The organism is Nevskia ramosa DSM 11499 (genome assembly GCF_000420645.1).
In the GTDB taxonomy this organism is placed as follows: domain Bacteria; phylum Pseudomonadota; class Gammaproteobacteria; order Nevskiales; family Nevskiaceae; genus Nevskia; species Nevskia ramosa.
The window spans coordinates 747,547-805,217 of the sequence record NZ_ATVI01000005.1; the positions used below are offsets into that span (position 1 = coordinate 747,547).

Here is a 57,671-nt window from a genome sequence, read left to right on the forward strand (position 1 = left end):
GGACGCGAACACGCCCTGCGGGCTCGTGTGCGGAATCATGCCCATCAGGTAGGTGTAGTGCGAAGGGCTCGTCCAGGACGCAAACGAATAGCGCTTCGAACCGACCCCGATCCTGTCCATATTCGGACGTTTGGCGGCGAGATAGCTGTCATAACGGCAGCTGTCCATGACAATGAAAACGAGGTTGTTGGCAGTCATCGCTGTACTTTAGCTGAATGATTCAGTAGAGGGGAAGTTTACCGGCAGTTTTTTACAGTTATGTCACTGGTTACGTATATTCAGACAAGAGCTAAATCCTGTTGTTTCGGAATTGAGAAAATGTTTCAAAACAATGTCGAGATTTGAGCTGCCACATGAAACCGCGACCGCTTGTAACGATTGCCGAATGTTGGCACACGACCCAGGTGAATTTCATGGATGACGCGTGATCGGGAAAAGTTGAACTGATGCTTAGCTTAAGCCGTTTAGCAATAAGTGCACCAGAAGCGGAAGTTATCCAGATCGCACCGCTCAAGGGCCATTGCAGCGGGGCCGTGACTGACTGTGGCGTCATGAAATCTGGCCGTCAGTCCCATCAACAAGAAGGCCGCTCGCTGGCGGCCTTTAAAAATGGTGGAGGTGGCGGGAATCGAACCCGCGTCCAACAATCTTCCGTTCTTCGATCTACATGCTTAGCCAGTCTTTATTTTTCGTTGGTCGCTCCCGGACAGGCACGGAACGCGCTCACTTATTCACTTTGGGTTTTAGCGTATCGGCAAGTGACCTGCCTTTATCGCGAGTTGATGAGAGTCGACGGCTGCTTCCGGGGCATCAACACCACCGGGGCAACCGCTCGCCGGGATTAAGCGGCGAGGGCGTAGTTAGCGTCGTTCGCAACTAGCTTGGTTGCTTTCAAGTTTTACGAGGAAGAAAGCACCTCGGCATGCACGTCGAATTTCCAACCGCTGTCGAAACCATGTCACCCCCAGCGGCGGTAACAGTATCACAGTTATGAAGTCTTGAGCCTTCCGTGATCGCCAAGTGAAATCGGTTGGCTAACAGCGATGTTACTGATAAAAATCGGGAAAATGGCAAAAGTAAGGCAATTGGTATCGGCAAGTCCATACCAGAAAAGGATTTTCAGGAAATTATCCGCGTCGGATTAAACAGTTACTGATGCTCCGAAACCTTTCCCAACTCAATATTCAGTGCAATGTGAATTTTAAGTTGATGCGCCAAGTGGCGTTCTTCGAATGAACAGGCAAAAGCGGCAATTTTTCTCAAACCAATTGCCCCGTTGCCGTGCATCTGCACAGGCAGTGAACGAGGCTGCACGAACATTGTGCGGGGCCTCGAGCCGAGGCTGATCAGCTGTCGTGCCGCATGGTGCGGCCTTTCTCGCGCTGCCAGTCCCGATCCTTCTCGGTGTTGCGCTTGTCGTGCAGTTTCTTGCCTTTGGCGAGGCCGATGTTCAGTTTCGCGCGGCCATGGGTCCAGTGCAGGTCCAGCGGCACGATGGTGTAGCCGGAGCGCTCGACCTTGCCGCGCAGCAGATCGATCTGGCGCCGCGACAGCAGCAGCTTTCGGGTGCGCGTGGCGTCCGGCACGACATGCGTGGAGGCCGACAACAGCGGATTGAAATGGGCGCCGAGCAGCCAGGCTTCACCGTTCTTCATGATCACGTAGGCTTCCGTGATCTGGGCCTTGCCGACTCTCAGGCTTTTGACTTCCCAGCCCAGCAGCACGATGCCGGCTTCGAAACGATCCTCGATGAAATACTCGAAGCGGGCACGCCGATTCTCGGCGATCTCGCGGTCCGCCGGTGCTTCCTTCTGCTTGCCGTTACGCTTGGGCTGATTCATCGTCGGATTATAGAAGCCTGCGGGAGCAGCCCATCGGTGGAGGACAGGTGAAGATCGAAGTGCTGAGTCACGAAGCCGGCGGAATCCGGCGACTGACGCTTGAACTGCCCGAACCGGCAACCGTCGGCAGCGCGTTGTCCGCCGCTGGCCTGGGCCGCGACTGCGAGGCGAGAGTGGGGATGTTCGGTCGGCTGTGCAGCGCCGAAGAAGCGATCAGCGAAGGTGCCAGAGTCGAGGTCTACAGAGTCTTGCTGGCTGATCCGAAACAGGTGCGGCGCCAGCGAGCCCGGATACGACGTCCGCAAGCGTGATTGAGACGGACGCTTACTTGTCCTTGTCCTTATCCTTTTGCGCCTCGTCGGAAGGGTCCGCAGATTTCGGATCCAGCGGCGCCGTGTCGATGATTTCTTCCTTCTGCTCGCGGGAAACGCCGTCGTTGCCAGCCGCCGTGCCGGCGTTGGCGATCTGCACGCCTTCCATGCGCGTCAGCTTCTCGGACTCGAAGAACAGGCTGATCGTGCGGCTGGAGACCTTGCCGCGCGGATCCTTGTAGTAGCCAAAGTAATCCCAGCGGTCCGAACGGAACGGCGAGGAAGCGATCGGCGTGCCGAGCAGGAACTTCACCTGTTCGCGGGTCTGGCCGACCTTGAGCAGATCGAACTGCTTCTGCTCGATGACGTTGCCCTGACGTGTCGGCAGCTTGTAGACGATCGCACAGCCGGAGAGGCTGAAGGCCAGGACGGAAAGCAGGATCAGACGCATGGGCAGGGTATTGAGGTTGTGACTCGAAAACGAGGTGCGATAATAGCGCAAGCTCCGTTTCGTCACTCCCGCCTGAAGGAAAACTCATGGAATCGCAGGATCTCCGCAATGCGGGATTGAAGGTGACGCTACCGCGTCTGAAGATCATCGAGATGCTCGAGCACAGCCCGACGCGTCATCTGTCGGCTGAAGAAATCTATCGGCGCCTGATGGATGGCGGTGAAGACATCGGTCTGGCCACGGTCTACCGGGTGCTGACCCAGTTCGAAGCAGCCGGTCTGGTTACCCGCCACCATTTCGAAGGCGGCCATGCCGTGTTCGAACTGGAGCGCGGCCATCATCATGATCACATCGTCTGCATCCATTGCGGACGGGTCGACGAGTTCGAGGACGAGATGATCGAGCGGCGTCAGCGCGAAATAGCCGAATCGCTGGGCTTCAAGCTCGTCGAGCACAACCTGATCATGTACGGCGAGTGCCAGAAGAAGGACTGCGTCCATCTGAAGCAGAACTCGAACCGCCGGCTCTGATCGGTCAGAGCCCACTCGGTCAGGCGTCAGTTGCCGCCTGGCCGAGCAGTTCCTTCGCCAGGGTCACGGTGCTGCCGCTGCTGCCATCGCCGCCGAGCATCCGTGACAACTCGCTGACCCGCGCCGGTGCATCGAGCCTTTGCACCCGGGTGTAGGTATTGCCGTCCCGCACGGACTTGGCAATCCCGAAATGATCGAGCCCGCGGGCAGCGACCTGGGCCAGATGGGTCACGCACAGCACTTGGCGTCGCGCACCCAGCGCGCGTAGCTGCCGGCCGACGACGTCGGCCGTGACGCCACCGATGCCGGCATCCACTTCATCGAAGATCTGCGTGGCCGCACCGGCCTCGGACAGCAGGCTGACCTGCAGCGCCAGACTGATTCTGGACAACTCGCCGCCGGACGCCACCTTGGACAAGGGCCGCGGCGGCTGCCCCGGGTTGGCCGAAAAATCGAAGCGCACCAGATCGACGCCGTGCGAGGTCGGCTTGTCGCGGCTCAGCGGTTCGACGGCGACCACGAATTCGGCGTTCGGCATGCCGAGTTCGCGAACTCTGGCGGTCACCGCTTTTGCAAGCATGATGGCGGCCTTCCGGCGTGCCGCGGTCAGAGTTGCCGCCGCAGTCATATAGGACACCAGTGCCGTCTTGCGCTGTGCTTCCAGACGACCCAGCGCGGCGCCGGCATCTTCCAGCACGGCCAGTTCCGACTGCAGTTCCTCATGCCGGGCGAACAGCTCATCCGCCCGCACGCGATGCTTGCGGGCAAGATCGTGGATCGCGGTCAGGCGGCTTTCGACGATGGCGAGACGTTCCGGATCGAGATCGAGGCGTTCGATCAATCGACGCAAGGAATCCGCTGCTTCGCGAACTTGCGCCTGCGCGCCGGCGGTCAGCGTTTCCGCTTCGGCGAAGCCTTCGTGCAGCGGCACCAGGCTGTGCAGCGAAGACAGCGCGCGCGACAGCTGGTCATAGACGCTGACCTCGTCGCCATAAAGCAGTAGCTGCGCGCCATTGCCTTCGTCGAGCAGCCGTCCAGCGTTTGCCAGGCGGCGATGTTCGGCGTCGAGTTCCGGCAACTCGTCGGCAGTCAAGCTCAGTGCGTCGAGTTCCTGAAGCTGGAAGCGCAGGTACTCGACTTGTGCGGGGTCTCGGCTCTGGGCGCTGCGCAGTTGTTCGATGTCGCGTTCGATGCGCTGCAGGGCTTGTGCGGCTGCGGCGACTGCGGCGAGCAGCTCGGCATGGCGGCCGGCGTCGTCGAGCGCCTGACGTTGCGCATCGCCGTGCAGCAGGCTGCGGCTGTCGCCCTGACCGAAGATCTCGACCAGGCGTTCGCCAAGCTCGCGCAACTCGGTCGCGCTGACCGGGCTGCCGTTGACGAACGCCCGCGTGCGGCCTTCGACGTGGACGATGCGGCGGATCGTGCAGTCGTCGCTACCGGCTTCGAGCAGTTCCCGTTCGGCGAGCCAGGCGGCTGCATCGGCGCAGTCGTTGACCGAGAACTCGGCCGACACTTCGGCCCGCTCGCTACCGGCGCGGACCAGGGTGGCATCGGCACGCAGGCCGATAACCAGCCCCAGCGCGTCGATCAGGATCGACTTGCCAGCGCCGGTCTCGCCGGTCAGCACGGTGAAGCCGGACGACCAGTCGAGACTCAGCTCGTCGATGATCGCGAGATTGCGGATATGCAGGCTGCGCAGCATGGCTACTTCTATGGTTACTTCTTTGAGGGGTTGCCGACCGGCGTGCGGCCCCAGTCGAGCTTGTCGCGCAGCAGCGCGAAATAGCTGTAGCTGGGCGGATGGATCAGCAACAGATCGGTCGGCGAGCGGCGAATCTCGACAGCGTCGCTGGGATTCAGCGAAGTGCCGATCTGGCCATCGCAGGTCATCGTCGCGCCGGTTTCGCTGGCACCGAGCACGATGCGCACGGTCCGCGAGGCGGGCACGACGATCGGGCGATCGGTCAGCGTATGCGGGCAGATCGGCACCAGCGCCAGCGCGGCGAGCGCGGGGTGGACCACCGGGCCGCCGCCGGACAGTGCATAGGCCGTCGAGCCGGTCGCGGTCGACACGATGAAGCCATCGGCCCGGTGCTGGCTGATGAACTCCCAGCCGCTGCCGTCGCCGACATCGCTGGCCAGGTACGTCGCGAACTCGACCATGCGGATCGCCGCCTGATTGCGCACCACGACATCGTTGACGGCGAGCCAGGGCAGGCTCAGGCCGCCGTCGGCGCGGCGCACGCGGGCTTCGAGAATCAGCCGGGATGCGCGGATGTACTCGCCGCGAAACAGCGCTTCCAGCGTCGTCGCCATGTCTTCGGGCCGAACGTCGACTAGAAAGCCGAGGCGGCCCTGGTTGACGCCGAGGATCGGCACGCCGGAACTGGCGAGGCTGCGGCCGGCGTCGAGCAAGGTGCCGTCGCCGCCGATCACGACGACCAGCTGGCAGCGCTTCGCGAGTGCTTCGCGGCTGACAGCTTCGATGCCGCTGTTGGCCGGCAGCAGCCGCGCGGTCTCGGTTTCGACCAGAACTTCGCGCCCATGCTGGCGCAACAGGGTGCAAAGCTGGCGCAGAGTGCCGGTAACGCGCTCGTCCCTGCGTTTGCCGATCACGCCGACAGTCTGGAAAAGGCTCTGGGACACGAAGGGCGCGTGAGGGACGGGCAGGCCGCTTGAAAGGGCGAAGTGGGCGCAAATTATCATGAAACAGCTGCATCAAATTTCGCTGCGAAGTTCAGGCGGATAACCCCCTGCCGCGGGCAATGCGTGCAATTCTTGACAAGGTTTTTTTTCCGTTGCTAGCGTTCTCCGAATCCTGAGCTGCCATGTCCGACAAACTCGACCCACGCGCCGCCGCGCTGCTGAAGCTGCTGATCGAACGCCATGTGCACGACGGGCAGCCGGTCGGCTCGCGGACCCTGGCTCGCGCGTTCCAGGTGGAGCTCAGTCCGGCGACCATTCGCAACGTGATGGCCGATCTGGAAGACCTCGGCTTCGTCGCCTCGCCGCATACCTCCGCCGGCCGCGTGCCGACCCAGGCCGGCTATCGCTATTTCGTCGATTCGCTGCTGGCGCCAGAGCCGCTGGGGGCAGCCGAGCAGGCGCGCATCGCCAATGAACTGCTGCCCGGCAACAAGTCCTCCGCCGACATGCTGCACACGGTTTCCGGCTTGTTGTCGCGGCTGTCGTCGATGGCCGGCGTGGTCACCGTGCCGCGCCGCAATGTCACCGTGCTGCGGCGGATCGAATTCCTGAACCTGTCGGGTGGCCGAGTGCTGGCGATCCTGGTCGTCAATCAGCGCGAAGTGCAGAACCGCGTGCTCGACATGGGCCGCGACTACACGTCGCAGGAACTGGAACGCTACGCCAACATCATCAACGAGACCTTCGCCGGCCGTGATCTGCTGAGCCTGCGCCGCAGCCTCGCCGAAGAATTGAGCGAGGCGCAGACCCGGGTCAACCAGATGCTCGGCGAAGCGGCGAAGCTGGCCGATGCCGCGCTGCGCAACCAGGAAGCCGACGATTACGTGATCGCCGGCGGTACCAATCTGCTCGGCTTCCAGGAGTTGGCCGATGTCGGCCGCCTGCGCCGTTTGTTCGACGTGCTCGACCAGAAGCGCGAGCTGCTGGAGCTGTTCGATCAGTGCCTGGGTGCCTCAGGCGTGCAGATCTTCATCGGCGACGAATCCGGCTATCAAGTGCTCGACGGCTGCAGCCTGGTCACCGCGCCGTACACCATCGATGGCCAGGTGGCCGGCGTGCTCGGCGTCATCGGCCCGACCCGGATGGCCTACCAGCGGATCATTCCGCTGGTCAGCGAAGCCGCGCGTCTGCTCGGCACCGGGCTTGGTTCAGGGCTGGGCTCAGGGCTTGAAAGCCGCTGAAGCATCCCAAACTGGCTGATCAGGTGGGGCGCGGGGGCGCTCTGCTTCATTCCCCAGTATCTGAACCCGAGTAGAAAAAGCATGACGGATCAACCCGATATGACGTCGGCCGCGCCCGACGACCGCAACGATGGCCCCGTGTCGATCGAAGAGTACGAGGCCCTGAACGCCAAGCTGACCGAAGCCGAAACCGCCGCTTCAACGGCCCGCGATGGTCATCTGCGCGCGCTTGCCGAACTCGACAACGTGCGCAAGCGCGCCGAGCGCGAGATCGACAGTGCTCGCAAGTACGGAAGCGAGCGGGTGCTCGGCGACCTGCTGGCGATCAGCGACAGCCTGGAACTGGGCCTGAAGGCTTCCGGCGCGCCGGAAGCCACGGTGCAGTCGATTCGCGAAGGCATGGCGCTGACCCAGAAACAGTTGGCGATGTTCTTCGAGAAATTCGGCGTCGTCGCTGTCGACCCGGCCGGTCAGGTCTTCGACCCGACCTATCACGAAGCGGTATCGGCGATTCCGAGCAGCGATGTCGCGCCAAACCACGTCCTCAGCGTGATGCAGAAGGGCTACCGCCTGCACGAGCGTCTGCTGCGGCCAGCGATGGTCATCGTCGCCAAGGCACCCCCGACCTCGTAACGCGTTTGCCGACCGGATTCGGGCGCCAGCGCTTGAATCTGCGGCTTCCGGCAACAAATAGTTTTCATCCCCAATACACGTAACTCTCACGAACTCTGGAGTAGCAGACACATGGCCAAGATCATCGGCATCGACCTCGGCACCACCAATTCCTGCGTCGCGATCATGGAAGGCGGTACCGCCAAGGTCATCGAGAACGCGGAAGGCGAGCGCACCACGCCGTCGGTCGTTGCCTATCAGGAAGACGGTCAGACCACCGTCGGCCGCCCGGCGAAGCGCCAGGCCGTCACCAATCCGCACAACACCTTGTATGCCGTGAAGCGCCTGATCGGCCGCCGTTTCGACGACGCCGTGGTGCAGAAGGACATCGCGATGGTGCCGTACAAGATCGTCAAGGCCGCCAATGGCGATGCCTGGGTGGAAGCGCGCGGCAAGCCGATGGCTGCCCAGCAGATCTCGGCCGAAGTGCTGATCAAGATGAAGAAGACTGCCGAAGACTATCTCGGCGAGAAGGTCACCGAAGCGGTCATCACCGTGCCGGCCTACTTCAACGACGCCCAGCGCCAGGCGACCAAGGATGCCGGCAAGATCGCCGGTCTCGACGTCAAGCGCATCATCAACGAGCCGACTGCTGCTGCGTTGGCCTTCGGCATGGACAAGGTCAAGGGCGACCGCAAGATCGCCGTCTATGACCTCGGTGGCGGCACCTTCGATATCTCGATCATCGAGATCGCCGAAGTCGATGGCGAGCACCAGTTCGAAGTGCTGTCGACCAATGGCGACACCTTCCTCGGTGGCGAAGATTTCGACATGCGCGTCATCGACTACATCGTCGAGGAGTTCAAGAAGGAATCCGGCATCAATCTGAAGAATGATCCGCTGGCGCTGCAGCGCCTCAAGGAAGCCGGCGAGAAGGCCAAGATCGAACTGTCGTCGACGACCCAGACCGACATCAACCTGCCGTACATCACGGCCGATGCCACTGGTCCGAAGCATCTGAACATCAAGATGACCCGCGCCAAGCTGGAATCGCTGGTCGATGATCTGATCACCAAGACGCTCGAACCCTGCAAGACCGCGCTGAAGGATGCCGGCCTGTCGGCGTCCGAGATTCAGGAAGTGATCATGGTCGGCGGTCAGACCCGCATGCCTAAGGTGCAGGATGCGGTCAAGGCGCTGTTCGGCCGCGAGCCGCGCCGCGACGTCAACCCGGATGAAGCGGTTGCCGTCGGTGCCGCCATTCAGGGCGCGGTGCTGTCCGGTGAAGTCAAGGACGTGCTGCTGCTCGACGTCACCCCGCTGTCGCTCGGCATCGAGACGCTGGGCGGCAAGATGACCAAGCTGATCGACAAGAACACCACGATCCCGACCCGCAAGTCGGAAACCTTCACGACTGCCGATGACAACCAGGGCGCTGTGACCGTGCACGTGCTGCAGGGCGAGCGCGAGATCGCCGCGGCCAATAAGAGCCTCGGCAAGTTCGATCTGACCGATATCCCGCCGGCACCGCGCGGCGTGCCGCAGGTCGAGGTGACCTTCGACATCGACGCCAACGGCATCTTGAATGTCTCGGCCAAGGACAAGGCCACCGGCAAGTCGCAGTCGATCGTGGTCAAGGCGAACTCGGGTCTGTCCGAGGACGAGATCAAGAAAATGATCAAGGACGCCGAGGCCCATGCCGACGAGGATCGCAAGTTCAACGAGCTGATCACCGCCCGCAACCAGGGTGATCAGATGATCCACGGCGTCGAGAAGTCGTTGAAGGATCTCGCCAGTGAAGTGCAGGAAGACGAGAAGAAGGCGATCGAATCGGCAATTGCCGAACTGCGCGAAGCCTTGAAGGGCGGCGACAAGGACGCGATCACCGCGAAGACCGAAGCGCTGGCCGCGGCTTCGGGCAAGCTCGCCGAACGCGCCTACGCCAAGGCCGGCGCGGCGGCAGGCGCCGGTGGTGCCGAAGCCGGCGCGCAGCCTGAGGCTGGCGGCAAGGACGGCGATGTCGTCGATGCCGAATTCACCGAAGTGAAGGACAAGAAGTAAGTCCTGGCAACAGGCGGAAGGTGCGAGTGGCCCTTAAAACGGCCTGACTCGTGCCTTCCGCCTTTTGCGTTTTCCCCGGCACCCATTTTTCAGAAGCCTCACGACGAACATGAGCAAGCGCGACTACTACGAAGTCCTTGGCGTCAGCAAGAACGCCGGTGACGACGAGATGAAGAAGGCCTATCGCAAGCTTGCGATGAAGTGTCACCCGGACCGCAATCCGGGCGACAAGGCAGCCGAGGAGTCCTTCAAGGAAGCGAACGAGGCTTACGAAGTGCTGACCGACGCCAACAAGCGCGCGGTCTACGACAAGTACGGCCATGAAGGCATGCAGCGCGGTGGCGGCAGCGATTTCGGCGGTGGCTTTGCCGATATCTTCGGCGACGTGTTCTCGGACATCTTCGGTGGCGGCGGTGGTGGCGGGCGCGGAGGTCCGCGTCGCGGTGCCGATCTGCGCTACCGGATCGAGCTGAGTCTGGAGCAGGCGGTGTTCGGCACCACCGAAACCATCCGCATCCCGACCGTGCGCGACTGCGAACCCTGCAAGGGCAACGGCACCGCAGACGGCAAGCCAGCACCGACCTGCAGCACCTGCCGCGGCGCCGGTCAGGTTCGTGTGCAGCAGGGTTTCTTCGTGCTCCAGCAGAGCTGCCCGGCCTGCCGCGGCCGTGGCACGGTGGTCACCGATTCCTGCAAGAGCTGTCGTGGTGCCGGCAAGATTCGCAGCGAAAAGACCCTGGAAGTGAAGGTGCCGGCCGGTGTCGATACCGGTGACCGCATCCGCCTCAGCGGCGAAGGCGAGCCGGGCGAGCGCAATGCGCCGGCCGGTGATCTGTACGTGCAGGTGGAGGTCAAGCCGCACGAGATCTTCGATCGCGACAACAACGACTTGCACTGCCAGGTGCCGGTCGGCTTCGTGGTTGCTGCCCTCGGTGGCGACATGGATGTGCCGACGCTCAACGGCAAAGCCAAGCTGACGGTTCCGGAAGGCACGCAAAGCGGCAAGGTCTTCCGTCTGCGCGGTCTCGGCGTCAGGCCGGTGCGCGGCGGACCGCAGGGCGATCTGCTGTGCGCCGTCGTCGTCGAAACGCCGGTGCACCTGACTCGCAAGCAGAAAGACCTGCTCAAGGAGTTCGGGGATACGGTCGACAAGGGCGGCGAAAAGCACAGCCCGGCGGCGAGTAGCTGGCTATCGAAGGCCAAGCAGTTCTTCGAAACCCACATCAAGCCGAGTTGAACGCCCGCAGCCGGCAAGAACGCGCGTAATCTAGCGCCCTTTCCGGCTGCCGCTGCCTAACATGACTCAACCGCTTTCCGTGGCCATCCTTGGCGCCTCCGGGCGCATGGGGCGGTCCCTGATCGATGCCACCTTGTGCAACGATCGCCTCAGGCTGGCTGCTGCCGTCGAACGCGCCGGCAATGCGTCGATCGGTGTCGATGTCGGTGTATTGGTTGGCCAGGCTGCTGTCGGGGTTGTAGTCAGCGAGCCGCTTGCCCCGGCGATTCGGCAATCCTCGGTGGTCGTCGATTTCACCGCGCCGGGCGCAACCTTGGCCGCCCTCGAAGCCTGCATCTCGAGCGGCACGCCGATCGTCATCGGCACCACCGGCTTCACGCCGGACCAGAAGCTGCTGATCGCCGAGGCGGCGAAGCGCATCCCGCTGTGCATCGCGGCCAACTACGCGATTGGCGTCAACGTAGCGCTCAAGCTGGTCGAACTGGCGGCACGCACACTGGGCGCGGATTACGACGTCGAGATCGTCGAAGCTCATCACCGGCACAAGGTCGATGCGCCGAGCGGCACCGCGCTGGCGTTCGGCGAAGCCGCCGCCGCTGGGCTTGATCGCGACCTGCTCAGCAATGCCGTCTACGGCCGAGAAGGCCAGACCGGCGCCCGCAAGCGGGAAACCATCGGCTTCGCGACGGTGCGTGGCGGCGATGTGGTCGGCGATCACACGGTGTTGTTTCTCGGGGAAGGTGAACGAGTGGAGATTTCCCACCGCGCGACGACCCGCGCGAACTTCGCGAATGGCGCACTGCGCGCGGCGGCCTGGCTGGTCGGCAAGCCGGCCGGGCTTTATTCGATGCGCGACGTCCTGTCCCTGAACGACTGAAGACATCGACGCCATCGAACGGAATCGCCGGGATGTCTGATCGCAAGAGTCTGCCGCTGAGCATCGCCGCGCTCGGCGTCGTCTATGGCGACATCGGCACCAGCCCGATCTATGCGCTGCGCGAATGCTTCTACGGCGAGCACAGCATTGCCAGCACGGCGGCCAACGTGCTCGGTGTGCTCAGCCTGATCACCTGGGCACTGATCCTGGTGGTGACGATCAAGTATCTGGCGATCGTGCTCAGGGCCGACAACAAGGGCGAGGGCGGCACCATCGCCCTGGTGGCGTTACTCAATCCCTGGCGGGCACGGCGCGGTTCTCAGCGCTACGTGCTGATGCTGCTCGGCCTGTTCGGCGCTTCGCTGATGTATGGCGATGGCGCGATCACGCCGGCGATCTCGGTGCTGTCGGCGGTCGAGGGTCTGAATGTCGCCACGCCGGCGTTCCATCCATTCGTGGTGCCGATCACCCTGGTGATCATCATCGGCATCTTCCTGATGCAGAGCCGTGGCACGGCCGGCATCGGCGCCCTGTTCGGGCCGGGCATGACCTTGTGGTTCCTGGTGCTCGGCGCGCTCGGCTTGCACGGTGTGCTCAGCAATCCGACGGTGCTGGCGGCGATGAATCCCGTGCACGGCATCGCTTTCTTCCTGCGCAACGGCTTTGCCGGCTTCATCGTGCTCAGCTCGGTGTTCCTGTGCGTGACCGGCGCCGAAGCTCTGTATGCCGACATGGGCCATTTCGGCCCTTCGCCGATCCGTCGTGCCTGGCTGGTGCTGGTGCTGCCGGCGCTGATGCTGAACTACTACGGCCAGGGTGCATTGATCCTGACCGGTGCCCCGGACATCCACAATCCGTTTTACCAGCTGGCGCCGGATTGGATGACTTATCCGCTGGTGGGCCTGACCACCTTCGCCACCATCATCGCTTCGCAGGCGATGATCACCGGCGCGTTCTCGCTGACCAGCCAGCTGGTCCAGCTCAACCAGTTGCCGCGGATGGAGATCATCCAGACCTCGAGCGACGAGCAGGGCCAGATCTACATTCCGGCCGTGAACTGGCTGCTGATGCTGGCCTGCATCAGCCTGGTGCTGGCCTTCCGTTCGTCGAGTGCACTGGCTGCGGCTTACGGCATCGCCGTGTCGTCGACGATGGTGGTGACCACGATCCTCACCGTCTTCGTCGCTCGCCGTTACGACTGGCGTGCCAGCGTCACCTATCCGGTGGCGGCGGTCTTCCTGATCATCGACCTCGGATTCTTCAGCGCCAATCTGTTCAAGATCAGCGATGGCGGCTGGGTGCCAGTGTTGATGGCGATCGGCATCTTCACCTTGATGACCACCTGGAGCCGCGGCCGCAAGCTGTTCCAGAGCCGCATTTCGGGTAGTGAGGAATCAACCCAGGAACTGGCGCGGCGAGTCCGGGATGATCCGCCACACAAGATTCCCGGTACCGGCGTCTACCTCACCGGCGGCGACCACGCGCCGGCTTACCTGCTGCGCCATCTCGAACGCAACCGGGTGCTCAACGAACGCATCGTGCTGCTGACCGTGCAGACCATCGATGAACCGCGCGTACCGGCCGTCGAACGGCTGCGCGGCTGGGGCGTCGCGCCCGGCATCTATCGCCTGGTGATTCGCTACGGCTTCATGCAGACGCCGAATGTGCCGGTGGCGCTGCGCTTCAGCGAGCAGCTCGGGCTCGATATCGACATTGAAAACCTCACCTATTTCCTGGGCCGCGCGACCCTGATTCCGTCCGACGATCTGCCCGGCATGGCGCTGTGGCGCGATCATCTGTTCGCGTTCATGGCGCACAACGCGATTCGCGCGACCGACTTCTACGGCCTGCCGCCGGAGGATGTGGTCGAGCTTGGCTTCCACGTCGAGATCTGAGCGTGCTGACGATCACTGCAGCCACCGCCGATGACGTGCCGACCATCCTGCACCTGATCCGTGCGCTGGCCGAGTACGAAAAGCTGTCGCATGAAGTCGTCGCCACCGAAGATTCGCTGCGCGCAGCATTGTTCGGCGAGCAGCCTGGCGCTGAATGCCTGATCGCGCGCGAGCACGGCGAGCCGGCCGGCTTCGCGCTGTACTTCCACAATTTCTCGACCTTCCTCGGTCGTCGTGGCCTGTATCTCGAAGACCTGTTCGTCGAGCCCGTGCATCGCGGCAAGGGCTATGGCAAAGCGCTGCTGCAACGGCTTGCGCAGCTCGCCGTCGAGCGCGGTTGCGGGCGGCTGGAATGGTCGGTGCTGGACTGGAATGCGCCAGCGATCGGCTTCTACGAAAGCCTTGGCGCCAGGTTGATGAGCGAATGGCGCATCTTCCGCCTGACCGGCGAGGCCTTGCAGACGTTCGCGGCAGACAAGCGCTAATCTCGCTGCAACCTCCTTTTCGGTGGATGCATCGATGACTCGCACGCTACGTTTGACGATGTTCGTCGCCGCCTTGTCGAGTGCTGCCCCAGCGTTCGCAGCCGATACCGCGTTGCGCAAGGATGCGGAAGCATTGGCTGCCGCGACGGGTGACGAGCTGATCGCCACTCGCCGCTATCTGCATGAGCGCCCGGAGCTGTCGAACCGCGAAAGCGAGACCGGCCAGTATCTGGCAGCGAAGCTGCAGGCGCTCGGCTATCAGGTGCAGACAGGCGTCGCCAGGAACGGCGTGGTTGCCGTGCTCAAGGGCGGCAAACCAGGCCCGGTGGTCGCGCTGCGCGCCGACATGGACGGTTTGCCGGTCACCGAGGAGGTGGTGCTGCCGTTCGCGTCGAAAGTGAAATCGACCTACGACGGCAAGGACGTCGGCGTCATGCACGCCTGTGGTCACGACACCCACATGGCAATGCTGCTCAGCGCGGCGGCGGTGTTCGCCAAACTGCAGGCGCGGCTGCCGGGCACCGTCAAGCTGATCTTCCAGCCGGCCGAGGAAGGCCGTCCCGCAGGCGAGGAAGGCGGTGCTGAACTGATGGTCAAGGAAGGCGTGTTGAGCAGTGCGCCTCAACCGGACGTGATCTTCGGTCTGCACGTGCTGACCCAGTTCGAAACCGGCCAGCTGGCGTTCCGGGCGGGCAGCCTGATGGCCAGCACCGAGAACCTGAACATCGTCGTGCGCGGCAAGCAGACCCATGGTGCGATGCCCTGGAACGGCGTCGATCCGATCGTGGTCAGCGCGCAGATCATCAGCGCCCTGCAGACCGTAGTCAGCCGTCAACTCGACATCACCCAGGGGGCGGCGATCGTCACCATCGGCAAGATTGATGGCGGCGTGCGCAACAACATCATTCCCGATGAAGTGCGGATGAAAGGCACCCTGCGCTCGCTCGATCCGGCATCGCGCCTAATCATGAACGATGCCGTCCGGCGCACCGCGACCAAGATCGCCGAAGCTTCCGGCGCCACGGCGATCGTCGGCATTGGCGACGAGTATTCGTATCCGGTCACTTACAACGATCCGGCGCTGACGGAGCAGATGCGGCCGACGCTGGAGCGCATTGCCGGCAAGACCAACATTATCGAATCGACCCCGCAGACCGTCGCCGAGGATTTTTCCTTCTACCAGCAGAAGATTCCCGGCCTGTTCGTGTTCGTCGGCGTCCGCAAGCCGGGCGCGACGACGGACGAATATGCGCCGAACCATTCGCCGCGCTTCAAGGTCGATGAAGCAGGGCTGCCGCTGGGCGTTCGCGCGCTGGTCGGCCTGACGCTCGACTACATGGCCCAATCTGCGAACCAACCTAGGAGCAAATCATGAAAGCCATCTGGAACGGGCAGGTCATCGCCGAAAGCAGTGACACCGTCGTCGTCGAAGGCAACCACTACTTCCCGGCCGACTCGATCAAGCGCGAGTATCTCGCCGACAGCGCCACCCACACGGTCTGCGGCTGGAAGGGCACGGCCTCTTACTACTCGCTGAATGTCGATGGCGCGGCGAACAAGGACGCAGTCTGGTACTACCCGGAGCCGAAAGAGGCGGCCGCGGAGATCAAGGGCAGAGTTGCTTTCTGGAAGGGCGTCAAGGTCGAAGCCTGAGTCGTTCAGTGGCCGTGCTGCGCAAGGGGCGAGGCGCGGGTTCGAACGAGGAAGGACGCTTCGAATCGCGCTCGGTCGAGAAAGTTGATGACGGCTGGCAGCTTGATGAAGAGCCGCTGCCGGCGTTCGAAACCATCGTCCGGCCGGTACAGGCGAAGTCGATCCTGACGCGCAACAGTTCGCCGGATATCGGCTTCGATCAGACGATTAACCCGTACCACGGCTGCGAACACGGCTGTATCTATTGTTACGCAAGGCCTAGCCACGGTTATCTGAATCTGTCCGCCGGGCTCGATTTCGAGACCCGGCTGTTCTACAAGGCCAATGCGGCGGAAGTGCTGGAAGCCGAACTGCGGCGCAAGTCCTACAAGCCGATCATGACCATGCTCGGCGCCAATACCGACTGCTACCAGCCGATCGAGCGCGAACACCGGATCACCCGCAGCATCCTTGAAGTGCTGGCGCGCTTCCGGCATCCGATCGGCATCATCACCAAAGGCATCCTGATCGAGCGTGATCTCGATCTGCTCGCCGATCTGGCCAAGGACAGGCTGGTGACCGTCGGCGTCACTCTGACCACGCTTGATCCTTCGCTGAAACGAACGCTAGAACCGCGGGCTGCTTCGCCGGACGCAAGGTTGCGGGTGATACGCAAGCTGGCCGACATCGACGTGCCGGTGCGGGTGATGTTCTCGCCGGTGATTCCGTTCGTGAACGATGCCGAGCTGGAACAGGTACTCGAAGCCGGCCGCGATGCCGGAGCGACGTCGGCCAGTTATGTGCTGCTGCGCCTGCCGTTCGAGGTCAAGGCGCTGTTCCGGGATTGGCTCGACACCCACGTGCCGCTCAAAGCGGAACACGTGATGAGCCTGGTCCAGCAGATGCGCGGCGGCAAGGATTACGACGCCGGCTTCGGCACGCGGATGAAAGGCGAGGGTGCCTTCGCCGACCTGATCGCCCAGCGCTACCGGCTGGCGACCCGCAAGCTCGGTCTTGATCGGCCTCGTTTCGAGCCCGATTGCAGCCACTTCCGCGTCCCGGAAGAGGGCGGACAAGGCGCATTTGCGTTCTGATCGAAGCAAGTTGGACGCCGATGCTGTCCGGATTCGATGGACGCCATACGGTGCAGTCCGTAAAATGGCGTCTTAATCCTGCGAGGGGGGCCAACCATCAAAAGTCCGGCCCCCCTTCGCGTGTGCGCGACAGGAGAACAACCTTAGCCATTACAAGGACCTCAGCCGCCAACATGCTCCAAACGACTCCGGCCCTTCTCGCGCTCGCCGACGGCAGTACCTTTCACGGCGTATCCATTGGTATCGAGGGTTCCACGGTCGGCGAAGTGGTTTTCAACACCGCCATGACCGGTTACCAGGAAATCCTCACCGATCCTTCGTACCGCGAACAGATCGTCACGCTGACCTATCCCCACATCGGCAACGTCGGCGTCAATCCCGAGGACAACGAATCCGAAAAGACCCAGCTGGCCGGATTGATCATTCGTGAAGTGCCTCGCCCCGCCAGCAACTTCCGCTCCAAACAGAACTTCAGCGACTACCTGCGCGAGCAGAACGTGGTCGCGATCGCCGGTATCGATACCCGCCGCCTGACCCGCCTCCTGCGTGACAAGGGTGCGCAGAATGGTTGCATCGTCGCCGGTCACATCGATGAGAAGGCAGCGATCAAGCAGGCGCAGGCTTGGCCAGGTCTGAAGGGCATGGATCTCGCGAAAGTGGTCAGCACGGCTGCCTCTTATCCGTGGACACGCGGCTCCTGGGAGCTGAAGACCAATGCCGAACCGGAGATCAGCGGCGGCTCACGCCATGTCGTGGTCTACGACTTCGGCATCAAGCGCAACATCCTGCGCATGCTGGTCGACCGCGGTTGCAAGGTCACCGTGGTGCCGGCCCAATCGACGGCTGCCGACGTTCTGAAGCTGAAGCCGGACGGCGTGATGCTGTCCAACGGACCGGGCGATCCGGAACCCTGTGAGTACGCGATTGCCGCGGCGCGCGAATTCCTTGCGATGAAGCTGCCGACGTTCGGCATCTGCCTCGGCCACCAGATTCTCGGCCTCGCGGCCGGAGCGAAAACCCTGAAGATGAAGTTCGGCCATCACGGCGCCAATCACCCGGTGCAGGATCTTGAAACCAGCCGCGTGCTGATCACCAGCCAGAATCATGGCTTCGCGGTCGACGAAGCCACGCTGCCTGCCAATGCGGTGGTCACGCATCGCTCGCTGTTCGACGGCTCGAACCAGGGCCTGCGCCTGACCGACGCCCCGGCGTTCAGCTTCCAGGGACATCCGGAGGCCAGCCCCGGGCCGCATGACGTCAGCTATCTGTTCGATCGCTTCGTCACCCTGATCGATGCTTCGAAGGAGAGTGCCCGTGGCTAAGCGCACCGACCTGAAGTCCATCCTGATCATTGGCGCCGGCCCGATCGTCATCGGCCAGGCCTGCGAGTTCGATTACTCCGGCGCCCAAGCCTGCAAGGCACTGCGTGCTGAGGGCTATCGCGTCGTCCTGGTCAATTCGAACCCGGCGACGATCATGACCGACCCGGAAATGGCCGATGCCACCTACATCGAGCCGATCCGCTGGCAGACCGTCGCCGCGATCATCGAGAAGGAGCGCCCGGATGCGGTGCTGCCGACGATGGGCGGCCAGACCGCGCTGAACTGCGCGCTGGATCTGGCCCGCGAAGGCATCCTGGAAAAATTCAACTGCGAACTGATCGGCGCCAACGCGCACGCGATCGACCTCGCCGAAGACCGCCAGAAATTCCGTGACGCTATGACCGAGATCGGGCTCGGTTCGGCGCGCTCGGGTGTTGCGCATTCGATGCAGGAAGCGAAGTACATCCAGGAGCAGGTTGGCTATCCGGTGGTGATCCGCCCCAGCTTCACGCTCGGCGGCTCTGGCGGCGGCATCGCCTACAACGTGCAGGAGTTCGAGGAGATCGTGCTGCGCGGTCTCGACCTGTCGCCGACCACGGAAGTGCTGATCGAAGAATCGCTACTCGGTTGGAAGGAGTACGAGATGGAAGTGGTCCGGGATCGCCTGGACAATTGCATCATCGTCTGCTCGATCGAGAATCTCGATCCGATGGGCGTGCACACCGGTGACTCGATCACCGTGGCACCGGCCCAGACCTTGACCGACAAGGAATACCAGATCATGCGCAACGCGAGCATCGCGGTGCTGCGCAAGATCGGCGTCGATACCGGCGGCTCGAACGTGCAGTTCGCGATCAATCCCGAAGACGGCCGGATGATCGTCATCGAGATGAATCCTCGCGTGTCGCGTTCCAGCGCGCTGGCTTCGAAAGCGACCGGTTTCCCGATCGCCAAGATCGCCGCCAAGCTGGCCGTTGGCTACACCCTGGACGAACTGCGCAACGAGATCACCGGTGGCGTCACGCCGGCTTCGTTCGAGCCGAGCATCGACTACGTCGTCACCAAGATTCCGCGCTTCACCTTCGAGAAATTCCCGACTGCCGACTCGCGCCTGACCACGCAGATGAAGTCGGTCGGCGAAGTGATGGCGATCGGCCGCAACTTCCAGGAATCGCTGCAGAAAGCATTGCGCGGCCTGGAAGTCGGTTCCGACGGCTTCGATCCGGTGGTTGCTGATTTCAGCGAAGCGAACCTGACCAAGATCCGCGAAGAACTGGCGACGCCGCGTGCCGGCCGCATCTGGTACGTCGGCGATGCGTTCCGCGCCGGCATGAGCATCGCCGACGTGTTCCGCTATTCGAAGATCGATCCCTGGTTCCTGGAGCAGATCGAAGAGCTGATCCAGACCGAAAGCGAGATCGCCGCCGAATCGATCAGCAAGATCAGCAAGGACAATCTGCGCCGCTACAAGCGCCTCGGTTTCGCCGATCGCCGCATCGCGACCTTGCTCGGCGTGAAGGCCGCCTCGGTGCGTGCGCGCCGCCACAAGCTCGGCATTCGGCCGGTCTACAAGCGGGTCGATACCTGTGCGGCCGAGTTCCCGTCGTCGACCGCCTACCTGTATTCGAGCTATGACGAGGAGTGCGAGGCTGCGGTCACGGACGCCAAGAAGATCATCGTCCTTGGTGGTGGCCCGAACCGTATCGGTCAGGGCATCGAGTTCGATTACTGCTGCGTGCATGCCGCGATGGCGCTGCGCGAAGACGGTTACGAAACGATCATGATCAATTGCAATCCGGAGACCGTGTCGACCGACTACGACACCTCGGATCGTCTGTACTTCGAACCGCTGACCTTCGAAGACGTGATGGAGATCATCGAACTCGAAAAGCCACTCGGCGTGATCGTGCAGTTCGGCGGCCAGACGCCACTGAAGCTGGCGCGAGCGCTGGAAGCGGCAGGCGCGCCGATCATCGGCACCAGCCCGGATTCGATCGACCTCGCCGAAGACCGCGAGCGTTTCCAGAAACTGGTCGACGAGCTGAAGCTGCTGCAGCCGCCGAATGGCGTTGCGACTTCGCTGAAGGCGGCACTGGCCGTCGCCCAGAAGGTCGGCTATCCGCTGGTCGTCCGTCCGAGCTATGTGCTCGGCGGCCGGGCGATGGAAATCGTCCATGACGACGCCGATCTGCAGCGCTACATGACCGAAGCGGTCAAGGTCTCGAACGATTCGCCGGTGCTGCTCGATCGTTTCCTCGAGAACGCGATCGAGGTCGATGTCGATGCGCTGGCCGACAGCGAAGGCAATGTCGTGATCGGCGGCATCATGGAGCACATCGAACAGGCGGGCGTGCATTCGGGCGATTCGGCCTGCTCGCTGCCGGCCTACACGCTGAGCCAGAAGGTGCAGGACGACATCCGCGATCAGATGTTCAAGCTGGCGCGCGCGCTCAAGGTGGTCGGCCTGATGAATGCTCAGTTCGCGCTGCAGGGCGATACGGTCTACCTGCTCGAAGTGAATCCGCGCGCTTCGCGCACCAGCCCTTTCGTGTCGAAAGCGATCGGCCGGCCGCTGGCCAAGATCGCAGCGCGCTGCATGGCAGGGCAGTCACTGCCCAGCCAAGGCATCCTCAAGGAAATCGTGCCGCCGTATTTTTCGGTCAAGGAATCGGTGTTCCCGTTCGCCAAATTCCCGGGTGTCGATCCGCTGCTCGGCCCGGAAATGCGCTCGACCGGCGAAGTGATGGGTGCCGGCAAGCACTTCGGCGAAGCCTTCAACAAGGCCTTGCTTGCTGCCGGCATGACCCTTCCTTCCGGCGGCACGGCGTTCGTGTCGGTACGCGAGGCGGACAAGGCGAAGGCTGTCGATCTGGCCCGCCTGCTGGTTGCCAAGGGCTTCAAGGTGGTGGCGACCGAAGGCACGGCGAACGCGATAGGCGCAGCCGGTATCGCCTGCCTGCGGGTCAACAAGGTCAAGGAAGGCCGTCCGCATTGCGTGGACATGATCAAGAACGGCGAGATCCAGTTCATCGCCAACACGACCGAGGGCAAGAAGTCGGTCGAGGAATCGCATTCGATCCGCGCCGCGGCAATCGCCCAGAAGCTGTGCTATTTCACGACCATCGCCGGCGCCCATGCGGCGGCGATCGCGATGGATCATCTCGATCACGTCGACGTCAATCGTCTCCAGGACCTCCACAAGCAGATCACTGCATGAGCACCAAGACCCCGATGACTCTGCGCGGCGCCGAGGCGCTGCGCGAAGAACTGCGTTACCGCAAGAGCGAATTGCGCCCGAAGATCATCGCGTCGGTCGAGGAAGCCCGTGCCCACGGCGACTTGAAGGAAAACGCCGAATATCACGCCGCCCGCGAGCAGCATGGCTTCAACGAGGGTCGCATCGGCGAGATGGAAGCGAAGCTGTCGAATGCCCAGATCATCGACCCGGCCGGGCTGCCGAAGACCGGCAAGGTGATGTTCAGCACGACCGTCGAGCTGGTCGATGCCGATTCCGGCGAGGAATTGCGCTATCAGATCGTTGGCGAAGATGAGGCCGACATCAAGAAAGGCCTGATCTCGGTGAATTCGCCGATCGCCCGAGCCCTGATCGGCAAGACCGAAGGCGATGTCGCCCAGGTTCAGACGCCTCGCGGCATCCGCGAGCTGGAAGTCGTCAAAGTCAGTTACCTCTGAGACCGTATTGAGCAAACCGCGCAGCAAGAGCAGCACCCAATGGCTCGCCGAGCACGAGGCGGACCCCTATGTGCAGCTGGCGCGCAAGGAAGGCTACCGTTCGCGGGCGGTGTACAAGCTCAAGGAAATCCAGGAACGCGACAAGATTCTGAAGACCGGCATGACGGTCGTCGACCTGGGTGCTGCGCCTGGCGGCTGGAGCCAGTTCGCGCGTCCGCAGATTGGTAAAAACGGACGGGTGGTGGCGCTCGATATCCTGCCGATGAATCAGCTCAAGGATGTCGAGTTCATCCTTGGCGATTTCCGGGAGGACTCGGTATTGCAGGCGATCGAGGCGGCGGTACCAGCAGGTTCGGCCGATCTTGTGTTGTCCGACATGGCCCCCAACATCTCTGGCATCGACGTTGCAGATCAAGCTGCGTCGATCTATCTGTGCGAACTGGCGCTGGATTTTGCGGTCCAGCGTTTGAAGCCGGGTGGAGCGTTTCTGGTGAAGCTGTTCCAGGGGCCGGGGTCCGAAGCGTATTTGAAGCTGGTGCGAACGAAATTTCGCACGGTGCAGATTCGAAAACCCAAGGCATCGCGGGCCAGAAGTCCCGAGGTTTACGTGCTGGCGCGCAATCATCGCGTCGTGTAGTGTCAAAACGAATTACGGATTCAAGAATCCCGAGGATTATCCGTTGAACGATCTCGCCAAGAATCTGCTGCTCTGGTTGGTCATCCTGGTTGTTCTGGTGCTTTCGTTCCAGAGCTTTTCATCGCGCAATGGCGCGCAGCCGAAGCTGGCTTATTCGGACTTCCTCGAACAGGTCAAATCCGGCCAGGTCGATAGTGCCGAGATCGAAAGCCAGAACATTCGCGGCAAGCTGAAGAGCGGCCAGACCTTCACGGCGATCAGCCCGGAAACGGACAATCGCGCGATGATCGGCATCCTGCTCGACCACAACGTCAAGTTCGACGGTGCGGTGAAGCCGGAAACGCCGCTGGTGATGCAGATCCTGTTCAGCTTCGGCCCGATCCTGCTGCTGATCGGCGTCTGGATCTATTTCATGCGCCAGATGCAGTCCGGCGGTGGCGGCGGTCGCGGTGCGATGAGCTTCGGCAAATCGCGCGCCCGCATGCTCAATGCCGATCAAGTCAAGATCACTTTCGCCGATGTGGCCGGTGTCGAGGAAGCAAAGGCGGAAGTCTCCGAACTGGTCGACTTCCTCAAGGATCCGGGCAAGTTCCAGAAACTGGGCGGCAAGATTCCCCGCGGCGTGCTGATGGTGGGCTCGCCGGGTACCGGCAAGACGCTGCTCGCCAAGGCGATCGCCGGTGAGGCGGGCGTGCCGTTCTTCACGATCTCGGGTTCGGACTTCGTCGAGATGTTCGTCGGCGTCGGCGCCAGCCGCGTCCGCGACATGTTCGAGCAAGGCAAGAAGCACGCGCCGTGCATCATCTTCATCGATGAAATCGACGCGGTCGGCCGTCATCGTGGTGCTGGTCTCGGCGGCGGGCATGACGAGCGCGAGCAGACACTGAATCAGCTGCTGGTCGAGATGGACGGCTTCGAGGGCAACGAGGGCGTGATCATCATCGCCGCCACCAATCGTCCTGACGTGCTCGATCCTGCGCTGCTGCGCCCAGGCCGTTTCGATCGTCAGGTGGTGGTGCCGCTGCCGGATGTTCGTGGCCGCGAGCAGATCGTCAAGGTCCATCTGCGAGCGCTGCCGCTGGCTGATGACGTCAAGCCGGAAATCATTGCTCGCGCCACGCCCGGTTTCTCGGGTGCCGACTTGGCCAATCTGGTCAACGAAGCTGCGCTGTTTGCTGCACGTGGCAACAAGCGCCTGGTCGGTCAGGACGATTTCGATCGTGCCCGCGACAAGATCATCATGGGTGCCGAGCGCCGTTCGATGGTCATGAGCGAGGATGAGAAACGCAACACGGCCTATCACGAAGCTGGTCACGCGATCGTCGGTCTGAACGTGCCCGAGCATGATCCGATTTACAAGGTGACGATCATTCCGCGCGGCCGTGCCTTGGGTGTGACCATGTTCCTGCCGGAAGAGGATCGTCATTCGCGCTCGAAGCAGAGTCTGAACAGCCTGATCTGCATGATGTTCGGCGGCCGCGTTGCCGAAGAGCTGACCTTGGGTCCGGATGGCGTCACCACCGGCGCCTCGAACGACATCGAGCGTGCGACCAATCTGGCCCGCAACATGGTCACCAAGTGGGGTCTGTCGGACAAGCTCGGTCCGCTGGCTTACAGCGAGGACGAGGGCGAAGTGTTCCTGGGCCGCAGCGTCACGCAGCACAAGAATATGTCCGACGACACGGCCAACGCGATCGATCGCGAGATCCGCGAAGTCATCGACACCAATTACGCGCGTGCCAAGCAGATTCTGGTCGACAACTTCGACAAGCTGCATGCGATGGCCGATGCGCTGATGAAGTACGAAACGATCGACAGCGATCAGATCGCGCGGATCATGCAGGGCAAGGATCCGGGCGCACCGGGTTCGTGGACGGATGGCACGCGGGTGCCGCCGGTCGGGGGCAACAAGCCGAACGGGCCCTCGGCCGTTCCGCCGACCGTCACGCCGACGCCTGCCAGCCAGAACTGAAGCTGCTGCAGTAGTTTCCCGGGGCCGGTTCATACCGGCCCTTTTCATTGGGCGAGCTGGAACCGATCGTGATTCTAGAACTGCCGCGTGGGCGACGACTGGATCTGTCCTCGCCCGTGGTCATGGGCGTGCTGAACGTCACGCCGGATTCATTCTCCGACGGAGGCCGCCATATCGGAATCGATACCGCATTGGCCGCTGCTTATCGAATGCTCGATGAAGGCGCCGCGATCATCGACGTCGGCGGCGAATCGACTCGACCCGGTGCCGATCCGGTGTCGGTTGCTGAGGAATGCGATCGTGTCCTGCCGCTGATCGAGCGCCTGTGCGGTGAGCGTGACTGCATCGTGTCGATCGATACGATGAAGCCGGAGGTCATGCGCGAGGCGTGTCGGGCCGGCGCGGCAATCATCAATGATGTGAATGCATTGCAGGCGCCCGGAGCCATCGAGGTAGCTGCTGCCGAGAACGCCGCGATCTGTCTGATGCACATGCAGGGCGAGCCGCGAACGATGCAAGTGGCGCCTGTCTATGCGTCCGTAGTTGATGAGGTCGGAGCATTCCTTGGATTGCGGATAGCAGCCTGTCTGGCACAGGGCATTCCGGCGTCGAGACTGCTGATCGATCCGGGCTTCGGTTTCGGCAAGACGCTCGCGCACAACCTCGAACTTCTTGCGCACTTGCCCAGTTTTCAGTCACTGCATCTCCCGATTCTGGTCGGGATGTCACGCAAGGGCATGCTCGGCCAGCTCACTGGGCGAGCGGTGGTCGATCGAACGGCAGCAGGCCTGGCGGCTGCAACGCTCGCGGTCTGGAATGGTGCGAGCATCGTCCGCACGCACGACGTCGCGGCAACAGTTGACGCTGTGAAAGTGGCCGACTCCGTACGGCGAGCGGCGCAAGCGGTGTCCGCCCCGTCATAATGTCGGGATGAGTCGACAATATTTCGGAACGGACGGCATCCGGGGGCGCGTTGGTCAGTCGCCGATGACCCCTGAGTTCGCATTGAAGCTGGGTTGGGCCGCAGGCTGTGTGCTGGCGAAAACGCCGGGCGCGCGGGTGCTGGTCGGCAAGGACACGCGGCGCTCGGGTTATCTGTTCGAATCGGCACTTGAAGCGGGTTTGGCGGCCGCCGGCGTTGAAACCTATCTGCTCGGACCGCTGCCGACGCCAGCGGTCGCCTATCTGACTCGCGCGCTCCGCGCGCAGGCAGGGGTCGTGATCTCGGCTTCGCACAATCTGCATTTCGACAATGGCGTGAAGTTTTTCTCCGGTGAAGGAGACAAGCTCAGCGACCAGCTGGAAGAGGAAATCGAGTCCTATCTGGAGCGGGACATCGTCTGCGTGCCGCCGGAATCGATGGGGCGGGCGCGGCGTATCGATGATGCGCAAGGCCGATACATCGAGTTCTGCAAGGGTGCGTTCGCCGGCGATTCGCTGCGCGGCCTGAAGCTGGTCGTCGATTGCGCCCATGGCGCGGCCTATCGGGTTGCACCGGCGGTGTTTGCCGAACTCGGGGCGCAGGTCGTGTCGATCGGCGTCAGCCCGAACGGTCTCAATATCAATGAAGACTGCGGCTCCACACATCTGGAGGCCTTGAAGGCGGCCGTTGCCCACCATCGTGCCGACATCGGCATTGCGCTCGATGGCGATGGGGATCGTTGTCTGATGGTTCGTGCCGATGGCCGGTCGGTCGATGGCGACGAGATTCTGTATGTGCTGGCGCGTCAGCGTCAGCTGTCAGGCAGCTTGCGCGGACCAGTGATCGGTACCGTGATGAGCAATTACGGTCTCGAGCGCGCCTTCGCGGGACATGGCATTGCCTTCGAACGCGCTGCCGTCGGTGACCGTTACGTGCTCGAACGCTTGCGTGCCACGGGCGGCATCATCGGCGGCGAAACCTCGGGGCACACGATCTGTCTCGATCGGGCTCGCACCGGTGACGGCATCATTACTGCGCTCCAGGTATTGGAAGCGATGCAGATTCAGGGTCTCTCGCTTGCCGAACTGGTGCAGGGCATGGCCAAGCTGCCGCAGGTGCTGCTGAATGTGCCGGTGACCGGCAAGGCCAAGCCCCTGCTGGAGCACGCGCTGGTGCTGGCGGAGGCGACCGAGGTCGAAAAATGGCTGGCAGGTCGAGGGCGCTTGCTGTTGCGGGCGTCTGGTACCGAGCCGGTTTTGCGGGTCATGGTGGAAGCCAATGATCCCGATGATGCGAACAAGGCGGCTGAACGCCTGGCGACGGCAGTGCGGCAGGCTGCGGCCGCGTCGGCTGCTTGATTGCACAATCGAATGACTCAATCCACTAACAAGAGCGGAGGACCTATGTCGCGCGGATATCTGGTAGCGGGCAATTGGAAGATGAACGGATCATCGGCGTCGAATGCCGCATTGGTCGAAGGCTTGCTGCGCGGCATCGCCGAATGTCCGGCGATCGATGTCCTTGTCTGCCCGCCAGCCTTGTACCTGGACGCGGTCAGGCGGCATATCGGTGCCGCGCCGATCGCGGTTGGCGGCCAGAACCTCAGCGATGAGCGCGAGCCTGGTGCCTACACGGGCGAGCTTCATGCGTCGATGCTGAATGACGTGGGCTGCAGCCATGTACTGGTCGGCCACTCCGAGCGCCGCACGCTTTACGGCGAAAACGATGCCTGCGTGGCGCGCAAGTTCGTCGTGGCGCAGGCGGGCGGCCTGATCCCTGTGCTGTGCATCGGCGAAACGCTGGCCGAACGCGAAGCCGATCAGACCGAGATCGTGCTGAAGCGACAGCTGGATGCGGTCATTGCCGCTGCCGGAATCGGTGCATTCATCAATGCGGTGGTCGCCTATGAGCCGGTTTGGGCAATCGGTACCGGCCGCACGGCCAGCGTCGAGCAAGCTCAGGCGGCACACGCATTTATCCGTGGCGTCCTCGCTGCTAACGATGCTAAAATCGCAAATTCGGTTCGCCTGCTTTACGGCGGCAGCGTCAAGGCTGACAACGCAGCGTCTCTGTTCTCCTGCGAGGACGTGGACGGTGGTCTGATTGGCGGTGCTTCGCTGAAAGCCCCGGAATTCCTCGCGATTTGCGCGTCGGCCCAGATATTGGCCGCATCGCTCGACGCCTGACATCAATAACGACGGGTTTCATGTACACAATTCTGGTAGTGCTACACGTGCTGGTGTCCATTGCGCTGATCGGCCTCGTGCTGATTCAGCACGGCAAGGGCGCCGACGCGGGTGCCGCGTTCGGCAGTGGAGCGTCGGGCACCGTGTTTGGCTCGCGCGGTTCGGCCAACTTTCTCACTCGGATCACTGCCTGGCTGGCTGGCGCGTTCTTCCTGCTCAGCCTGGCGCTGGCGTATGTCGTGCACGGCAAGAGTGCGAGCAGCAGCGTGGTCGATCAGGCTCCGGCCGCCGTCGTCTCCGAGCCTGTTGTTCCGGCGGTGCCTGCACAGGATGCTACTGCGCCAACGCCAACGCCTGCCCCGGAAGCTCCGGTTCCTAGCCCAACGGCGCCTGCGGCACCAGCAGGAAATGATTCTGCTCCGGGCTCGCAAAAGCCAACGGTTCCGCAGTAAAATAGTCGACGCGCTTGATGCTGATGGATTGGTCTTTCAGCAGCGGCGCCAGAAGCAGAAATCCTGAAGGCCGACGTGGCGGAATTGGTAGACGCACTACCTTGAGGTGGTAGCGGCGAAAGTCGTGGGAGTTCGAGTCTCCCCGTCGGCACCATGGATTAAGTGGCGTGGATAAGCGGGTTTATCGTTATCCAGAAGTTGAGAATGTGGTTGCTTAAGAATGTGTTGCTGGTTATACTAGTCAACTGAAGACGGTGCGGGGTGGAGCAGTCTGGCAGCTCGTCGGGCTCATAACCCGAAGGTCGTAGGTTCGAATCCTGCCCCCGCTACCAATTCAGGTTTTACGCTGCATTCGGGCCCCGTGTGGGCCTTTTTTATTGGTTTTTTGAATTTGAGAGAACTGTCCATTGGGCGGTTCAGACGAGGAAGCTGGGTGCTGCGAGATCGCTTGATCCAACTGCTGGAGCCGGTGGTGAATGCCATCGGTTACGAGCTGGTGCTGCTGGAATACAGTCCGCGCGACGGCTCCGGCATGTTGCGGCTGTTCATCGATTCGCCGAATGGCATCGGTCTGGATGACTGCGAGAAAGTGAGCCGCGAAGTGGCTGCAACGCTCGATGTCGAAGATGTCATCAGCCAAGCCTATCGTCTCGAGATCTCCTCACCCGGTCTCGATCGTCCGCTGGTGACGCCTGAACACTACAGGCGTTTTCAAGGCGAAGTTGCAAGAATCCAGACGTTGGCCCCGATCGCCGGACGCCGCCGCTTCCAAGGTGTGCTGCTGGGCGCGACCGACGACGAAGTTTCGATTGAAACTGCAGAAGGCGTCGTCACATTGCCGCTGGCCGATATCGACAAGGCCAAGCTGGTCCCGAATTTTGACAAGGAGAAGACAGGTTCATGAACAAGAACGTATTGCTCATGGTGGATGTCGTCTCCAATGAAAAAGGCGTCGAGAAAGAGATCATCTTTCAGGCGCTTGAAGCAGCTCTCGCGTCTGCGAGTAAAGAACATTACGGCTCGGAGTGGGATATCCGCGTCACCATCGACCGCGATACCGGCGACTACGAGACTTGGCGCCGCTGGACGATCGTCGATGACGAAGATGCGAATTTCGAGACGCCGCTGCGGCAGATCCTGCTGGCGCGCGCGCAGGAAACCCAGCCCGATGCGATCCCTGGCGACGTCCGCGAAGAACCGCTGCCGTCGATCGAGTTCGGTCGCATCGGCGCGCAGAAGGCCAAGCAGGTCATTTTCCAGCGTGTGCGTGATGCCGAGCGGGCGCGAATCGTCGATGCCTATGCTGATCGGGTAGGCGAGTTGATGACCGGTCTCGTCAAGCGCATCGAACGCGGCGCGATCATCGTCGACCTGGGCGGCACCACCGAAGCGATCATTCCGCGCGATCAGGTGATTCCGCGCGAACCGGTTCGTCCGGGCGATCGCATCCGTGGCTATCTCTACGAAGTGAGTCCGCAGATGCGCGGCCCGCAGCTGTTCCTGAGCCGTACTGCACCGAAGTTCCTGATCGAGTTGTTCAAGCTCGAAGTGCCGGAAATCGCCCAGGGGCTGATCGAGATCAAAGGCGCTGCCCGCGATTCGGGCCTGCGCGCCAAGATTGCCGTTCAGGCCAAGGACAAGCGTATCGATCCGGTCGGCGCCTGCGTCGGCATGCGCGGTTCGCGCGTGCAGAGCGTTTCGAACGAACTGGCTGGCGAGCGCATCGATATCGTGCCTTGGGACGACAACATTGCCCAGTTCGTCATCAATGCGATGGCGCCGGCAGAAGTGGAATCGATCATCGTCGATGAAGATTCACATGCCATGTCGATCGCCGTGGCGGAAGACAAGCTTGCGCAGGCGATCGGTCGTGGTGGGCAGAACGTCCGCCTCGCTTCCGAATTGACCGGCTGGACCCTGAACGTGATGACGGCTGCCGAAGCCGAGTCGAAGAAGGAACAGGAAAATCAGACTGTCCAGGCTCTGTTCATGGAGGCCCTGGAAGTCGATGCCGAAGTCGCCTTGATCCTGGTGCAGGAAGGTTTCGCTTCGCTCGAAGAAATTGCTTACGTGCCGGACGAAGAATTGCTCGACATCGAAGAGTTCGACGAACAGATCGTCGAAGAGCTTCGCAATCGCGCCAAGGACGTGCTGCTGACCCGAGCATTGGCCAAGGCCGAACAAGCGGCTTCGGTGCAGCCCGCAGAAGATTTGCTCGCCGTGCCGGGAGTTGATGAGGAACTTGCGTATCGCCTGGCGGCTGCCGGTGTGGTGACGCGGGACGACCTTGCCGATCTCGCGACCGACGAGCTGACAGAAAAAGTGCCGATGGACGAAGACGTCGCGGCCCGGTTGATCATGACCGCCCGTGGCCTTGAGTCACAGAAGGCCTGACCCCCTCCGGAGCGCGCCGATGAGCAGCCTTACCGTGTTGGACCTCGCCGCCGAGCTGCGCAAGCCGGTTCCTGAAATGTTGACTCAGCTCAGGGACGCCGGTGTGGCGGTGGCAAGTGCAGATTCTCCGATCAGCCCCGCCGACAAGGTGGCGTTGTTGCAGCATCTGCACAAGATTTCCCGTACTGCGACCACCTTGGGGACGTCCACGTCTCCTGGCGCGGACAGCCGTATTTCGATCAAGCGCAAGGAGACCACCGAGCTGAAGCTTGGCGGTGGCCGCGGCGCGCCGACCAAGACGGTCAGCATCGAAGTGCGCAAGCGTCGCACCTATCTCAAGAGCGATGAGGTCGAGGCAGCCGAACCTGCTGCTGCACCAGTCGCAGCCGTTGTTGTGCAGCCTGTCCCGGCCGCGCCGACCGCGGCGCCCGCTGCTGTTGCAGTCGAAGTGATCGAGGCAACGCAGCCGGTCGTGGAAGAAGCGACGGCCGACGAAGCAGCCCTTGCACAGGCGGCTGCTGATGAAGCGACGCGTCTTGCCGCCGAGGCAGAAGCGGCGCGTGTGCTGGCTGTCAACGAAGAAGCCGAACGGGTCAAGGCAGCGGAAGCCGAGCGCATGCGCACGGATCCGATCTATCGCGCACGCATGGATGCTGAATCCTCGCGTCGCCGCGCGGCCGAAAATCTGCGTCGTGCCACCGAAGTCAAGATCATTCCGACGCCGGCCCCGCCGCCTCCTGCGGCAGCTGCCGCAAAGAAGCCGGATCGCGACAAGGATCGCGCTGGTGGTGATCGCGGTCGCAACGAACTGCATCTGGCGGCCGGCAAGGGCGGCAAGCGCGACAAGAAGACCAAGCGCAAGCCAAGCGGCCAGATTCATGTCGATAACGCGCATACCTTCGAGCGCCCGACGGCGCCGGTGGTGCGTGAAGTCGAAGTGCCGGAAGCAATCACCGTTGCCGAATTGGCCAACCGCATGGCCATCAAGGCCACGGAACTGATCAAGGTGATGATGAAGAATGGCCTGATGGCGACGATCAACCAGATCATCGATCAGGACACTGCGGCGCTGATGGTCGAGGAAATGGGTCACAAGATCCGTCTCGTCAAGGACAGCGACCATGAAGATGGTCTGATGACGGCCGCGACCGGCGAAGTGCAGGAATCGACTGCGTTGCCGCGCCCACCGGTGGTCACCATCATGGGCCACGTCGATCACGGCAAGACGTCCTTGCTCGACTACATTCGCAAGACGCGTGTTGCCGCTGGCGAAGCCGGCGGTATCACTCAGCACATCGGCGCCTACCACGTGCAGACGAAGAAGGGTGTCATCACCTTCCTCGACACGCCGGGTCACGCCGCATTCACCCGCATGCGTGCCCGCGGCGCCCAGCTGACCGACATTGTCATCCTGATCGTGGCTGGTGACGACGGCGTGATGCCGCAGACCAAGGAAGCGATCCAGCATGCGAAGGCGGCTGGTGCGCCGGTCATCGTTGCGATCACCAAGATCGACAAGCCGGATGCCGACATCGCTCGGGTCAAGACCGACCTGCTGAAGGAAGAACTGGTTGCCGAAGATTTCGGCGGCGAAGTTCAGGTGGTTGGCGTGTCATCGGTTACCGGTGCCGGTATCGATGAACTGCTTGATGCGATCCTGTTGCAGGCCGAAGTGCTGGAACTGAAGGCGCCTGTCGACACCATGGCGCGCGGCACGATCGTCGAAGCATCGATCGAGAAGGGACGTGGTCCGGTTGCCACTGTGCTGGTCCGTTCGGGCACATTGCGTCAGGGCGATGTGATCATTTCCGGCTCGCATTACGGCCGCGTTCGCGCCATGTTCAACGAGGCCGGCGCGCTGGTTAAGGAAGTTGGTCCGTCGATTCCGGTTGCGGTGCTCGGCCTATCCGGCCCGCCTGATTCTGGCGATGACATCGTTGTCGTGGCCGATGAACGCAAGGCCCGCGAACTGACGATCCTGCGCGAATCGAAGCAGCGCGAAGCGAAGCTGGCATCGAATCAGGCCGTGCGCATGGATCAGGTCTTCGCTCGCATGGGCGATGGCTCAGCCGAGCAGAAGTCGCTGAACCTGATGATCAAGGCCGACGTGCAGGGTTCCGCCGAAGCGCTGTCCGAGTCGCTCAAGAAACTGCCGAGCGCCGAGGTCAAGGTCACGGTGGTATCGAGCTCGATCGGTGGCATCAGCGAATCCGATGTCGATCTGGCACTGGCTTCGCGCGCCATCATCATCGGTTTCAATGTCCGTGCTGACAGCGTTGCTCGTCGTCGTATCCAGGACACCGGCCTCGACGTTCGCTACTACTCGATCATCTACGACGTGCTGGATGACGTCTCCGATGCCATCGGTGGCTTGCTGGGTACCGAGACGCGCGAGCAGATCGTCGGTACCGCGCAGGTTCGCGACGTGTTCCGTTCGTCGAAGTTCGGCGCCATTGCCGGTTGCTTGGTCATGGATGGCGAAGTCCGTCGCGGTCTGCCGATTCGTGTGCTGCGCAACAACGTCGTCATCTACGAAGGCGAACTGGAATCCCTGCGTCGTCACAAGGACGATGTCGCCAAGGTCGTGGTTGGTACCGAATGCGGCATCGGCGTGAAGAACTACAACGACGTGAAGGCGGGCGATCAGATCGAGTGCTTCGACCGTGTTCAGGTCAAGCGCACCGTGAAAGCCGAGGCATAGGGTCTGCACGCGATGATTCTGGTCGCTGCGCTGCCGGTCAAAAGCGTGCCGGGCGAGGCGCGAACCGCAGTCCATAGCCACCTATGGTCAAGGTTTGCAACGAAGTCCCGGCGCGCTTTTGACCGCAGCCCTTTCGGGGCGGGGCCGTTGGTGCCCATTGCTGTCTCACTCGTCGCGCCAATAGGTTCACTATTGGCCGCTCCTCGTTCGTTGCACTGGGCACCAACGTCCTCCGCCGCAGCGATCAGAATCATCGCGAGCAGACCCTAAAGTGCCGAGAGAGTATTCCCGCACGTTGCGGATCAATTCCCAGCTCCAGCGCGAGCTGTCGGAATTGATCCGCGACGAGTTGACCGATCCGCGTATCGGCAAACTGACGGTGACCGATGTGGTCGTCGCCCAGGATGTCCGCAATGCCAAGGTATCGATCAGCCAGCTGGGCACCGACGATGAACTGAAGCAGGCGGTCAAGGCCCTGAATGGGGCTGCTGGTCGCTTGCGGCACTTGCTGGTCGACCGCATGCGCATCCGCCATGTGCCGACGCTGCACTTCACTGCCGACATGGCCTTGCGTGAAGCGGATCGTGTCGGTGGCCTGATCCGCGAAGCCATCGCCAACGACCAGGCCAGCAGTGAAGCGGCCGATTCCAGGGCCGATCTCAAGGTGGCTGACGATGAGCCGCCGGCATCGTGAACGGGCGCTGATCGACGGCTTTCTGCTGCTCGACAAGCCGGCTGGTGTCAGCTCCAACAACGTGCTTCAGCAGGTCCGTCGGCTTTACGACGCCGAGAAGGCAGGGCACACCGGCAGTCTCGATCCGTTTGCGACCGGACTGTTGCCGATCTGCTTTGGGCAAGCGACCAAGCTCGGCGGCTTCCTGCTCGAATCCGACAAACGCTATCAGGCGCAGGTGCTGCTCGGCACCCAGACGTCCACCGGCGATCCGGAAGGCGAGGTGATCGCCACTTCCGATGCATCAGAAGTCACGCGTAGTGACATCGAAGCGGTAATCCCCCAGTTGCTTGGCGAGATCGAACAGATTCCGCCGATGTATTCGGCGATCAAGCGCGGTGGCCGCCATCTTTACGAACTGGCTCGCGAAGGCGTCGAGATCGATCGCGAGCCGCGACGGGTCACCATTCATGAACTGAAATTGCTCGATGTCGAGCCAGGCGGCTTTTCGTTCGAAGTGTACTGCTCGAAAGGCACTTACATCCGCACGCTGGCCGAGGATTGGGCGAATTTGCTGGGCCAGCGTGCCTATCTGACCGGTTTGCGTCGCCTCGAGACGGGGCCCTTCCGCAAGGTCAGCATGGTGACGATGCCTGATCTGCACGCCTGCAATTTCCAGATGGATCGTCTGACCGCGTTACTGCTGCCGCTGGCTGCAGCATTGGGCGATCGGCCACGGCTCGATGTCGATGCATTTGATGCCGCAAGACTGCGTCGCGGGCTTGAATGCGGGCCTTACCCGGCGGCGTTGCCGGGCGATGTGATCGTCTACGGCCCGGAGGGGCTGGCGAGCAGTATCGCCAAGGTCGATCGGAACAGACGAGTCTCGTCAAAACGCTGGATTGGCCCGGAGCCGTCCGAGGAAATCCTGGCGTCGACCTTCGCACCACGCCGCCCCTGACAGTTGCGGTTGTGACCCGTGGTCACGGCCGTTACAATAGCTGGTTTACAGAACCGTAAAATCATTTTTTGGAGTTGATGATGTCCCTTTCCGTTGAGCAGAAATCCGCCGTCGTTTCCAAGTTTGCCCGCGCCAAGGGTGATACCGGTTCGCCTGAAGTGCAGGTTGCCTTGATCACCGAGCGGCTGAAGTCGCTGCAGGGGCATTTCGAAGCGAACAAGAAGGATCACCATTCCCGCCGCGGTCTGACCATGATGGTCAACCAGCGCCGCACGCTTCTGGACTATCTGAAGCGCGAAGATGAAGGCCGTTACTCCAAGCTGATCGCCGAACTCGGTCTGCGCCGCTAAATAGCGCTGCGGTTCTCGCTGTTCCTTCTCCGAGTTCGACAGAGTCCAACATGGTCTATCCCGTAGCGCCCATCAAGAAATCATTCCAGTACGGTGCCCACTCCGTCACCCTCGAAACCGGTGCCATCGCCCGTCAGGCGACTGCAGCGGTCATCGTCACCGTCGACCAGACCGTGGTCATGGTCACCGTGGTGGCGAAGAAGGATGCCAAGGAAGGTCAGGACTTCTTCCCGCTGACCGTCGATTACATGGAGCGCACCTACGCGGGTGGCCGTATCCCGGGTGGTTTCTTCAAGCGTGAGGGTCGCCCGACCGAGAAGGAAACGCTGACTTCGCGTCTGATCGATCGTCCGATGCGTCCGCTGTTCCCGGAAGGCTATTACAACGAGATTCAGGTCGTTGCGATGGTGATGTCGTCGAATCCGCAGATCGATGGCGACATCCCCGCACTGATTGGCGCGTCCTGCGCGATGTCGCTGGCCGGCGTCCCGTTCCAGGGCCCGATCGGCGCCGCTAGAGTCGGTTACATCGACGGCGCCTACGTGCTGAATCCGACGCACAAGCAGCTTGAAGACTCGAAGCTTGACCTCGTTGTCGCCGGCACCGCCGACGCTGTGCTGATGGTCGAATCCGAAGCGCAGCAGCTCTCCGAAGAAGTGATGCTCGGCGCCGTGCTGTTCGGCCACGAGCAGATGCAGGCCGCGATCAAGGCGATCAATGAATTGGTCGCCGAAGCCGGCAAGCCGAAGTGGGACTGGAAGCCGGCCGCCGCCAACGCCGATCTGACTGGCGCGCTGGCTGCCTACACCGCCGACGTCACCACCGCCTACGCGATTACCGACAAGAAGGCCCGTCAGGACGCCGTTCGCGCGGTCCGTGATTCGGCTGTTGCCGCGCTCGCCTCAGGCGATGCGCCGAAGTTCGAAGCCCCCAAGGTCAAGACCGCGTTCGGCGATCTGGAATACGCCGTGGTGCGTGATCGCATCCTGTCGGGCGCGCCGCGCATCGACGGCCGCGACAACAAGACCGTGCGCCGCCTCGATATGGGCGTCGGCATCCTGCCGCGTACCCATGGTTCGGCCGTGTTCACCCGTGGCGAAACCCAGGTCATCGGCGTGGTCACGCTCGGCACCGGCAAGGATTCTCAGCTGATCGAGAACCTGCAGGGCGAGTCTCGCGACCAGTTCATGCTGCATTACAACTTTCCTCCGTACTGCGTCGGCGAAACCGGCCGCCTGAACGCGCCGAAGCGCCGCGAAATCGGCCACGGCCGTCTTGCCAAGCGCGGCGTTGCTGCCGTGATGCCGGATCTGGTCAAGGATTTCCCCTACGTCGTTCGCGTTGTCGCGGAAGTCACCGAATCGAACGGTTCATCGTCGATGGCCTCGGCTTGCGCCGCCAGCCTCGCGCTGATGGACGCGGGCGTGCCGATCAAGGCGCCGGTTGCCGGTGTTGCGATGGGTTTGATCAAGGAAGGCGAGCGCTGGGCCGTGCTGACCGACATCCTCGGCGACGAAGATCACCTCGGTGACATGGACTTCAAGGTCATCGGCACCACTGCCGGTGTGACCGCTCTGCAGATGGACATCAAGATCACCGGTATCACCGGCGAGATCATGAAGCAGGCGCTGGAACAGGCCCGCGCGGGTCGTCTGCACATCCTCGAGTCGATGACCGCGACGATCGCCAAGCCGCGTTCGGAGATGTCCGAATTCGCGCCGCGCATCACCACGATCAAGATCCACCCGGACAAGATCCGCGACATCATCGGCAAGGGCGGCGTCACCATCCGCTCGATCACCGAAGAAACCGGCACCTCGATCGACATCGACGACGACGGCACCATTCGTATCGCGGCGATCGATGGCGATGCTGCGAAGGCGGCCATTGCTCGCATCGAAGCGCTGACCCGCGAAGTCCAGGTTGGCGAAGTCTATGAAGGCAAGGTTGCCAAGCTGATGGATTTCGGCGCCTTCGTGACCATCCTGCCGGGCAAGGACGGCCTCGTGCACATCTCGCAGATCTCCGAGAAGCGTGTCGAGAACGTCTCCGAAGAACTGAGCGAAGGTCAGACCGTGCGCGTGAAGGTTCTCGAAATCGACAAGCAGGGCCGCATCCGTCTGTCGATGAAGGCTGTCGACGTCGCCTGAAGCGGGTTGCTGATCCAGGCCGGCGCGTGCTTTGCACGCGCCGGCTTTTTTGTGTCCGCTGATTATTCCGCACGAAAACGGCAGGCAAAAAAAACCCCCTGATGCAGGGGGCAAGGTGCGAGAAAGGCGCTAGGCCTTTCTGGAGGAGACATTCACAGCGCAGGTAGTACTTGGACTTGGGATGCGCCGTCTTGTTGCTTGATCGATGTTGCAGTGCACTATAAATTCTTGATTGCGTCTTGTCAAATCAGATCGAGATCGTTAAATATATTTAAATCATACAGTTAACGATGATAGTCAATAATTTTGACGGATGTGTCAAAAATTTCCGACTTTATTCCCAGAATGATTCAGCGAAACTGCTGATCAATCACCAAGTTCCGTGCCACCCTTCCGGACGGCCTTGGCGCGCGTCAGGTTCTTCAGAAACTCCTTGCGAACGGTGCGCCAGATCGGCACCTGGCGTTCGGCCAGATCCTTGAGGCGCTGCACCGGCTGCTGGGCCTGGCCGAGCAATTCCTTCAGTTGTTCGCTGAAGTTGGTCTGCTGCTGCAGGAACAATTGCAGCGACATTTCCAGATAGCGGCTGATGCTCGGCTGCATCGGATCGCCATAGAAACGAATGATGTGGGTCAGCAGCTCCGAACTGAAGATCGGATTGCCGCCTTCTTCCTGCTCCGAAATCACCTGCAGCAGGATGCTGCGCGTGATGTCGTCCTTGGTGCGTTTGTCCTCGACCCGGAACTTGACGTTGCTCAGGACCAGTTGCCGCACTTCCTCGAGCGTGATGTAGCGACTGACATTGGTGTCGTACAGGCGACGATTCGGATATTTCTTGATGACGCGAATATCGTTCATGCGGTTCACTATGTTGCGGTGCGCCAAGAATGCCAGACTATGCCGCATAGCACCATTAAGTCTCTGTGGTACTGATGACCGGTTCAGGCGGGCAGGTCGAGGCGTCTTGGAATCAGCGCCGGGTTCCAGTTTCGGACTGCCAAACGCAGGATTTCGTCGATCCTCCCGTGCCAGTCCGCCGCGAAGGCGCTCTGGCCGAGCAGGGTCAACGCCCGGATCAGGTTCTGCGCGGCGTTTTTCGAAGCGATCGGCAGCGCATGGTTCTGCTTGCTCAGCTTGAGCCCGCTGCTGTCGAGCAATACTGGCACGTGCAGGTAGGCAGGAATCGGAATTCCGAAATGGCTTAGCAAGTATTGCTGCCGCAGGCTCGATCCGATCAGATCGGCACCGCGAACCAGCGTGTTGATGCCTTGTTCGCGTTCGTCGATCACGGACGCAAGCTGGTAGCCGATCAGGCCATCGGCGCGTCGGATCATGAAATCGCCAATGTCCCGCTGCATGTCGCGGCTGATCGTTCCGTGCAGACGATCCTCGAGCGAAATCACGCCGTCCGGCATCCGTACGCGCCAGCTTCCGGCGCCTTGATGACCTGCACGCGAGCAGATTCCTGCGTAGACCGGTCCATCGATCCCCGAATGCGAGGTTTCGGCAAGCCGGGCGCGCGTGCAGGTGCAGAGATAGCAAAGGCCGTCGGCGCGCAGCTGGTCGAAGGCCGCTTCGTATTCGCCTGTGTGCCGGGATTGATAGCGGACCTCCTCGTCCCAGCGCAGCCCATGCGCTTCGAGCTGCCGCAGGATCGTGTCGGCGTGTTCCGGACGGCAACGTGGCGCATCGAGATCATCGATCCGGATCAGCCAGCGACCGCCCGCGTGCCGCGCATCCAGATAACTGGCGAGTGCGGTGCTCAGCGAACCGAGATGCAGCGGCCCCGACGGCGTCGGTGCGAAGCGTCCACGGTAAGGCAGCCGTTCACTCTCGCCCCTCGAATCAAGCATTTTCTGACTCCCCAGAACCACGATCCGGTACTGCCTGAGCAAATTTCATGCGCCCGCCTCAAGCCTCGCGGCGATCGTATTGTCTTTCCCGTTTGCGAGGCTTATATGTGATTCCGAGGCAATCCGGAGCGATGTCTGGAAGCTCGTATGAATCGCAGGTTCATCGATACAGACGCTGTTCCGAAGCGCCTCGCTTGGGGACATATCAGTTGCAAGTTCAACAAAACGGAGACATTGCCAGCACTCAATCGGGGGGGGGGACAAGAATCAATGAAAACCTTCAAGAAAATCATGTATGTGGTTGATCCGACGAGAAATCACCAGAAAGGTTTGGGGCGGGTGGCCGATGGTGCCAAACATCTGTCGGCGCAGTTGCTCCTCTACGCCAGCATGCCGCTGCCGAAGCTGTCGAGCAGTGATACCCAGGCACTGCGCCAGGCGGAACTCGAGCGTCTGAGGCTATGGCTGGACTGGATCGCCAAGCCGGCCCGTGACGCTGGCGTGCAGGTCACCACTGAAGCGGAGATCGCCGAAGACTGGAGCACTGCCATTGCTCCCGCTGCACGCCGTTGGGGCGCAGAGATGATCGTCAAAGTGATGAACCAGCAGACTGCCTTGCGCCGGCGGTTGGCAAAAACCAGCGACTGGACGCTGCTGCGAACCTCCGACTGCCCGATTCTGTTTATCAAGGAAGACAGTCCCAAGACGCCGCGCAATCTGATCGCTGCGGTCGATTTGCTCGACAAGAGCCCGAACAACCTGCAGTTCATGCAGGAAGTCATCCGGCACGCGCGTGGAATCTGCGAGGTCTCGGGTGCCGAGTTGCATGTCGTCAACGCGTACCCGAACCTGCTGCACGGCGTCGATGCAATGGATCTCGCACGCTTTGCCGAGATTCAGCGATCACGAGCCCATGCCGGTCCCGGAACGCCTGAAGACATGTTGCTTGGAGTGGCCAAGACGCTCGACGGACCGGTGATCGTCATCGGCTCATCGGACAAGCGCAGCCTGGCCGGCTCGCTGCTCGGCGACACCGCCGAACGCATCCTCGACAAGGTCGCGATGGATGTGCTGGTCATTATCGCGCCGCGAGAGGAAAGAGCCGCCAAAGCGGCCTAGCGCCAAGCAGAAGTCTGGCTCGAATTCAGGCGTTGTCCGGGATTCGAGCCGGACCTCCGGCTGGGGTTCGATTCACCTGCGTGCGAAGCTCAATGCCCTTGAAAGCCCTGCCACATCGCCGGCGGCAGCTGCACGGTATCGGCGAAGGTCGGTGCCCAGTTCGGTGCGCGGTGCTCGGCGACCACATGGGTGTAGATGCCGCCCCGCACGTACCAGTCGGCCGTCACGCGCATGAAGCGGGGCTGGGTCACGGCAACCAGATCGTCGAGGATCTTGTTGGTGACCGCTTCGTGGAATGCGCCTTCATCGCGGTAGCTCCATAGATACAACTTCAGCGACTTCAGTTCGACGCACAGCGCCTCGGGAATGTACTCGAGGTACAGCGTCCCGAAATCCGGCTGGCCGGTTTTCGGACACAGGCAGGTGAACTCCGGCATCCGCATGCGGATCACGAAGTCGCGTCCCGGGTTCGGGTTGGGGAAATTTTCCAGCGCTTTCGAAGGCTTGGTCGACATTGTTGAAGGTCAGGGTAGGAAGCTGAGGGGGCTATTGTCGCAAATGACGCCCTCGGTAGACGGTCGTCGAACTGCAAAATGGCTGTCATCCCTTAAACTGTCGGCTACCCGCGACGGGCGACTGCCTCGTCCAGCCTCCTGCAAACTCCATCGTACATGCGTCTATCCGGAATCAAACTCGCCGGGTTCAAGTCCTTTGTCGACCCGACCAGCCTGCCGCTACCTTCGCGGCTGACCTCGGTCGTCGGCCCGAACGGCTGTGGCAAATCGAACCTGATCGATGCCGTGCGCTGGGTGCTGGGTGAAGCCAGCATCAAGAATCTGCGCGGCGCGGATTCCGAAGACGTGATCTTCAACGGCTCGCGTTCACGCAAGCCGGCTGGGCGGGCGAGTGTCGAACTGACCTTCGACAACAGCGACTTCCAGGTCACCGGCCCTTTCGCCGCCTACGCCGAACTGGCGGTCAAGCGCGAACTGACTCGCGATGGCGGCAGCCAGTACTACCTGAACGGCAGCAAATGCCTGAAGCGCGACGTCACCGACCTGTTTCTCGGCACCGGCCTCGGTGGCAAGAACCAGTACGCGATCATCGAGCAGGGCATGGTGTCGCGGATGGTCGAGGCCAAGCCCGAGGAATTGCGCCAGCTGCTCGAAGAAGCGGCCGGCATATCCAAGTACAAGGAGCGCCGCCGGGAAACCGAGTCGCGAATCAAGCAGACGCGGGAAAATCTGAGCCGACTCAACGATCTGCAAGGCGAACTTCGCGCCCGCATCGAAGTGCTGGCGAAGCAGGCCGCGAACGCCGAAAAGTACAAGCAATACAAGGACGAGGAGCGTCGGCTTAAAGCCGAAGTGCTGCTGCTGAGGCTGCGCGCACTCGAAGCCCAGGCGATAGCGCAGGAAGCGTCGATTGCCAGTCTGGATGAGGCTTTGGAAGTCGCCCGCGCGGCCGTGGTCTCGGCCGAGGAAGCCCGTGACGCCGCCGACACGCGCCTGCGCGAAGCAGGTAACGCACTCAACGCCGAGCAGGCGCAAGTCTACGAAGCGGAAAGCGCGCTGGCCCGCCACGAACAGAATCTGGCCCATGCCCGCGAACTGAAGAATCTCCGGGTTCGTGAGCTGGAACAGCTCGAAGGCCAGTTGTTCGAGCTGACCCGCCGTCGCGATCAGGAACAGCTGCGTCATCAATCGCTGACCCAAGCCGCAACCGCCGCTCAAGCCCGCGCCGAGGAAGCCGAAGCCCGTGAAGCCCAGCAGCAGGAATTGCTGGCTGGCGCAGAATCGCGCGTCTCGGAAGAGCAGAGCCGCTGGGAATCGTTCACCCAGCGTTCGCAGGCGCCGATGCTCGCCGCCGAAGGCGAGCGAGTCCGCGTGCAGAGCCAGGAACGGGCGCTGGTGCAGACCGAGGAACGCCTGCGTCGAATGACCGGCGAGCGCGGCGCGCTCGATGGCACGCCGATCCGCGATTCGCTGGCCGAAGCCGATATCGAGCTCGCCGAGCTGGAAGACGAACTGAGCGAAGCCCAGGCTCGCCTGCAGACCGCCGACGCCGAACTGCAGGCCGGCCGCGAGCAGCGCACCACCGTCGAAACCACCCTGCACGAAGCGCGGCAGGCGCTGCAAAGCGCGCGTGGTCGGCAGGCTTCGCTGGAAACGCTGCAACAGGCGGCCTTGCGCGAAGACGACGCCGATCTGGGCCACTGGCTGCGTAGCAATGGCTGGGCGAACCTGCCGCGCCTGAATGCGGCATTGCAGGTCGACACCGGCTGGGAAGCGGCCGTCGAGCACGTGCTGAGCGGCCTGCTGCAGGCGCCGCTGCTGCCCGAATGGCAATCGCAACGCGTGCCGGCTGGCCCGAAATCCGGCGCGACCTTGCTGCATGCCGAGGCTGGTACTCCTGGAACAGACGGTACGCTGGCGGCCCGAGTCAGCGGCCCGGCCGCGGTGATCGACTGGCTGTCCGGCATTCGCGCGGCATCGTCGATCGAGGACGCCGAGCGGATTGCTGCAAATCTGGGCGCCGGCGAATCGGTGATCACCGCCGATGGCGTCTGGCGCGGCCGCGCCTGGGTTCGTTATCCGAAGCTCGATCCGCAGCACAGCGGCGTCATTGCCCGCGGCCTGCTGCTGAAGCAGCTCAAGGCCTCGGTCGAAGAACTGACCGTCACGGTGCGTACCGGCGAGCAGCAGCTCACCGAGATGAACACCCGTCGCGTGCAGCTCGACAACGAGCGCCGCGGTGTTGCGGCAAGGCTTGATCAGACGCGCAGCCGTCACGGTCAGCGCCTGGCGCATCGGCAGGCACAGGCGGTGAGGTTGGAGCAGACCGAAAGCCGCATTCGGCAGTTGTCGCAGGAATTGGAACTGCTCGGCGCCCAGCGCGAGCAGCAGTCCGAAGAACTGGCCGAAGCGCGCGCCCGCCTCGGCGAGCTCGAAGACACCGCCGAGCAGTTGCGCAACGAACGCGCCGAGCGCAGCCGCGTGCTGTCCGTTAGCCGCGATGCGCTGACTCAGGCACGCGCCGCCGTGCAGCAGGCATCGGTGCAGCGAGGCCAGGCGCAGATCCATCTGGCCAGCCAGAACAGCGCGCTGGCGGCAGTCAATCAATCGCTGCATTCGCTGGCCGAACAGCGCGAAGCGCTCGAACAGGGGCTGAGCTCGCGGCGTGTCGCCGGCGAGGAACTCGATGCGCCGATCGTCGCCAAGACCGCAGAAGTCGAAGCCTCGCGCGCCGCCGTCGGCGAAGCGCGCAGTCGCCTGCGCATCGCCCGCGACGCGCTGACCGCTGCGGAAACCCTGCAGGCGGAAAACCTGCGCGCACTGCGCGCTGCCGAATCGCGCAAGGAAGCGGCGCAGGAACGCTTGCAGAACGCGCGGCTGGAATTCGAGAACCTGCGTGCCCGTCGTGAAGTGGCGGAGGGCCAGTTCGCAGAAAGCGGCTTCAGCCGCGAAGAGCTGGCCGAAGACCTGATTCCGGACGCCAACGGCAATCTGCCGCTCGAACTCTGGGAAGAAAAGCTGGGTGCGATCGGCCGGCGCATCGATCGTCTCGGCGCCATCAATCTCGCCGCGATCCAGGAACTGGAAGAAGGCCGCGAGCGCGAGGCCTACATCAGCACCCAGCACGCCGATGTCAGCGATGCGCTGGCGACGCTCGAAGATGCGATGGCCCAGCTCGATCGCGAAACGACCGATCGCTTCAAGACCACGTTCGATCAGGTCAACGAGATCTTCAAGGCGCGCTTCCCGCAGTTGTTCGGCGGCGGCGAGGCTTATCTGGAGCTGACCGGTGAAGCGCCGGAAGGCGAAACCGCGACCGTGCTGAACCGTGGCGTGAAAGTCATGGCGCGGCCGCCCGGCAAACGCAATTCGACGATTCAGCTGCTCTCAGGCGGTGAAAAGGCGATGACCGCGGTGGCGCTGCTGCTGGCACTGTTCCAGCTCAACCCGGCGCCGTTCTGTCTGATGGACGAAGTCGACGCGCCGCTCGACGACGCCAATGTCGGCCGCTTCTGCGAAGTGGTGCGGGAAATGTCGCAGGGCGTTCAATTCATTATCATTACGCACAACAAAATCACGATGGAGCTGGCCGAGCACCTTCATGGCGTGACGATGCAGGAACCGGGCGTGTCGCGCCTGGTCAGCGTCGATGTGCAGCAGGCCGTGGCATTGGCCGGCACGCCGGAAGAAGCAGCGGAAGCACCGGCCGTTTGAGGCTCGGTGCGAGGTCAGCGGCCGTTGAAATGCTTCGGGGTCTAAAGGCGAAACGATGAGTCCATTGCAGTGGGCGTTGCTGATTTTCGCGGTGATCGCCGTCATCGCGATCTACGTTCTGTCGCGCCGCGACCGCCGGGCGATGAACGCCGATAGCGATATTCCCAGTCCCGGCGCGCCGGTGCGCGAACGGCAGCTCGACATCTTCGGTGCGGAAGGCCAGCAGTTCGACGAATTCGGCGTCGGCAAGGCGCGCCGGGTCGAACCGCGATTCGGCGAATCTGCGGCAGAGGAAGCGGCGCCTATCGTGCCGGCGCGCGGCCCGAGCTTCGGCACCCCGAAGACGGCTCCGGTAACCCCGGCTCCCGCGCCAGCGGTGGCCCCTGCGAAGCCGGTGATGCCCGGTCCGCAGAAGATCGTGTCGCTGCTTATTGCCCAGCGCGAGGGGCAGGCGATCCTCGGCCACGAGCTGCACGAAGCGCTCGAAGCCCAGAAGCTGGAATACGGCGCGCGTCAGATCTATCACCGCCTGCTCGGCGCCGATGCCGTGTTCAGCGTTGCCAGCCTGCTGAAGCCGGGACATCTCGATCCTGCGGCGGCCGGCACCTTCGCGACGCCAGGCCTGACCCTATTCATGGTTCTCCCCGGCCCGGTGCGGGCGCCGGACGCGATCCGCGACATGATCGGCACCGCCGAGAAACTGGCGCGTGCACTGAACGCCGAAGTGTTCGACGCCAAGAAGCAGCCGTTCTCGCCGTCATCGGCGCGGGCGCTGCAGCAGGAAGTCGAAGCCTGGGCGCGTAGTCACGGTGTCTGAGAAGACTTCGGCGGCGAAGCGTGCCGCCGAGCTTCGGCAGCAGCTTGAGCAGGCCAACCATCGCTATTACGTGCTCGATGCGCCCGAAATTTCGGACGCCGAGTACGACCAGCTGTTCAGCGAGCTGCAGCAGCTGGAAGCTGCGAACCCCGAACTGAAGGCGCCGGACTCGCCGACCCAGCGAGTCGGCGGTGCGCCGTCGCCGATGTTCGCCGCAGTTCGTCATCGCCAGCCGATGCTGAGCCTGCGTAAGGCCGCGATCGATCTGAAGGCCGAAGGTCGCGAGCTTCAGCACGCCGAGCTGATCGACTTCGATCGCCGCGTACGCGAAGTGCTGGCGAAGGCGGCGGTCGACTACATCGCCGAACCGAAACTCGACGGCCTTGCCGTGTCGCTGATCTACGAGCACGGCCTGCTGGTGCAGGGCGCGACGCGCGGCGATGGCGAGACCGGCGAGGACATCACGCAGAACCTCCGTACCATCCGCAGCCTGCCGCTGCGTCTGCGCGGCGAGGTGCCGCCGCTGGTCGAAGTGCGCGGCGAGGTTTTCCTGCCGCTGGCCGGCTTCCAGAAGATGGTTCGCGATGCCGAGGCGCGCGGCGAGAAGCCGCCGGTCAATCCGCGCAATGCCGCCGCTGGCAGCTTGCGGCAGCTCGAATCGGTGATCACAGCGAAGCGCCCGCTGGCGTTCTACGCCTACGGCACTGGCGTTTCCGAAGGCTGGACGCTGCCGGTGCGTCATCGCGATGTGCTCGACCAGCTCAAGGCCTGGGGCTTTCCGGTCTCCGAGCTGATCCAACCGGTGACCGGCGCCGAAGGCTGCCTCGCTTACTTCGAAGCAATCGGCGAGAAACGTGCGCGCCTGCCGTTCGACATCGACGGCGTTGTCTTCAAGCTCGACGATCTCGCTGGTCGCAGCGAACTCGGCAGCGTGTCGCGCGAGCCACGCTGGGCCGTGGCCTACAAATTCCCGGCCGAGGAAGCGGTGACGGTGCTCGAGAACGTCGAGTTCCAAATCGGCCGCACCGGCGCGGTGACGCCGGTCGCGCGGCTCCGGCCGGTGTTCGTCGGCGGCGCCAATGTCTCGAACGCGACGCTACACAACATGGACGAGGTGCAGCGCAAGGACGTCCGCATCGGCGACACCGTGATCGTGCGCCGCGCCGGCGACGTGATTCCCGAGGTCAAGGAAGTGGTCCTTGCGCAGCGGCCTGCCGACGCCCGCGTCGTCTTGCTGCCGCCGAGTTGCCCGGTCTGCGGCGGTGCCATCGCTCGCGAGGAAGGCGAGGCGATTGCCCGCTGCACCAACGGCTTGTCCTGCCGCGCGCAGTTGCATGGCGCGCTGATCCACTTCGTGTCGCGCAAGGCGATCGACATTGACGGCCTTGGCGAAAAGCTGCTGGCGCTGGTGATCGACGCGCTCGACGTGCGTACGCCGGCCGACATCTATCTGAAGCTCGATGCTGCGAAGCTCGCCGCACTCGAACGCATGGGCGAGAAATCGGCGCAGAACCTGGTCGATGCGATCGACGCCAGCCGCAACACCACCTTCGGCCGCTTCCTGTTCGCGCTCGGCATTCCGGTGGTCGGCGAGACCACGGCACGCGATCTGGCGCAGCACTATGGCAGCCTGACCGCGCTGCTGGCAGCGGCGGAAGCGGATCTCGCGACCGAGCACGCCGAGAAGAAGAAGGAAAGGTTTCCGTTGTTGCAGTCGGTGACCGATGTCGGCCCGACAGTCGCCGCATCGATTGCCCATTTCTTTGCCGAGCCACGCAACCGCGCGGTGATCGACACGCTAGTGAAGCCGCGTGAAGAAGGCGGCGCCGGCATTCACTGGCCAGCGCCGAAAGCTGCGGCGGAAGGTGCACTGACCGGCAAGACCCTGGTCATCACCGGTACCCTGCCGGGCCTGAGCCGTGAAGAAGCTGCCGCGCTGATCGAAGCGAATGGCGGCAAGGTCACTGGCAGCGTATCGGCGAAAACCGACTTCCTGCTGGCTGGTGAAGCGGCGGGATCGAAGCTCGCGAAAGCCGAAAAGCTCGGCGTGCCGGTGCTCGATCTGGCAGCGCTGCGCGGATTGATCGGCTAGTGAGCCGATCGCGCAAGTTCGGTATCGGCTTGTGCGCCCTGCGGTTGTTGATGGCGGCGCTGCTGTCCTGGGCCTGTCTCGAGCACTGGCCGAGCTTGTCGGCGAATGCCGAACTCGATGCGCTGGCCGATTACGATCCGCTCGCCGGCGCGGAAACCGAACGGGCTGCCGGGCATTTCAGCGAAGCGCTGATGATCATTGACGCGGGCCTGGAAACGAGTGACGCCGAGCAGAGGCCGGCGCTGCTCGCCGCGCAGACGCAGATCATTGCCGAGCGCGATGCCGTGCTGCGCCGTCTGACCGAAGCCGGACGCGGTGCGCTGACCGGGCAGGGGGACAGCACTGAAGCCCTCACCGGTGCGGTGGTGGCCGATCTGCTGGTGATCGGCGATGTCCGCGATCTGCTGATCCAGGGCGCGAAGGCGCTGCGCGGGGAGGACAGCGACGAGGTGATCGTGGCGCTGTCGGCGCTCGGTCTGGCGACGACCATCGCGCCCGGTGCCGATGCCGGCGTGGCCCTGATGAAGTTCGCGCGCCGGGCCGGGGCGCTCAGCGAGACGTTCGCGAAAACCCTGCTGCGTCTGGGGCGTCGTGCTTTCGAGACTGGCAAGACCGATGAACTGCTGGCCGTGGCCGGCGATGTGTCGCGGCTATCCGAGCGGGCGCGTCCGGCAGCGGCACTGCGCATCCTGCGGCCGATCGACGATCCTCAGATGCTCAATCGCGTCGCCAATCTCGCCGAGCGTCCGGGTGGCACGCTGGCACTGTGGCTGAATCCAGCACGATCGACGGCCTGGCTGAAGGCGAGCAGCGAAGCGGGTGATTCTGTTGGGGAACGCTGGCTGCTGAAAGCCGCACGCAAGGGTGAAGCCGGAATCGAATTCCTGGGCCGCCGTGGTGGCGATCTGCTGCGGCCGCATCCGTTGCTGGGATTGATCAAAGCCTTCTGGAGCGGCCATCTGCCAGCCTTGCTGACGAACCTGCTCGATGAGCAAGCTGCGCTGCTGACCGGCGCCGTGCTGGCCTGGCTGCTGTTCGAATGTCTACGTCTGGGCTGGCTGCTGCGCCGTCCAGCGCAAGAGACTTAGCTGCCGACTTCCTCGGGCGCCTTGGCGACGATCGACAGCGCGTGGATGTCGCCCTTCATCTGGTCGGCGAGCGCTTCATAGACCATCCGGTGCCGGCCGATCAGCGAGCGGCCGGAGAACTTCGCCGAGACGATGAACACCCGGTAATGTCCGCCGCCCTTGGCGCCGACATGACCCGCGTGGCGATGGCTGTCGTCCTCGATCTCCAGCTGCGAGGGCGCCAGCGCGGCATCGAGCGTCTTGCGGATGTTTTCAACGCGCAGGGGCATCGGGATCGACCATGTACCGGGACAGGAACGGAATGTGGGCGAGCATGAACACCAACATCAGCCCGGTGAAGCCGAACACCTTGACCTTCACCCAGACCGCTTCGCTGAAGTTCATCGCCACGTAGATGTTGAGCACCGCGCAGAACATAAAGAACAGTGCCCAGGCCAGATTGAGCTTGCGCCACAGCGCGCCGGGCAGCACCAGGTTCTTCTGCGGGATGCGCTGCATCAGGACCTTGTCGCCGATCACGTGGCTGCCGAGCAGGGCCAGCGCGAAGGCGCCGTAGATCGCCGTCGGCTTGAACAGGATGAATTTCGGATCCCGGAACCACAGCGTCAGGCCGCCGAGCACCGCGGCGACCAGCGCCGTGGCCAGCTGCAGCTTCGGCACCTTCTTCGTGCGCAGCCAGGTCACTGCCACCATCACCAGCAGAGCCACGATCAGCACCGCGGTGGCCGTGAACAGGTCGTAGAGCTTGTAAGCCACGAAGAACAGGATCGCGGGAATCAGGTCGAGCACAGCATTCATGTCAGCGGCAGGTTCCTGCATCGAATCGGTAGCGGCCTGCGGATGGTCGATCCCCGGGCCTCGGATGGCCGGATTATAGCCACGGCGCTCTTCGCATCATGGGGACTGATTGCTGCAGTCAACGATCCGCCATCCGGGCATGGGACAATGACCGCATGGCTTCCGAATGGCTTGAACTACATCCGATCGATCCTCAGCGCCGCTGGCTGCAGCGGGCGGCGGATCGTGTCCGTCAGGGCGCGGTGATCGCCTATCCAACCGACTCCTGCTACGCGTTCGGCTGCCGCCTGGGCGACAAGGATGCTGCGGAACGCATCCGCGGCCTGCGCGAATTCGATCGCCAGCATCAGTTCACCCTGGTCTGCCGCGATCTGTCCGAGATCGCCACTTACGCCAAGGTCGACAACTGGCAGTACCGGTTGTTGAAGCAGCTGACGCCGGGCCCGTACACCTTCGTGCTTGAAGCGACCAAGGAGCTGCCGCGCCGGGTGATGCACGAGAAGCGCAAGACCATCGGCATCCGCATTCCGGAGCACAAGGTCACCCAGGCGCTGCTGGAACTGCTCGGCGAGCCGATCCTGAGCTGCACCTTGCAATGGCCGGACGCCGAACAGCCGCTCGACGATCTCGACGACGACCGCGCGCGGCTGGAGCGCTCGGTGGATCTGGTGCTCGATGCCGGTACCTGCGGTGTCACCCCGACCACGGTGATCGATCTCACCGGCGAAGCGCCGCTGCTGATCCGCCAGGGGCGTGGCGATGTATCGACGCTGGGCCTGGCAGAAAGCTGAGCGGGCAGGTGGCGTGCGTGGCACCGGTATAATCGGCCGATGGAATCCCTGACCCTTTTTCAGCGACTGGCTGTGTCGCTGCTGCCGCTAGTGCTCGCGCTCACCGTTCGCGAAATCGTCCGTGGCCGCATGGCTCTGGCGCTTGGCGACAACACCGCGAAGCAACAAGGCCGCATGAGCCTCAATCCGCTCGCTCATGTCGACCCGATCGGCACCCTGCTGCTGCCCGGTGTGTTCATCGCGCTGAGCAGCGCCGGCCTCGGCGGTCTGCTGATCGGCTGGGCCAAGTTCATCCCCATTTCCGAGCGCAATTTCCGCAATCCGCGCAGCGGTGCGGTCAAGGTGGCTGCAGCCGGTCTGCTGTCGAATCTGGTGATGGCCGTGCTCTGGGCGGTGGTGTTGAAGATTTCCGTCGGCATGCCGGGCTCAAGCGAAGGCGTGTGGCTCGGCATCGGCACCATGGCCAATCTCGGCATCATGTTCAACGTCAGCTTCTTCGTGCTCAACCTGCTGCCGCTGCCGCCGTTCGATGTCGGCCGCATGCTGCTGGTGACCCTGCCACCGAAGCAGTCGATCGCGCTGGAGAAGCTTCAGCCGTACACCTTCCTGATCATCCTGGCGCTGGCCGTGCTCGGCGTGCTGGGGGTGATCATCGCGCCGATCTTCCGGCTGGTGATCGCGCTGATCCTGCTGATCGTCGGCCTGTAACTCGCCGCACCACCTCGCTCGTTTCCGATGACTTCCAACGCACGCCCCACCGTTCTGTCCGGCATCCAGCCGTCCGGCCGCCTCACGCTCGGCAACTATCTGGGCGCGATCAAGAACTGGCTGCCGCTGTCGAAGGACTACGACTGCCACTACATGCTGGTGGATCTGCACGCGATCACCGTGCGCCAGGATCCGGCCACCCTCCGCGAGCGCTGCTACGAGTTCCTGGCGCTGTACATCGCCTGCGGGCTCGATCCGAAAGACAACGTGCTGTTCGTGCAGAGCCACGTGCCGGCGCATTCGCAGCTCGGCTGGATCCTGAACTGCTACACGCAGTTCGGCGAGCTCGGGCGGATGACCCAGTTCAAGGACAAGAGCGCCAAGCATGCCGACAACATCAACGCCGGCCTGTTCGGCTATCCGGTGCTGATGGCGGCGGACATCCTGCTTTATGACGCGGCGCAAGTGCCGGTCGGCGACGATCAGAAGCAGCACCTGGAACTGACGCGCGACATCGCCAATCGCTTCAACAACATCTACGCCAATATCGACAAACCGGTCTTCACCGTGCCGGAGCCGATGATCCCGCCGGTCGGCGCGCGAATCATGGGTCTGCAGGATCCGACCGGAAAGATGTCGAAGTCCGACGACGCCGAAACCAACGCGTTGTACCTGCTCGACTCGCCGGACGTGATCGTCCGCAAGATCAAGCGTGCGGTCACCGACATGGATGGCGTCGTCCGCTTCGACATCGCCGCGAAGCCTGGCGTGTCGAATCTGCTGTCGATTCTTGCAGCGACCACCGGCAAGACCGTGACCGCGCTTGAAGCGGAATTCGAAGGCAAGCAATACGGTGCGTTCAAGGGCGCGGTAGCCGATGCGGTCGTCGAATGCCTGAAGCCGGTCCAGGCGAAATACGCCGAACTGCGCGAAGACCGTGATGGCCTGCGTGCGGTACTGAAGGACGGCGCCGAACGCGCCAGCGCCCGCGCCAATGCCACCCTGAAGCGCGTGCACGATGTGCTTGGCCTGATCCCGGCGTGAGCGGAGAGGAAGCCACCGAGCCTGCCGTCGACGCAGCGGTTCCGGCCGCCGAGGCGCGCGGCCCGCTGGTCAATGGCGAGCGGATGGCGCAGATGCCGAGCGATCTGTACATCCCGCCGGATGCGCTGGAAGTCTTTCTCGAAACCTTCGAAGGTCCGCTCGATCTGCTGCTATACCTGATCCGCAAGCAGAACCTGGACATCCTCGATATCCCGGTGCTGAAGATCACCCAGCAGTACATGGAATACATCCGCCTGATGCGCGAGCTGCGCCTGGAACTGGCGGCCGAGTATCTGGTGATGGCCGCCTGGCTGGCCGAGATCAAGTCGCGCATCCTGCTGCCCAAGCCGCCCGCGCATGACGATGAAACCGGTGGCGATCCGCGCATGGAACTGGTGCGCCGCCTGCAGGAATACGAGCGCTTCAAGACTGCCGCCGAAGCGCTGGACGCACTGCCGAGAGTCGGCCGCGAGATCGCCGTGGTGCAGGCGCGGCCGGACAAGGTCGACGTCGTCGTGCTGCCACCGGCGCCGGGTCTGCGCGAGCTGATGCTGGCGTTCCGCGAAGTGCTGCTGCGAGCCGAGCTGTTCACCCGCCACACCATCGCTCGCGAGCCGCTGAGCGTCCGCGAGCGGATGAGCCATGTGCTTGATTGCGTGCGCAACGGCCCGATCCGCTTCGTCGATCTGGTCGATCCGGCGGAGGGGCGGGCAGGGGTGGTCGTCTGCCTGCTGGCGATCCTGGAACTGGCGAAGTCGTCGATGCTGGAGATCACCCAGTCCGGCCCGTTCGCGCTGGTGACCATCGCCGCGGCCGGCGCGGGTGAAGCGGCGCTGGCCGAGGACGCATGAGCGCCGCATCAGCACTGCAACTCGAAAACGTCGCCAAGGGTTTCGGCAGCAAGGCCGCCGTTGCCGGCCTGAACCTGCGGCTCGAAGCGGGACAGTTCTACGCGCTGCTCGGTGCCAACGGCGCCGGCAAGACCACCACGCTGCGGATGATCGCTGGCCTGCTGCAGCCGGACGCCGGCAGCATCCGCGTGTTCGGCCATGATCTGGCCCGCGAGCCGATGGCCGCCAAGCAGCAGCTGGCCTTCCTGCCCGATGAGCCGATGCTCTACGGCAAGCTGCGCTGCACGGAGTATCTGGAGTTCGTCGCCGGCCTCTGGGGCGTCGATGGCCGGACCGCCGAGCGCAAGGGCGAAGACCTGCTGCGCTGGCTCGATCTCTGGGATGCGCGCGCCAACTACTGCGAAAACCTGTCGCGCGGCATGCAGCAGAAGCTGACCCTGGCCGGCGCGCTGATCCACGAGCCGAAGCTGCTGATTCTCGACGAGCCGCTGACCGGCCTCGATGCCGCCGCCGCGCGCAAGGTCAAGGACTTCCTCGCCGGCCTGGTGCGCGATGGCCTGACCGTGCTGTTCACCACCCACATCCTCGAAGTGGCCGAACGCATGGCCTCGCGCATCGGCCTGATCCGCGCCGGCCAGCTGATTGCCGAAGGCACGCTGGACGAACTGCGCCAGCAGTACGGCAACGTTCACGACACGCTCGAAGACCTGTTCCTGTCGGCGACTGGCCCAGAGGCGATATGAGGTTTGCGGCCGGCGGTCTGCCGTGGCTGGTCTGGCAGGATCTGCGCCTCGCCTTTCGCGGCATGAGCCTGGGCCGTCGGCGCCTCTGGCCTTATTTGCTCTACGGCGGCTTCCTGATCGGCCTGCACGCCGTGGCCGGGCTGGTGCTGTACGCGATGCTCACGGCGCCGACCAGCTTGAGCACCGAGCGGGCGCTGCAGTTCTCCGGCGTGATGCTGCTGTCGCTGGAGTTCTTCATGCTGATGGCCGCGATGATCGGCAGCTTCCGCCTGATCCTCGCCGGCCGCGAGCTGAGCCTGCATCTGTCCAGCCCGCTGCCGTTCGAGCGGGTGCTGTGGATGCGGGTGGTATCGCTGATTGCCGGCACCTGGGCGATCTCGATCCTGCTGGTGACGCCGGTCGCCAACATGGGCGCGCTGCTCGGCGAGCCGCTGTTCCTGCTCGCCTATCCGGTCACCGTGATGATGGCGATGGTGACCCTGGCGCTGGCGCTGTTCATCATCGGGCTGGCGGTGCGGCTGTTCGGCGTCGTCCGGGCGAGGCGAGTGCTGCAGGTGGTGCAGGCACTGGTGCCGCTGGGCTTCGTCGCGGTCAGCCTGCTGTCGCGCGATCCGCAAGCGAAGTCCAGCGATGGCGGCCAAGGCATCGCCAACAGCGGTCTCGCGGCGCATGCCCATCTGGTGCGGCTGCCGGCGCTGGCGATGACCGGCGATCTCACCGCCTTGATGGGCATGAGCCTGCTCGCCGGCCTGAGTCTGGTACTCGCGACCCGTTATGCCGCGCCGGCGATCCTGCAGGCCGTGCAATCACCGGACAACGCGCCGCCGCGCCAGCGCCGTCAGCAGGCAAGCGGCGAGACCATGCCGCGCTTCCGTCCCGGTCTGCTGAGAGTAGTGATGCTCAAGGAATGGCGGACCATCGTTCGCGACCCACGGCTGGCGATCGCGCTGCTCGCGCAGCCGATGCTGATCGTCGCGTTCTTCTACGGCAATCTGTTCAAGGGCCAGTACCAGCTCGCCGCGGCTGTCGCCGCCACTACCTTCTTCGCCGGCCAGCTCAGCCAGTACATCTCGAACCTGATGATCAGCGCCGAGGAAGCCCCGGCGCTGCTCGGTGCTTCACCTCGCTCCCGGGGCCAGCTGATCGCCTACAAGTGCATTGCCGCACTTGCCCCGGTGTTGCTGCTGATGCTGCTGGCCTCGCTCTGGGCGATGGCGCAGAACCTGTGGATGGGCATCGTCTGCCTGCTGTGCAGTTTCGGCGCTGGCTTCTGTGCCTGCGCGGTGGAAGTGGCAAGGCCGTATCCATCGCCGCGGCGCTCGTTCGTGCAGGTTTCGGCGGCGCGCCGCTCGCGCGATCCGCTCGATATCGTCAGCGTCCTGGCCATGCAATTCGGCTGGACGGCCGCCGCCTGGTTTCTCGCCAACGGCAATCTCTGGGGCGCCGGCATCGTGCTGCTGGTGCTGCTGGTGCCGTTCTTCGAATGGTGGCGCGACGCCAATCGGCAGAATTTGCTGGGATACTAGGGTCTGTTCACAATCACTTTGATCGCTGCGTTGCGAGTCAAAAAGCCGCCGGGCGAGGCGCGAACCGCAGGCCATAGCCACCTATGGTCAAGGTTCGCAACGAAGTCCCGGCGGTTTTTTGGCCGCAACCCGAAGGGGCGGGATCGTTTTTGCCCATTGCTGCCTTACTCGTCGCGCCAATGGGTCGGCCATTGGCCGCTCCTCGTTCGTTGCACTGGGCAAAAACGACCTCCGCCGCAGTGACCAAAGTGATTGTGAACAGACCCGTGTCCCTGATGAACCACCCGCCGTGAGGCGGCAAGCGCGCAGCCACTGCTGGGCGATCACCGATGTATCCGAAGGACTGAAAGCGTGAACGAAGAAGAGCAGGAAAACCGCATGGTCGAGACCTCGGCCGATACCTCACCGGCCGTCGATCTCGGTGCCGTCAGCTTGATCATCGAAGCGCTGCTGCTGGCTTCCGACGGCGCGCTGTCGATGGATCAGCTGGTGCGCTTCGTCGGCTCCGAGTTCAACCTCGGCAAGCGCGAACTGCGCGAAGCGCTGGCCCTGGTCGACAGCCGCTTCTCCGGCACCGCCAGCGAGCTGAAGGAAGTGGCCAGCGGCTGGCGTGTGCAGGTGCGGCCGGAATACGCCGAATGGGTCGCGCGCCTGTGGCAGGAAAAGCCGCCGAAGTATTCGCGCGCCCTGCTCGAAACCCTGGCGCTGATCGTCTATCGCCAGCCGATCACGCGCGGCGAGATCGAGGACGTGCGCGGTGTCGCCGTGTCCTCGAACATCCTGCGCACGCTCTCGGAGCGCGGCTGGATCCGCGAACTGGGCCACAAGGACGTGCCGGGCCGCCCGGCGCTGTTCGGAACCACGTCGCAGTTCCTCGACGACTTCAACCTGCGCACGCTCGACCAGCTGCCGGCGCTGCCGGACGTCAAGGATCTCGAACAGCTGGAAGCCGCACTGGCCAAGCTCGGTGCCGGCGCCGGTGCCGCGGCGCTGCCGCGTCCGGGCGAAGAAGAGGCCGACAGCGACGAGGAGTCTGACGGCGGCTCCGATGGTGACGATGCGCCAGCCGACGTGGTGCTCCATTGAGCGGCGAACGGATTCAGAAGGTGCTGGCCGATGCCGGCCTCGCCTCGCGTCGCGCCATCGAAACGATGGTCGCCGAAGGCCGCATCAAGGTGAACGGCGAAGCGGCGACGGCGGGCCAGAAGGTGGTGGCCGGCGATCGCATCACCATCGACGGCCGCATGGTTCGCCATTCGTACGCGAAGGAAGCGACCCGCGTGCTGCTGTACAAGAAGCGCGTCGGAGAGCTGGTCACGCGGGATGATCCCGAAGGCCGCAAGACGGTGTTCAAGAAGCTGCCGAAGCTCGACAACGGCCGCTGGATCGCCGTCGGCCGTCTCGATCTGAACACCTCCGGCCTGCTGCTGATGACCAACGACGGCGAGTTGGCCCGTCGCCTGACCCATCCAAGCTACGAGATGGAGCGCGAGTACGCCGTGCGCGTGCTCGGCACCATCACCAAGGAAACGCTCGACAAGCTACGCAAGGGCGTCGAGCTGGAAGACGGCCCGGCGCACTTCGACAAGATCGAGCCCGGCGAGCGCATCGCCCCCGAACTCGATGACGATGGTGACGACGAAGGCCGGACCGGCTCGGCGAATACCTGGTGGAAGGTCACCCTGAAGGAAGGCCGCAACCGCGAAGTGCGGCGCCTGTTCGATTCGCAGGATTTGAAAGTCAGCCGCCTGATCCGCGTCCGCTATGGCCCGATCCTGCTTGGTCGTGGCGTCAAGTCCAGCGGCTTCCGCGATCTCGATCGTGACGAGCTGAGCGCGCTGCGTGCAGCGGTCGGCTTCGAAGCGCCGAAGAAGGCGAAAGAGCCGCGTGAGCGGCGTTCACGGCCCGGTGCCGAAGAGCGAAAGATCGGCGACGTGCCGCGTCGCGACGCGATCAAGAAGATCGATCGCAAGGCCAAGCCGGAAGGCTGGACCGGCTACAAGCCGCGCAAGCCGGAGTAGAAAATCGGGGCAGGCCCGTAGGGTGGGCAGGCTGCATCTGCCCACCATGCTCCGCAGTTGAACGATCTCGAATCGGTGGGCAGATACGACCTGCCCACCCTACGTCGCTTGCAGCCAGCGATGCAGAAGTTCAGGCGGCCGGCTTCGCCCCGCCCAGCGCGGCCACCAGATCACCAACCAGCAGACTCAGCTCGCCGGTCATCAAGGTGAAATCGGTATCGAAGGCGTCGGCGTCGTTCTTCTTCGCGGCGGCATCGTCTTCGCTGATGTCGATGAAGCGGATGCGCTTGATCGCCAGCTTGTCGGTCAGCACCAGGGTCAGGCGCTCGCGCCAGCCCAGGCCGACGCGGGTGACGATCTTGCCGCCGTTGATCAGGCTTTTCAGCTCCGGGCCATCGAGACTGTGGCGGGCGTAGCGCACCGCGGCCTTGGTCGGGTTGTCGGCCAGCAGTTCGCAGTCGTCCTGGACCAGGAACATCGGCGGTGACGAACCCGTCGCCAGCCAGGCGGTCATCGCCGCGGACGGTGCTTCCTTCGTATCCAGAGGCACGGCCGGTAGGTCACCGAGATCGGCACGCAGTACGGTGCCGAGGTCTTCGGCGAGCTTTGGCGAGGAACTGTCGACGATGAACCAGCCGTGCTCGAAATCGATCCAGGCGCGGACC

Annotated in this window: 52 protein-coding genes, 2 tRNA genes and 1 other RNA gene (2 of these 55 only partly in view); 43 read left to right on the forward strand and 12 right to left on the reverse strand. The window is 63.1% G+C overall.

The annotated features are described in order from the left end of the window. The 3 genes from G513_RS0104100 to smpB form a co-directional block, all read right to left on the reverse strand. Window positions 1-198, reverse strand: partial view of a sulfatase-like hydrolase/transferase gene (locus G513_RS0104100; RefSeq protein WP_022975554.1) — the beginning only. The gene continues 621 nt to the left of window position 1, outside the view; only the first 198 of its 819 coding nucleotides appear in the window; its start codon is at window positions 196-198; the stop codon falls past the left edge of the window. A 412-nt stretch (window positions 199-610) separates the two neighbouring features. After that, window positions 611-966: a transfer-messenger RNA gene (gene ssrA / locus G513_RS25325) on the reverse strand. A gap of 380 nt (window positions 967-1,346) precedes the next feature. After that, window positions 1,347-1,841, reverse strand: a complete 495-nt coding sequence (gene smpB / locus G513_RS0104105) for an SsrA-binding protein SmpB (protein WP_022975555.1) — start codon at window positions 1,839-1,841, stop codon at window positions 1,347-1,349. A 47-nt stretch (window positions 1,842-1,888) separates the two neighbouring features. Here smpB and G513_RS0104110 point away from each other — a divergent pair, with 47 nt between their 5' ends. Beyond that, window positions 1,889-2,152, forward strand: a complete 264-nt coding sequence (locus G513_RS0104110; protein WP_022975556.1) for an RnfH family protein — start codon at window positions 1,889-1,891, stop codon at window positions 2,150-2,152. A gap of 13 nt (window positions 2,153-2,165) precedes the next feature. Here G513_RS0104110 and G513_RS21280 read toward each other — a convergent pair whose 3' ends face one another. Then, window positions 2,166-2,603: an outer membrane protein assembly factor BamE gene (locus G513_RS21280; protein ID WP_051144349.1), complete on the reverse strand. Its 438-nt coding sequence runs from the start codon at window positions 2,601-2,603 to the stop codon at window positions 2,166-2,168. Window positions 2,604-2,689: 86 nt separating this feature from the next. Between G513_RS21280 and fur the strand changes: the two genes are divergently transcribed. Beyond that, the gene (gene fur, locus G513_RS0104120; RefSeq protein ID WP_022975558.1) at window positions 2,690-3,133 is read left to right on the forward strand and encodes a ferric iron uptake transcriptional regulator; all 444 of its coding nucleotides are present in this window, start codon (window positions 2,690-2,692) and stop codon (window positions 3,131-3,133) included. A gap of 19 nt (window positions 3,134-3,152) precedes the next feature. Here fur and recN read toward each other — a convergent pair whose 3' ends face one another. After that, complete coding sequence (recN, locus tag G513_RS0104125; protein ID WP_022975559.1) at window positions 3,153-4,835, reverse strand: DNA repair protein RecN; 1,683 nt, start codon at window positions 4,833-4,835, stop codon at window positions 3,153-3,155. 14 nt (window positions 4,836-4,849) lie between these two features. Continuing rightward, window positions 4,850-5,779 carry an NAD(+)/NADH kinase gene (locus G513_RS0104130; protein ID WP_022975560.1) on the reverse strand — a complete coding sequence of 310 codons (930 nt, stop codon included), beginning with the start codon at window positions 5,777-5,779 and terminating at the stop codon, window positions 4,850-4,852. A 182-nt stretch (window positions 5,780-5,961) separates the two neighbouring features. Here G513_RS0104130 and hrcA point away from each other — a divergent pair, with 182 nt between their 5' ends. The 28 genes from hrcA to pnp all read left to right on the forward strand — a co-directional run bounded on the left by hrcA (window position 5,962) and on the right by pnp (window position 37,326). After that, window positions 5,962-7,020, forward strand: a complete 1,059-nt coding sequence (hrcA, locus tag G513_RS0104135; protein ID WP_022975561.1) for a heat-inducible transcriptional repressor HrcA — start codon at window positions 5,962-5,964, stop codon at window positions 7,018-7,020. Between the two features lie 81 nt (window positions 7,021-7,101). Next, window positions 7,102-7,653, forward strand: a complete 552-nt coding sequence (gene grpE, locus G513_RS0104140; protein WP_022975562.1) for a nucleotide exchange factor GrpE — start codon at window positions 7,102-7,104, stop codon at window positions 7,651-7,653. Window positions 7,654-7,764: 111 nt separating this feature from the next. After that, complete coding sequence (gene dnaK / locus G513_RS0104145) at window positions 7,765-9,693, forward strand: molecular chaperone DnaK (RefSeq protein ID WP_022975563.1); 1,929 nt, start codon at window positions 7,765-7,767, stop codon at window positions 9,691-9,693. Between the two features lie 109 nt (window positions 9,694-9,802). Continuing rightward, window positions 9,803-10,930, forward strand: a complete 1,128-nt coding sequence (dnaJ, locus tag G513_RS0104150; RefSeq protein ID WP_022975564.1) for a molecular chaperone DnaJ — start codon at window positions 9,803-9,805, stop codon at window positions 10,928-10,930. A gap of 61 nt (window positions 10,931-10,991) precedes the next feature. After that, window positions 10,992-11,807 (forward strand): 4-hydroxy-tetrahydrodipicolinate reductase, encoded by an 816-nt coding sequence (gene dapB / locus G513_RS0104155; protein WP_028475117.1) that lies wholly within the window; start codon window positions 10,992-10,994, stop codon window positions 11,805-11,807. 32 nt (window positions 11,808-11,839) lie between these two features. Beyond that, window positions 11,840-13,702: a potassium transporter Kup gene (locus tag G513_RS0104160; protein ID WP_022975566.1), complete on the forward strand. Its 1,863-nt coding sequence runs from the start codon at window positions 11,840-11,842 to the stop codon at window positions 13,700-13,702. Then, window positions 13,699-14,187 (forward strand): GNAT family N-acetyltransferase, encoded by a 489-nt coding sequence (locus G513_RS0104165; RefSeq protein ID WP_028475119.1) that lies wholly within the window; start codon window positions 13,699-13,701, stop codon window positions 14,185-14,187. Before G513_RS0104160 ends, G513_RS0104165 begins: the two co-directional genes overlap by 4 nt. A 34-nt stretch (window positions 14,188-14,221) precedes the next feature. Then, window positions 14,222-15,562: an amidohydrolase gene (locus tag G513_RS21285; protein WP_033417126.1), complete on the forward strand. Its 1,341-nt coding sequence runs from the start codon at window positions 14,222-14,224 to the stop codon at window positions 15,560-15,562. After that, entirely contained in the window at window positions 15,559-15,840 is a 282-nt protein-coding gene (locus G513_RS0104175) for a DUF427 domain-containing protein (protein WP_022975569.1), read from the forward strand. The genes G513_RS21285 and G513_RS0104175 overlap by 4 nt, the downstream gene beginning before the upstream one ends. An 8-nt stretch (window positions 15,841-15,848) precedes the next feature. Beyond that, on the forward strand, window positions 15,849-16,913 hold the full coding sequence (locus G513_RS0104180; RefSeq protein ID WP_022975570.1) for a PA0069 family radical SAM protein: 1,065 nt from the start codon (window positions 15,849-15,851) through the stop codon (window positions 16,911-16,913). 173 nt (window positions 16,914-17,086) lie between these two features. Beyond that, window positions 17,087-18,235: a glutamine-hydrolyzing carbamoyl-phosphate synthase small subunit gene (gene carA / locus G513_RS0104185; RefSeq protein WP_022975571.1), complete on the forward strand. Its 1,149-nt coding sequence runs from the start codon at window positions 17,087-17,089 to the stop codon at window positions 18,233-18,235. Next, entirely contained in the window at window positions 18,228-21,452 is a 3,225-nt protein-coding gene (carB, locus tag G513_RS0104190) for a carbamoyl-phosphate synthase large subunit (RefSeq protein ID WP_022975572.1), read from the forward strand. The genes carA and carB overlap by 8 nt, the downstream gene beginning before the upstream one ends. Further along, the gene (gene greA, locus G513_RS0104195) at window positions 21,449-21,928 is read left to right on the forward strand and encodes a transcription elongation factor GreA (protein ID WP_022975573.1); all 480 of its coding nucleotides are present in this window, start codon (window positions 21,449-21,451) and stop codon (window positions 21,926-21,928) included. Before carB ends, greA begins: the two co-directional genes overlap by 4 nt. 7 nt (window positions 21,929-21,935) lie before the next feature. Next, window positions 21,936-22,565 (forward strand): 23S rRNA (uridine(2552)-2'-O)-methyltransferase RlmE, encoded by a 630-nt coding sequence (gene rlmE, locus G513_RS0104200; protein WP_022975574.1) that lies wholly within the window; start codon window positions 21,936-21,938, stop codon window positions 22,563-22,565. Between the two features lie 43 nt (window positions 22,566-22,608). Beyond that, window positions 22,609-24,537: an ATP-dependent zinc metalloprotease FtsH gene (gene ftsH / locus G513_RS0104205; RefSeq protein WP_022975575.1), complete on the forward strand. Its 1,929-nt coding sequence runs from the start codon at window positions 22,609-22,611 to the stop codon at window positions 24,535-24,537. Between the two features lie 71 nt (window positions 24,538-24,608). Next, window positions 24,609-25,460, forward strand: a complete 852-nt coding sequence (gene folP, locus G513_RS0104210) for a dihydropteroate synthase (RefSeq protein WP_028475120.1) — start codon at window positions 24,609-24,611, stop codon at window positions 25,458-25,460. A 7-nt stretch (window positions 25,461-25,467) separates the two neighbouring features. Next, on the forward strand, window positions 25,468-26,817 hold the full coding sequence (gene glmM / locus G513_RS0104215; RefSeq protein ID WP_022975577.1) for a phosphoglucosamine mutase: 1,350 nt from the start codon (window positions 25,468-25,470) through the stop codon (window positions 26,815-26,817). 12 nt (window positions 26,818-26,829) lie between these two features. After that, window positions 26,830-27,645, forward strand: coding sequence for a triose-phosphate isomerase (tpiA, locus tag G513_RS0104220; protein ID WP_245563062.1), 816 nt, complete (start codon window positions 26,830-26,832; stop codon window positions 27,643-27,645). 20 nt (window positions 27,646-27,665) lie between these two features. After that, window positions 27,666-28,097, forward strand: coding sequence for a preprotein translocase subunit SecG (secG, locus tag G513_RS26410; RefSeq protein WP_022975579.1), 432 nt, complete (start codon window positions 27,666-27,668; stop codon window positions 28,095-28,097). A 69-nt stretch (window positions 28,098-28,166) separates the two neighbouring features. Beyond that, window positions 28,167-28,251: transfer RNA gene (locus tag G513_RS0104230), tRNA-Leu, on the forward strand. A 101-nt stretch (window positions 28,252-28,352) separates the two neighbouring features. After that, a tRNA-Met gene (locus G513_RS0104235) sits at window positions 28,353-28,429 on the forward strand. Between the two features lie 116 nt (window positions 28,430-28,545). Further along, window positions 28,546-29,001, forward strand: coding sequence for a ribosome maturation factor RimP (gene rimP, locus G513_RS0104240; RefSeq protein WP_022975580.1), 456 nt, complete (start codon window positions 28,546-28,548; stop codon window positions 28,999-29,001). Further along, complete coding sequence (gene nusA / locus G513_RS0104245; RefSeq protein ID WP_022975581.1) at window positions 28,998-30,491, forward strand: transcription termination factor NusA; 1,494 nt, start codon at window positions 28,998-29,000, stop codon at window positions 30,489-30,491. The genes rimP and nusA overlap by 4 nt, the downstream gene beginning before the upstream one ends. A gap of 19 nt (window positions 30,492-30,510) precedes the next feature. Then, window positions 30,511-33,192, forward strand: a complete 2,682-nt coding sequence (gene infB, locus G513_RS0104250; protein ID WP_022975582.1) for a translation initiation factor IF-2 — start codon at window positions 30,511-30,513, stop codon at window positions 33,190-33,192. Between the two features lie 295 nt (window positions 33,193-33,487). Then, complete coding sequence (gene rbfA, locus G513_RS0104255; RefSeq protein WP_245563063.1) at window positions 33,488-33,886, forward strand: 30S ribosome-binding factor RbfA; 399 nt, start codon at window positions 33,488-33,490, stop codon at window positions 33,884-33,886. Further along, entirely contained in the window at window positions 33,867-34,826 is a 960-nt protein-coding gene (gene truB, locus G513_RS21295) for a tRNA pseudouridine(55) synthase TruB (protein ID WP_022975584.1), read from the forward strand. Before rbfA ends, truB begins: the two co-directional genes overlap by 20 nt. An 80-nt stretch (window positions 34,827-34,906) precedes the next feature. Next, window positions 34,907-35,176, forward strand: coding sequence for a 30S ribosomal protein S15 (gene rpsO / locus G513_RS0104265; RefSeq protein WP_028475122.1), 270 nt, complete (start codon window positions 34,907-34,909; stop codon window positions 35,174-35,176). 50 nt (window positions 35,177-35,226) lie between these two features. Continuing rightward, window positions 35,227-37,326, forward strand: a complete 2,100-nt coding sequence (pnp, locus tag G513_RS0104270; protein WP_022975586.1) for a polyribonucleotide nucleotidyltransferase — start codon at window positions 35,227-35,229, stop codon at window positions 37,324-37,326. Between the two features lie 366 nt (window positions 37,327-37,692). Here pnp and phaR read toward each other — a convergent pair whose 3' ends face one another. Both phaR and gluQRS read right to left on the reverse strand, forming a co-directional pair. Beyond that, window positions 37,693-38,184: a polyhydroxyalkanoate synthesis repressor PhaR gene (phaR, locus tag G513_RS0104275; protein ID WP_022975587.1), complete on the reverse strand. Its 492-nt coding sequence runs from the start codon at window positions 38,182-38,184 to the stop codon at window positions 37,693-37,695. Between the two features lie 83 nt (window positions 38,185-38,267). Then, the gene (gene gluQRS, locus G513_RS0104280; RefSeq protein WP_211219597.1) at window positions 38,268-39,221 is read right to left on the reverse strand and encodes a tRNA glutamyl-Q(34) synthetase GluQRS; all 954 of its coding nucleotides are present in this window, start codon (window positions 39,219-39,221) and stop codon (window positions 38,268-38,270) included. Between the two features lie 228 nt (window positions 39,222-39,449). Between gluQRS and G513_RS0104285 the strand changes: the two genes are divergently transcribed. After that, on the forward strand, window positions 39,450-40,298 hold the full coding sequence (locus G513_RS0104285) for a universal stress protein (RefSeq protein WP_022975589.1): 849 nt from the start codon (window positions 39,450-39,452) through the stop codon (window positions 40,296-40,298). Between the two features lie 89 nt (window positions 40,299-40,387). Here G513_RS0104285 and queF read toward each other — a convergent pair whose 3' ends face one another. Continuing rightward, window positions 40,388-40,813: a preQ(1) synthase gene (queF, locus tag G513_RS0104290; RefSeq protein ID WP_028475124.1), complete on the reverse strand. Its 426-nt coding sequence runs from the start codon at window positions 40,811-40,813 to the stop codon at window positions 40,388-40,390. A 156-nt stretch (window positions 40,814-40,969) separates the two neighbouring features. Here queF and smc point away from each other — a divergent pair, with 156 nt between their 5' ends. Genes smc through G513_RS24645 form a run of 4 tightly spaced genes read left to right on the forward strand, consistent with a single transcriptional unit; the run spans window position 40,970 to window position 48,524 of the window. Further along, window positions 40,970-44,527, forward strand: a complete 3,558-nt coding sequence (gene smc / locus G513_RS21300) for a chromosome segregation protein SMC (protein WP_022975590.1) — start codon at window positions 40,970-40,972, stop codon at window positions 44,525-44,527. A gap of 55 nt (window positions 44,528-44,582) precedes the next feature. Continuing rightward, the gene (locus G513_RS24640; protein WP_084711332.1) at window positions 44,583-45,344 is read left to right on the forward strand and encodes a cell division protein ZipA; all 762 of its coding nucleotides are present in this window, start codon (window positions 44,583-44,585) and stop codon (window positions 45,342-45,344) included. After that, complete coding sequence (gene ligA, locus G513_RS0104305; RefSeq protein ID WP_022975592.1) at window positions 45,337-47,436, forward strand: NAD-dependent DNA ligase LigA; 2,100 nt, start codon at window positions 45,337-45,339, stop codon at window positions 47,434-47,436. Before G513_RS24640 ends, ligA begins: the two co-directional genes overlap by 8 nt. Next, the gene (locus G513_RS24645) at window positions 47,436-48,524 is read left to right on the forward strand and encodes a hypothetical protein (protein WP_022975593.1); all 1,089 of its coding nucleotides are present in this window, start codon (window positions 47,436-47,438) and stop codon (window positions 48,522-48,524) included. Before ligA ends, G513_RS24645 begins: the two co-directional genes overlap by 1 nt. Here G513_RS24645 and G513_RS0104315 read toward each other — a convergent pair. Together G513_RS0104315 and ispZ are read right to left on the reverse strand one after the other, a co-directional pair. Continuing rightward, a complete protein-coding gene (locus tag G513_RS0104315; protein WP_022975594.1) occupies window positions 48,521-48,793 on the reverse strand; it encodes a BolA family protein in 273 nt (90 codons plus the stop codon). The genes G513_RS24645 and G513_RS0104315 overlap by 4 nt on opposite strands. Continuing rightward, entirely contained in the window at window positions 48,777-49,322 is a 546-nt protein-coding gene (gene ispZ / locus G513_RS0104320) for a septation protein IspZ (RefSeq protein ID WP_028475125.1), read from the reverse strand. Before ispZ ends, G513_RS0104315 begins: the two co-directional genes overlap by 17 nt. A 155-nt stretch (window positions 49,323-49,477) precedes the next feature. On the opposite strand from ispZ, the gene G513_RS0104325 reads away from it, so the two are divergent. From G513_RS0104325 to G513_RS21325, 8 genes are all read left to right on the forward strand, one after another. Continuing rightward, on the forward strand, window positions 49,478-50,113 hold the full coding sequence (locus G513_RS0104325) for an L-threonylcarbamoyladenylate synthase (protein WP_022975596.1): 636 nt from the start codon (window positions 49,478-49,480) through the stop codon (window positions 50,111-50,113). Window positions 50,114-50,152: 39 nt separating this feature from the next. After that, window positions 50,153-50,821: a site-2 protease family protein gene (locus G513_RS0104330; protein WP_022975597.1), complete on the forward strand. Its 669-nt coding sequence runs from the start codon at window positions 50,153-50,155 to the stop codon at window positions 50,819-50,821. A gap of 27 nt (window positions 50,822-50,848) precedes the next feature. Then, entirely contained in the window at window positions 50,849-51,865 is a 1,017-nt protein-coding gene (gene trpS, locus G513_RS0104335) for a tryptophan--tRNA ligase (RefSeq protein WP_022975598.1), read from the forward strand. Then, entirely contained in the window at window positions 51,862-52,716 is an 855-nt protein-coding gene (locus G513_RS21315; RefSeq protein WP_022975599.1) for a segregation and condensation protein A, read from the forward strand. The genes trpS and G513_RS21315 overlap by 4 nt, the downstream gene beginning before the upstream one ends. Further along, complete coding sequence (locus G513_RS0104345; protein WP_022975600.1) at window positions 52,713-53,459, forward strand: ABC transporter ATP-binding protein; 747 nt, start codon at window positions 52,713-52,715, stop codon at window positions 53,457-53,459. Before G513_RS21315 ends, G513_RS0104345 begins: the two co-directional genes overlap by 4 nt. Beyond that, window positions 53,456-54,985, forward strand: a complete 1,530-nt coding sequence (locus G513_RS0104350; RefSeq protein ID WP_022975601.1) for a hypothetical protein — start codon at window positions 53,456-53,458, stop codon at window positions 54,983-54,985. The genes G513_RS0104345 and G513_RS0104350 overlap by 4 nt, the downstream gene beginning before the upstream one ends. A gap of 351 nt (window positions 54,986-55,336) precedes the next feature. Further along, window positions 55,337-56,071, forward strand: a complete 735-nt coding sequence (gene scpB, locus G513_RS21320; protein WP_022975602.1) for an SMC-Scp complex subunit ScpB — start codon at window positions 55,337-55,339, stop codon at window positions 56,069-56,071. After that, a complete protein-coding gene (locus G513_RS21325; RefSeq protein WP_211219598.1) occupies window positions 56,068-57,006 on the forward strand; it encodes a pseudouridine synthase in 939 nt (312 codons plus the stop codon). Before scpB ends, G513_RS21325 begins: the two co-directional genes overlap by 4 nt. 130 nt (window positions 57,007-57,136) lie before the next feature. Here the strand turns inward: G513_RS21325 and G513_RS0104365 are convergent, their stop codons facing one another. Further along, window positions 57,137-57,671: the 3' portion of a recombination-associated protein RdgC gene (locus G513_RS0104365; RefSeq protein ID WP_022975603.1), read on the reverse strand. It continues 371 nt past the right edge of the window; only the last 535 of its 906 coding nucleotides appear in the window; its start codon lies beyond the right edge, outside the window; its stop codon occupies window positions 57,137-57,139.

Excerpts from the sequence above, each read along its gene's own strand:
- G513_RS0104285 (WP_022975589.1), top strand. The coding sequence starts at position 39,450 with ATGAAAACCTTCAAGAAAATCATGTATGTGGTTGATCCGACGAGAAAT.
- truB (WP_022975584.1), top strand. The coding sequence starts at position 33,867 with ATGAGCCGCCGGCATCGTGAACGGGCGCTGATCGACGGCTTTCTGCTG.
- glmM (WP_022975577.1), top strand. The coding sequence starts at position 25,468 with ATGAGTCGACAATATTTCGGAACGGACGGCATCCGGGGGCGCGTTGGT.
- G513_RS0104315 (WP_022975594.1), bottom strand. The coding sequence starts at position 48,793 with ATGCCCCTGCGCGTTGAAAACATCCGCAAGACGCTCGATGCCGCGCTG.
- nusA (WP_022975581.1), top strand. The coding sequence starts at position 28,998 with ATGAACAAGAACGTATTGCTCATGGTGGATGTCGTCTCCAATGAAAAA.
- ispZ (WP_028475125.1), bottom strand. The coding sequence starts at position 49,322 with ATGAATGCTGTGCTCGACCTGATTCCCGCGATCCTGTTCTTCGTGGCT.
- recN (WP_022975559.1), bottom strand. The coding sequence starts at position 4,835 with ATGCTGCGCAGCCTGCATATCCGCAATCTCGCGATCATCGACGAGCTG.
- G513_RS0104350 (WP_022975601.1), top strand. The coding sequence starts at position 53,456 with ATGAGGTTTGCGGCCGGCGGTCTGCCGTGGCTGGTCTGGCAGGATCTG.
- trpS (WP_022975598.1), top strand. The coding sequence starts at position 50,849 with ATGACTTCCAACGCACGCCCCACCGTTCTGTCCGGCATCCAGCCGTCC.
- rpsO (WP_028475122.1), top strand. The coding sequence starts at position 34,907 with ATGTCCCTTTCCGTTGAGCAGAAATCCGCCGTCGTTTCCAAGTTTGCC.
- dapB (WP_028475117.1), top strand. The coding sequence starts at position 10,992 with ATGACTCAACCGCTTTCCGTGGCCATCCTTGGCGCCTCCGGGCGCATG.
- dnaK (WP_022975563.1), top strand. The coding sequence starts at position 7,765 with ATGGCCAAGATCATCGGCATCGACCTCGGCACCACCAATTCCTGCGTC.
- tpiA (WP_245563062.1), top strand. The coding sequence starts at position 26,830 with ATGACTCAATCCACTAACAAGAGCGGAGGACCTATGTCGCGCGGATAT.
- G513_RS0104330 (WP_022975597.1), top strand. The coding sequence starts at position 50,153 with ATGGAATCCCTGACCCTTTTTCAGCGACTGGCTGTGTCGCTGCTGCCG.
- G513_RS0104175 (WP_022975569.1), top strand. The coding sequence starts at position 15,559 with ATGAAAGCCATCTGGAACGGGCAGGTCATCGCCGAAAGCAGTGACACC.
- dnaJ (WP_022975564.1), top strand. The coding sequence starts at position 9,803 with ATGAGCAAGCGCGACTACTACGAAGTCCTTGGCGTCAGCAAGAACGCC.
- hrcA (WP_022975561.1), top strand. The coding sequence starts at position 5,962 with ATGTCCGACAAACTCGACCCACGCGCCGCCGCGCTGCTGAAGCTGCTG.
- carA (WP_022975571.1), top strand. The coding sequence starts at position 17,087 with ATGCTCCAAACGACTCCGGCCCTTCTCGCGCTCGCCGACGGCAGTACC.
- G513_RS24640 (WP_084711332.1), top strand. The coding sequence starts at position 44,583 with ATGAGTCCATTGCAGTGGGCGTTGCTGATTTTCGCGGTGATCGCCGTC.
- secG (WP_022975579.1), top strand. The coding sequence starts at position 27,666 with ATGTACACAATTCTGGTAGTGCTACACGTGCTGGTGTCCATTGCGCTG.
- pnp (WP_022975586.1), top strand. The coding sequence starts at position 35,227 with ATGGTCTATCCCGTAGCGCCCATCAAGAAATCATTCCAGTACGGTGCC.
- G513_RS0104160 (WP_022975566.1), top strand. The coding sequence starts at position 11,840 with ATGTCTGATCGCAAGAGTCTGCCGCTGAGCATCGCCGCGCTCGGCGTC.
- queF (WP_028475124.1), bottom strand. The coding sequence starts at position 40,813 with ATGTCGACCAAGCCTTCGAAAGCGCTGGAAAATTTCCCCAACCCGAAC.
- fur (WP_022975558.1), top strand. The coding sequence starts at position 2,690 with ATGGAATCGCAGGATCTCCGCAATGCGGGATTGAAGGTGACGCTACCG.
- G513_RS0104325 (WP_022975596.1), top strand. The coding sequence starts at position 49,478 with ATGGCTTCCGAATGGCTTGAACTACATCCGATCGATCCTCAGCGCCGC.
- G513_RS21280 (WP_051144349.1), bottom strand. The coding sequence starts at position 2,603 with ATGCGTCTGATCCTGCTTTCCGTCCTGGCCTTCAGCCTCTCCGGCTGT.
- greA (WP_022975573.1), top strand. The coding sequence starts at position 21,449 with ATGAGCACCAAGACCCCGATGACTCTGCGCGGCGCCGAGGCGCTGCGC.
- G513_RS0104345 (WP_022975600.1), top strand. The coding sequence starts at position 52,713 with ATGAGCGCCGCATCAGCACTGCAACTCGAAAACGTCGCCAAGGGTTTC.
- grpE (WP_022975562.1), top strand. The coding sequence starts at position 7,102 with ATGACGGATCAACCCGATATGACGTCGGCCGCGCCCGACGACCGCAAC.
- phaR (WP_022975587.1), bottom strand. The coding sequence starts at position 38,184 with ATGAACGATATTCGCGTCATCAAGAAATATCCGAATCGTCGCCTGTAC.
- smc (WP_022975590.1), top strand. The coding sequence starts at position 40,970 with ATGCGTCTATCCGGAATCAAACTCGCCGGGTTCAAGTCCTTTGTCGAC.
- G513_RS21285 (WP_033417126.1), top strand. The coding sequence starts at position 14,222 with ATGACTCGCACGCTACGTTTGACGATGTTCGTCGCCGCCTTGTCGAGT.
- infB (WP_022975582.1), top strand. The coding sequence starts at position 30,511 with ATGAGCAGCCTTACCGTGTTGGACCTCGCCGCCGAGCTGCGCAAGCCG.
- smpB (WP_022975555.1), bottom strand. The coding sequence starts at position 1,841 with ATGAATCAGCCCAAGCGTAACGGCAAGCAGAAGGAAGCACCGGCGGAC.